Genomic DNA, 47524 nt, shown 5'->3' with positions numbered 1-47524 from the left:
AGGTGGGGGCGCCCTCACACGTGTCCGGGTGCCGTCAGCGGTTTCCGCCGCGGCCGTTGCCGCCGCCGATGACTCCGTCCGGGAGGGTGATCGGCGGGAACGTGTTGGCCGGGGGCTTGGTGTCGCCCGGCTTGCCGTCGCCCGGCTTACGGGGCTTGTTCGGCTTGTTCGGGCCCTCGTCGCCTTCCTTCGGGTCCTTGGGCTTCTCGGCCCGCGGGACGGAGATGGGGGCGAAGCCCGGCGTCTCGGAGGCGTTGAGGGCCCCGGTCATCGCGATCTTCCAGATGGGGCCGGGGAGGCAGCCGCCGCAGACCTTGTCGTAGGTCACGCCGCCGATGTTGATGTCGTACATCGACTGCTTCTCGCCGACGTCGTCACCGACCCAGACGGCGGTGGAGAGGTTGGGGGTGTAGCCGACGAACCAGGCGTCCTTGCGGTCGTTGGTCGTACCGGTCTTGCCCGCGTTGTCGCGGTCGCTGAGGCCGGCCTTGGTGCCCGTGCCGTCCTCGACGACGCCCTTCAGCATCTGGTTGATCATGTCGGCCGTGCGCTCGCTCATCGCGCGGGTGCACTTGGTGTCCGGCACGTTGAGCTTGTCGCCGTTGGCCGCCTTGACGGACTCGATGGCGATCGGGGTGCAGTGCATGCCGCGGTTGGCGAAGGTCGCGTAGACGGTCGCCATGTCGAGCGGGGTGCTCTCCTGGGCGCCGAGGGTGATCGAGGGGAGTTCCTTGACCTTCTTGCCGAGCTCACGCTCGTACCCGACGTTCTTGGCCATCGTGATCGTCTCGCACAGGCCGGCCATCTGCTCCAGCTTGGCGAAGTACGTGTTGATGGACTTGCCCAGGGCGCCGGTCATGTCGAAGGAGCCCTCCTCCGACTTGAGCTCGTTGCCGATCTCCCAGTTCTGGTAGCCGGCCGGCTTGCCGTCGCAGCGGGTGAAGTCGCCCTCCGGGATGTTGATCTTCCAGGGGGTGTCGAAGGTCTGCGCCGGGCTCAGGCCCTTCTCGAGCGCCGCCGCGGCCGTGATCGGCTTGAAGGTCGAGCCGACCTGGAAGCCGTACGTCGTGCCGCCCATCTTGCTGCCGACGGCGAGGTTCAGCGTCGTCTGGTGCTGCTTCTGGTCCAGGCCGTACGGGCGGGACTGGCCCATCGAGAGGATCTTGCCGGTGCCGGGCTGGACCTGCACGACCGAGGCGGCGACCGGGTCGTCCTTGTTGATCTTCGCGACGGCGGCCTCGTTGGCGGCGGCCTGCGCGCGCGGGTCGAGCGTGGTCCTGACGGTGAGACCGCCCAGGTTCCACAGCTTCGTCCGCTCCTCGGCGGTCTTGCCGAAGACCGGGTCGTTGAGGATCGTCTTGCGGACGTAGTCGCAGAAGAAGCCGGCGCCGTCGACGGCGGTGATGCAGCCGTTCTTCGGGGTCTTGACCTTCAGCTTGAGCGGAGCGGCCTTCGCCTTGTCCGCCTCGGCCTGGCTGATGTCCTTCACGTCGGCCATCCGCTGGAGGACCACGTTGCGGCGCTTGGTGGCTTCCTGGATGTCGTTGATCGGGTCGTAGCGGCTGGGCGACTGGACGAGACCGGCCATCATCGCCGCCTCGCCGAGGCTCAGGTCGGCGGCGCGCTTGGAGAAGTAGCGCTGGGAGGCGGCCTCGATGCCGTACGCCTGCTGCCCGAAGAACGTGATGTTGAGGTAGTTCTCCAGGATCTTCTTCTTGCCCAGCTCCTCCTCGACCTGGATCGCGAACTTCAGCTCGCGGACCTTGCGGCCGATGGTCTGCTGGGTGGCCTGCGCGACCTTCTCGGGGTCGTCACCGGCCTCCTCGACGAAGACGTTCTTCACGTACTGCTGGGTGAGGGTGGACGCGCCCTGCGCGACCCCGCCCGACTGCGCGTTGCGGTTGATCGCGCGCAGCACGCCCTTGAGGTCGATCGCCCCGTGCTCGTAGAAGCGGCCGTCCTCGATCGCGACGATCGCCTTCTGCATGTACGGGGAGATCCTGTCGAGCGGGACGACCGTCCGGTCCCGCGAGTACACCGTGGCGATCAGACCGCCCTCGGAGTCGAGGATCTTGGTGCGCTGACTCAGCGGCGGGGTCTTCAGGTTGGAGGGGATCTCGTCGAACCCCTCGACCGTGCCCTTCGCGGCCAGGCCCAGTGCGCCGGCCGCGGGCAGGGCGATGCCCGCCAGCACGGCTCCCGCGAGCACACTGACACCGAGGAACTTGGCGGCCTGCTGGGTCCCGGTCAGACCACCGCCGGAGCGCTTCTTTGCCATGGGGGCAGCCTACGTTCTCATTCGCCGGACACACGTATATGCCTTGGCCTAAGCTGCTCCCAACTGTCACAGCAGTGTGGTCTGGCATCAAGACCCGGGTGTGACTTCGGCATGAATTCCCGTGACCCCGAAACATGGGGACCTCGTGTCCGATTCCGGCTCATGCGTCACACGGTGCCCGAAGTGGCACCGTCAAAGAAGGGCGTATCCAGGCGATATGTCCGCTATCACACGCATGTCCTTCGATCACTCCCCTGGGTGATCTGACGCGCACGCATAGTCCGTTCGGGCCATCCAAGATTGGGCCCGAAGGGGGTGTTGCGCTGTGCCCACCTTCCGTAACGTCCCAACTGGCAGCGGTGAATATGCCGCTGCCGCCGTGGGGGAGCCTCGATTCGGGAGAGGACGGCGCCGGTATGGGCTGGGTAGCTGACTGGAGTGCGCAGGCGGCCTGCCGCACTACCGATCCGGATGAACTTTTCGTACAGGGAGCGGCACAGAACAGGGCAAAGGCGGTGTGCACCGGATGCCCGGTGCGGACCGAGTGCCTCGCCGACGCCCTCGACAACCGCGTGGAGTTCGGCGTGTGGGGCGGCATGACGGAGCGCGAGCGCCGCGCCCTGCTGCGCCGCAGGCCGACCGTCACCTCGTGGCGCCGTCTCCTGGAGACCGCGCGCACGGAGTACGAGCGCGGAGCGGGCCTGCTGCCCGTGGCGATCGAGGACGACGCGACGTACGAGGCGTACGCCGCGGTCGGCTAGGCCGCGGTGGGCCGGGCCCCGACGGGTCGGGCCCGGAGAGGCCGGGCCTCGACAGGGGTCCGTACGACGAGGGTCACCGGCCGGCCGTGAGCCGGTCGCCGATGGCCCGCAGCCCGGCGAGGTCGTGCACATCGCCGGGCAGGGCCGCCACTTCGGTCACCGCCACCTCGGGGTGAAGCGCGGTGAAGCGGTCACGCGTGCGCTGCTCACGCGCGAGCACCCGCATGCGCTCGGCATGCAGGCGCAGGAGTCCCGCGGTGAGATGTCGTACGTCTGTGTCGTCTCCGTGCTCGGTGTGCTCTGCGTCGTCTCCAGCTGATTCCTGTGCCGGGTCGGCTGTGGGGGCAGCCTGGGGTACGGGAGGTGCGGCGGTGGCGGCGGTGGCGAGGTCGGACGGCTCGGGCTCGGTGGCCGGGGAGCCACCTCGCTCAGTCTTCCCGGCCCCCTGATCCACAATGCGCCCCTCGTCAAGATTTTCCGCCGCCGCCCGCGCCCGCTCGGCCGAAAGCCGGGCGGCGGCGCTGCCGTGCACACGGTTGAGGACGAGACCCGCCAGCGGCATCTCCTCGGCTGCCAGCCGCTCCACGAAGTAGGCGGCCTCCCGCAGCGCGTCCCGCTCCGGCGTGGCCACCACGAGGAAGGCCGTGCCCGGGGCCTGGAGCAGCTTGTACGTGGCGTCGGCGCGGGTCCGGAAACCCCCGAACATCGTGTCCATCGCCGCGACGAACGTCTGCACGTCCTTGAGGAACTGACCCCCCAGCAGCTTGCCGAGGGTCCCCGTCATCATCGACATCCCGACGTTCAGGAACTTCATCCCGGCCCGGCCGCCCACCTTCGCCGGCGCCATGAGCAGCTTGATGAACTTCCCGTCGAGGAAAGACCCGAGCCGCTTCGGCGCGTCGAGGAAGTCCAGCGCGGAGCGCGACGGCGGGGTGTCCACGACGATCAGGTCCCATGCGTCGCGCGCCCTGAGCTGGCCCAGCTTCTCCATCGCCATGTACTCCTGCGTACCGGCGAATCCGGCCGAAAGAGACTGGTAGAAGGGGTTCTCCAGGATCGCCCGCGCCCGGTCGGGCTCCGCGTGCGCCTCGACGATCTCGTCGAAGGTCCGCTTCATGTCCAGCATCATCGCGTGCAGTTCGCCGCCGTCGGAGCCCTTGATCCCGTCGACCTTGCGGGGGGTGTTGTCGAGGGAGTCGATGCCCATCGACTGGGCGAGCCGGCGCGCCGGGTCGATGGTGAGGACGACGACCCGGCGGCCGCGTTCCGCCGCCCGCACGCCGAGCGCCGCCGCCGTCGTCGTCTTGCCGACGCCGCCCGCCCCGCAGCAGACGATGATGCGGGTGCCGAGGTCGTCGATCAGCGGGTCGAGCTCCAGCACGGGAACGGCGTCGAGCCCGTGCGCCTCGGGGGACTTCTCCGTCACGCGCCCACCCCTTGCTTCCGCAGTTCCTTCGCCAGCCGGTAGAGCCCCGCGATGTCCGCCCCGTCCCCCAGGAACGGCAGCTCGTACGACGGGACGCCGATGCCGTCGAGGACCGCGCGCTGCGCCCGCTCCAGCTCCACCCGCCGGGCGTGCTCGGAGGCCTGGTCGAGGAGCGGCTCCACGAGCGTCGCCCCGCCCGCGACGCCCACGGAGGCCAGCGTCCTCGCGATCGCGTCCCGGTGGTCGCCGGCGGCGGCCCGTACCGCCGCCTCGTCGAGGACGTGCGGCCGGACCATGTTCACCACGACCCGTCCCACCGGCAGTTCGGCCGCGCGGAGCTCCGCGATGCCGTCCGCGGTCTCCTGGACCGGCATCTCCTCCAGGAGGGTCACCAGGTGCACGGCCGTCTCGGGGGACTTGAGGACCCGCATGACGGCCTGGGCCTGGTTGTGTATCGGGCCGATCCTCGCCAGGCCCGCCACCTCGTCGTTGACGTTGAGGAAGCGGGTGATGCGGCCGGTGGGCGGCGCGTCCATGACCACGTGGTCGTAGGTGTGGCCGCCGTGCTTCTCGCGCCGCCGGACCGCCTCGCAGGCCTTGCCGGTCAGCAGGACGTCCCGGACGCCCGGCGCTATCGTCGTCGCGAAGTCGATCGCGCCGAGCTTCTTCAGGGCCCGCCCGGCGGTGCCCAGTTTGTAGAACATCTGGAGGTAGTCGAGGAGCGCGCGCTCGGCGTCGATCGCCAGCGCGTACACCTCCCCGCCGCCCGGGGCGACGGCGATCTTGCGTTCCTCGTACGGAAGGGCCTCCGTCTCGAAGAGCTGTGCGATGCCCTGTCTGCCTTCGACCTCGACGAGAAGGGTGCGCTTGCCCTCCGTCGCGAGGGCGAGCGCGAGGGCGGCGGCGACCGTCGTCTTACCGGTACCGCCCTTGCCGCTGACGACCTGGAGCCTGCTCACGCTGTCGAGCCTAACCACTGGCGGCCGCGCCCAATCAGGAGGCCGCCCCCGAGAAGCCCCCCGGGGGCGGCTTCAGGGCAGCCTCGGAGAGCCGCCCCGCGTCAGCGGATACAGTCGGGCCCATGACCAAGTGGGAGTACGTCACGGTGCCGCTTCTGGTGCACGCGACCAAGCAGATTCTGGACACCTGGGGCGAGGACGGCTGGGAGCTCGTCCAGGTCGTGCCCGGGCCGAACAACCCCGAGCAGCTCGTGGCCTACCTGAAGCGGGCCAAGTCGTGAGCGGGAAGGTCGAGGCGAAGCTCGCCGAACTCGGCCTGACCCTGCCCGCCGTGGTGCCGCCGCTGGCCGCCTACCAGCCGGCCGTGCAGTCGGGCGTCTACGTCTACACCTCGGGCCAGCTCCCGATGGTGGGCGGCGAACTCCAGCTGACCGGCAAGGTCGGCGCCGAGGTCACCGCCGAGGAGGCCAAGAAGCTCGCCGCCACCTGCGCGCTGAACGCCCTCGCGGCCGTGAAGTCGGTCGCCGGTGACCTCGACCGGATCAAGCGGGTCGTGAAGGTCGTCGGCTTCGTCGCCTCCGCCTCCGACTTCACCGGGCAGCCGGGCGTCGTCAACGGCGCCAGCGAGCTGCTGGGCGCCGTCCTCGGCGACAAGGGCGTGCACGCGCGCAGCGCCGTCGGCGTGACCGTGCTGCCGCTCGACGCCCCCGTCGAGGTCGAGGTCCAGGTCGAGCTGGTCGAGGCCTGAGCCGAGGCCCACGATCGCCCGCACATGCCACAGAGCCGGTTCCTCCGCGCGGGCCCGCAAGGGTCCGCCCGGCGAGAACCGGCTCTCGTGCATTCAAGTACTTGCGCATAGCATCCGGCCATGTCGAATGGTCAGTGGTACCCGCCCGAGTGGCCCGACCGCATCCGCGCCCTCGCCGCCGGTGAGCTCACCCCGGTGACCCCGCGGCGCGCCGCCACCGTCCTGCTGCTGCGGGACGGGGCCGCCGGTCCCGACGTCCACATGCTGCGCCGCCGCGCCTCGATGGCCTTCGCGGGCGGCGCGTACGCCTACCCCGGCGGCGGGGTCGACCCGCGCGACGAGCACCCGGTGCGCTGGGCGGGGCCCTCCCTGGAGACCTGGGCGGCCCGGCTCGGCCTCGACGACCCCGCGCAGGCCCAGGCCGTGGTCTGCGCCGCCGTACGCGAGACGTACGAGGAGGCGGGCGTCCTGCTCGCCGGGGAGACCGAGGACACGGTCGTCGGCGACACGACGGGCGAGGACTGGGAGCGGGACCGGGAGGCGCTGGTCGCCCGCGAGCTGTCCTTCGCCGACTTCCTCGACCGGCGCGGGCTCGCCGTCCGCTCCGACCTGCTCGGCGCGTGGGCCCGCTGGATCACGCCGGAGTTCGAGCAGCGCCGGTACGACACCTGGTTCTTCGTGGCCGCCCTGCCGGCCGGGCAGCGCACCCGCAACGCCTCCACGGAGGCCGACCGGACCGTCTGGATCCGCCCGGCGGAGGCCGCGGCCGGCTACGACCGGGGCGAGCTGACGATGATGCCGCCGACGATCTCGACCCTGCGCACCCTGGAGCCCTACGGCACGGCCGCCGAGGCCCTCGCGGGGGCCCGGGAGCAGGACCTGACCCCCGTGCTCGCGCAGGCCCGTCTGGACGGCGACGAGCTGGTCCTGAGCTGGCCGGGCCACGAGGAGTTCACCAAGATCATCCCGATGGGAGGCGACCGATGAGCGACGCCGCCGCCCTGCCCGGCCAGCCGCGCGGACTCGTCGCCTCCGGCCCCGCGACCGACCGGGCCGTGAACGTCCTCGCGCCGAACCCGTCCGCGATGACCCTCGACGGCACCAACACCTGGCTGCTCTCCGAGCCCGGCTCCGACCTCGCCGTCGTCGTCGACCCGGGGCCGCTCGACGAGAGCCATCTGCGGCATGTGATCGACACCGCGGAGAAGCTCGGCAAGCGGGTCGCGCTCACGCTGCTGACCCACGGCCACCCGGACCACGCCGAGGGCGCCGGACTCTTCGCCGAGCTGACCGGGACGGCCGTACGGGCCCTCGACCCGGCGCTGCGGCTCGGCGACGAGGGCCTCGGCGCGGGGGACGTGGTGGCCGTCGGCGGCCTCGAGCTGCGGGTCGTCCCGACGCCCGGCCACACCTCCGACTCGCTCTCCTTCCACCTGCCGGCCGACCGGGCCGTCCTGACGGGCGACACGATCCTGGGGCGCGGGACGACGATGGTGGCCCATCCGGACGGGCGCCTCGGCGACTACCTGGACTCGCTGCGGCGGCTGCGCTCGCTCACGGTCGACGACGGGGTGCACACGGTCCTGCCGGGGCACGGACCGGTCCTTGAGGACGCGCAGGGGGCCGTGGAGTTCTATCTGGCGCACCGGGCGAGCCGGCTGGCCCAGGTGGAGACGGCGGTCGAGAGCGGCCACCGGACGGCCGCGGAGGTCGTCGCCCATGTGTACGCGGACGTGGACCGCTCGCTGTGGCCGGCGGCCGAGCTGTCCGTGCGGGCGCAGCTGGAGTACCTGAGGGAGCGCGGTCTGGTCTGAGTCGCCGGGCGGAGTTGTCACGATCCGGAACCGAGTGGGACCCCCGGCGCGTCGGTCGTCTTGACCTGTGCTTTACGCTCCGCTTACTTCTGGCCGTAGCTTTCGGGGGGAACGCCCGTGTTCGTCATCGCCATCCTGCTGGTCATAGCCGCAGTGGTGCTCTTTTTCGTCGGCCGAGCCAACGACTCCAAGGGGCTGAAGTTCGGCGCCCTCGGTGCGGTCCTGGCCGGCGTGTTCTCGTTGATCGTGAGCATGACGTACGTGATCAGCGCGTACGAGGTCGGTGTCCCGGTCGCCTTCGGCAAGGTCGGCTCGCCCATGACCTCGGGCATGCACGTGAAGTCGCCCTTCACCGACGTCACGACCTTCTCGACCCGCCCGGTCGACCTCAACCTCTCCGACAAGGACGTGGTCGAGGTCCGGTCCTCGCAGGGCGGTGTCATGTACGTCGAGGTGACGGTGAAGTGGGCCGTCGTCCCGACCAAGGCCGTGGAGCTCTACAAGCTCGCGGGCAGCGAGGACACCGTCCAGCAGCGCCTCGTCTACCCCGACAGCCGCGAGATCGTCCGTAACGTCTTCGCCCGCTACACCAGCGAGCAGGGCTACGCCTCCGACCGCGAGAAGATCAACGCCGAGATCGGCACCCTGATCAAGCAGCGCCTGGTCCCGCGCGGCATCGACGTGACCACGGTCAACCTGCGCAACGTGAAGCCCTCGGACTCGCTCCAGGCCCAGATCGACCGGAAGATCCAGCAGCAGCAGGCCACCGAGCGAGCCACCGAGGCCGCCCGCACGGCCAAGGCCGAGGCCGACCGGCGCCGGATCGAGGCGGAGGGCATCGCCCGCGCCAACAAGATCCTCAACGACTCGCTGACGGACCGGGTCCTGATGAACCAGTGCATCGACGCGTTCAAGGACGCCGCGGCGAAGAACCCGATCTACACCGTGCCCTGCGCGAACGGCTCCTCGGCGCCGGTGATCGTGGACGGCTCGAAGCGCTGACGGCGAGCCCCCAGGCGTACGAGAAGGGCCGCCCCGGTCTGTCGGCCGGGGCGGCCCTTTCGCGTACGAGGATGCTCACGGCCCCCGTCCGGGGATGCCGCCTACCGCGAGCGCTTCGCGAGGCGCTCCACGTCCAGCAGGATCACGGCGCGGGCCTCCAGGCGCAGCCAGCCGCGCTGGGCGAAGTCGGCGAGCGCCTTGTTGACCGTCTCGCGGGAGGCGCCGACCAGCTGGGCCAGCTCCTCCTGGGTGAGGTCGTGGACGACGTGGATGCCCTCCTCCGACTGCACGCCGAAGCGGCGCGACAGGTCGAGGAGCGCGCGGGCGACACGGCCCGGGACGTCGGAGAAGACCAGGTCGGACATCTGGTCGTTGGTCTTGCGCAGCCGGCGGGCGACGGCGCGAAGCAGCGCGGTGGCCACCTCGGGGCGGGCGTTCAGCCAGGGCTGGAGGTCGCCGTGGCCCAGGCCGAGCAGCTTGACCTCGGTCAGCGCGGTCGCGGTGGCGGTGCGCGGGCCCGGGTCGAAGAGCGACAGCTCGCCGATCAGCTCGCCGGGGCCGAGGACGGCCAGCATGTTCTCCCGGCCGTCGGGGGAGGTGCGGTGCAGCTTCACCTTGCCCTCGGTGACCACGTACAGGCGGTCGCCGGGGTCGCCCTCGTGGAAGAGCGCGTCGCCACGGGCGAGCGTCGCCTCACTCATCGAGGCGCGCAGCTCGGCAGCCTGCTCGTCATCGAGCGCCGCGAAGAGCGGGGCGCGCCGCAGAACGTCGTCCACGAGTTCTCTCCATACTGTCGACCTGCTCAGGGACCTGCGTCCCATGATGCCGGACGTACAAAACCGTGCGATCAATCACAACAAGTTTGACGTACCGAGCCGCTCGTCCGTACGTCAGGGGCCCGATTGGGCGCTGATCGGCCACGCCCGGGGCGGATGTCGGTGGTGGCCCCTAGGCTGGCCGGGTGTCCAACTCGCCGGTGAGAGCGCAGGCCAAGGGGGCTGAAAGAGTGTCGGCCGAAGGTAATTCCGCTGTGGGCGAACACGGCGTGTCGAAACGGGCGAAAGCCGCAAATCGGAAGCCCGCCGGGTCGGCGAAGCCCGAGAAGCCCGCGAGGGCCACGAAGACCGCGAAGGCCGCCGAGCCCGTGAAGCCCGTGAAGCCCGCCAAGCCCGAGTCGCGGCTCGCCATGGTCCGCCGGGCCCGCAGGATCAACCGCGAGCTCGCCGAGGTCTTCCCGTACGCCCATCCGGAGCTCGACTTCCGCAACCCCTTCGAGCTGCTCGTCGCCACGGTCCTCTCGGCGCAGACCACCGACCTGCGGGTCAACCAGACCACCCCGGCCCTCTTCGCGAAGTACCCCACGCCCGAGGACCTCGCCGCCGCCGTGCCCGAGGAGGTCGAGGAGCTCATCCGCCCCACCGGCTTCTTCCGCGCCAAGACCAGGTCGATCATGGGCCTCGCCGCCGCCCTCCGGGACGACTTCGGGGGCGAGGTCCCCGGCCGCCTCGAAGACCTCGTCAAGCTCCCCGGCGTCGGCCGCAAGACCGCCTTCGTCGTCCTGGGCAACGCCTTCGGGGTCCCCGGCATCACCGTCGACACCCACTTCATGCGGCTCGCCCGGCGCTGGCGGTGGACCGAGTCCGACGACCCCGTGAAGATCGAGGCCGAGGTCGCCACGATCTTCCCGAAGAGCGAGTGGACGATGCTCTCGCACCGGGTGATCTTCCACGGCCGCCGCATCTGCCACGCCCGCAAGCCGGCCTGCGGCGCCTGCCCGATCACCCACCTCTGCCCGTCGTACGGGGAAGGCGAGACCGACCCGGAGAAGGCACGGAAGCTGCTCAAGTACGAGATGGGCGGCTTCCCCGGCCAGCGGCTCGACCCGCCGCCCGGCTACCCGGGCCGCCCCGCGCCCCCGCTGGGCGCGAGCGAAGGCTGAGACCCGTCCCCGGCCCGCCCGGGGAACAGCTCCAGAGGGAACGAACCCGTACATCGATCGCGTTGTGAAACTCGGGGGTGCCTATGACGCGCACTGACGAAGAGATCCACGGGCCCGGCACCGCCGGGCTGCTCAGCAGAGACGGGCTGCCCGACTGGCTCGGGCCCGTCGACCGGGCCGCCCGCACGGTCGAGCCCGAGCAGCTGAGCCGCTTCCTGCCGCCCGCGAGCGGCGCCGGACGCCAGTCCGCCGTCCTCGTCCTCTTCGGCGAGGGCGACCGCGGCCCCGAGCTGCTGCTCATGGAGCGGGCCGGCAGCCTCCGCTCGCACGCGGGACAGCCCTCCTTCCCCGGCGGCGCCCTCGACCCCGAGGACGGCGCCCCGGCGGACGGCGGGCTGCTGCGCGCCGCCCTGCGCGAGGCCCAGGAGGAGACCGGGCTCGACCCCGCGGGCGTCCAGCTCTTCGCCGTCCTCCCCCAGCTCTACATCCCGGTCAGCGGCTTCGTCGTCACCCCGGTCCTCGGCTGGTGGCGCGCCCCCACCCCCGTCGGGGTCGTCGACCCCGGCGAGACCGCCCGGGTCTTCACCGTGCCCGTGGCAGATCTCACGGATCCGGCGAACCGGGCGACCGCGGTCCATCCGAGCGGCCACCAGGGCCCCGCGTTCCTGGTCGCATCCGCTCTGGTCTGGGGTTTTACGGCCGGAGTGATCGACAGACTCCTGCACTTCTCCGGCTGGGAGCGCCCCTGGGACCGGTCCAAGCAGGTCCCGCTCGACTGGCGCTCATGACAGGCTGAACCCCGGCGGAACGGCTGATCCCCGGCGACCGGAAACGAATCTGCGAGGCAATTGACGGTGAACGTGCTGGACATCTTGTTGCTGCTCGCCGCCGTCTGGTTCGCGATCATCGGTTACCGCCAGGGATTCGTGGTCGGCATCCTGTCGGTGATCGGCTTCCTCGGCGGCGGCCTCGTCGCCGTACTGCTGCTGCCGGTCCTCTGGGACCAGATCACCGACAACAGCGAGGTCTCGACCACGGCGACGGTCGTCTTCGTGATGGTGGTCATCGTCTGCGCCTCCGTCGGCCAGGCCTTCACCACCCACCTGGGCAACAAGCTGCGCCGCCACATCACCTGGTCGCCCGCCCGCGCCCTCGACGCCACCGGCGGCGCCCTGGTCAACGTCGTCGCGATGCTGCTCGTGGCCTGGCTGATCGGCTCCGGCCTCGCCCGTACCACCATGCCCACCCTGGGCAAGGAGGTGCGCAACTCCAAGGTCCTGCTCGGCGTCGAGCAGGTGATGCCCGATCAGGCGTCCCGCTGGTTCGACGACTTCAGCTCCACCCTGGCCCGCAGCGGCTTCCCGCCGGTCTTCAGCCCCTTCGCCAACGAGCCGATCACCCCGGTCATGCCCCCCGACCCGGAGCTCGCCCAGAGCCCGGTCGCCGCCCGAGCCCAGCGCTCCATCGTGAAGGTCGTCGGCACCGCGCAGAGCTGCGGCAAGGTCCTCGAAGGCACCGGCTTCGTCTTCGCCGACCGCCGCATCATGACCAACGCCCACGTCGTCGGCGGCGTCGACGAGCCGACCGTCCAGATAGGCGGCGAGGGCAGGCTCTACGACGCCAAGGTCGTCCTCTACGACTGGCAGCGCGACATCGCCGTCCTGGACGTGCCGGACCTCAAGGCCACGCCACTGACCTTCACCGACGAGGACGCCCGCAGCGGCGACAGCGCGATCGTCGCCGGATTCCCGGAGAACGGCTCGTACGACGTGCGCTCGGCGCGCGTGCGCGGCCGGATCAACGCGGACGGACCCGACATCTACCGCCGGGGCGAGGTGCGCAGGGACGTGTACTCGCTGTACACGACGGTCCGCCAGGGCAACTCCGGCGGCCCGCTCCTCACCGTCGACGGCGAGGTGTCCGGCGTGATCTTCGCCCGCTCCCTCGACGACGCGAACACCGGCTACGCCCTGACCGTCGACGAGATCCGCGAGGACATCGAGCGTGGCAGGACCGCGAACCAGCAGGTCGACACCCAGGCCTGCGCTCTGTAGGCCGGCTGCGACCCCCGCAACCGCGGGCGCCCGGCCGCCTCTGTGGCGACGGGCGCCCGCGGCGCTGTCAGGGTGCTGTCAGATGCTGTTACGGGGTGTCGCGGGGATGCCTGAGCCGGGCCGAGACCCAGCGGGCCCGGCGGCGGAGGATGCGTGAGATCCCCACCCCCTGCGCGGCGTGCGCACCGCCCGGGTCCGGCGGTCCGGCCCCCTCGCGGGAGCCCTGCCCGGAGGCCGAGCGGCGGTTGCGTGCTGTCGTGTCACCGTAGTCGTGCGTCCAGCCCATACCTCGACGTCTGCCCGTGCCCCAAGGTCGGTAACCGCCCGGGAGCCCGCCAATTGGAGTATGCGCGAGGCACATGGCCGTTCGAAGGAAGTCTGTACGCACCGGAGCGGCCAGAGGGACCGTCAGCGGTCCGGCTCGGGGTCCTTCAGCCAGTTGACGAGCTCAGTGGAGAAGGCCACCGGGTCCTCCTCGTGCGGGAAGTGACCGAGCCCGTCGAAGAGCCGCCAGCGGTACGGCGCCTCCACGTACTCGCCCGATCCCGCGGCGCTGCGGGTCCGCATCACCGGGTCGAGGGAGCCGTGCAGATGCAGGGTCGGCACCCGCACCGGCCGCTTCATGCGCCGGTTGAACTGGATGCCGTCCGGGCGGGCCAGGGACCGCACCATCCAGCGGTACGGCTCGATCGAGCAGTGCGCCGTCGACGGGACCAGCATCGCCCGCCGGTACACCTCGATCGCCTGCTCCTCGGAGGCGCGGACGGGCTGCGGCCCCGACCAGTCCCGGATCAGCTCGCCCACCAGCGCCGCGTCGTCCGCGACGAGCTGACGCTCCGGCAGCCACGGCCGCTGGAAGCCCCAGATGTGCGAACCGGCCCGCGACTGGGCGAAGTCCGAGAGCATCGCCGAACGCCAGCGGCGCGGGTGCGGCATCGAGGAGACCACGAGCCGGCGCACCAGCTTGGGCCGCATGACGGCCGCCGTCCAGGCGAGATAGCCGCCCAGGTCGTGCCCGACGAGCGCCGCGTCCGGCTCGCCCAGCGAGCGGATCACCCCGGTGACGTCGAGGGCCAGGTTGGCGGGGTCGTAACCCCGGGGAGTGCGGTCGCTGCCGCCGACCCCGCGCAGGTCCATCGCGACGGCCCGGAAGCCGGCCTCGGCGAGCAGGGGCAGCTGGTGCCGCCAGGTCCACCAGAACTGCGGGAAGCCGTGCAGGAGCAGCACCAGCGGGCCGTCGCCCATCTCGGCGATGTGGAAGCGGGCGCCGTTGGCGGCCACGTCACGATGGGTCCACGGCCCGTCGAGCCGGACGGGCCCGCCGTTGCTGCTCTCGGGGAGGGTCATACCGACGAGCGTGCCACAGTGGGGGCCTTGTCCAGCGCCTTGTCCAGTGCCTTGGCGGGCTCAGGACGCGGGTGCGGCTTGACGGTGGAGATCACCGCGGCCGTCTGCTTGGCCGAGGCGATGGACTTCTCCGGCGGCTTGACCTTCTTGAACTTGGCGTACGCGATCACGCCGAGCAGCACCGCGAGCAGCACGTTCGCCGCGAAGGAGAGCAGGAAGCACCAGACGAGGTTCCAGCCCCCGTTGCCGTTGTGGCCGCCGGTCCAGGTGTTGATGGCGTACGCGAGCGCGAAGCTCAGCATCGGCAGGGAGAACAGCAGCACGACCGCGGCCGTGATGCCGGCCGCGCTCCCGATCACACCCCGCTTGACGTCCTGCCTGATCTCGGCCTTGGCCAGGGCGAGCTCGTCGTGCACCAGTGCGGACATCTCGGCGGTCGCCGAGGCGACCAGCTGGCCGAGGCTGCGCTCGGTGCCGTCGTACGGGTCGCTCATCGCTGCTCCCTCTTCTCTTCTGCGGTCCGAGTTCTCTTCTACGCGGTCCGACTCAGATCATGCCGGACGGTCGGCCCCGTCGCGCGGTGCCCCCGCCAGTTGGGCGCGCTCACGGTGTTCCGCGGCCTTCTTCTCGTAGATCTCGGCCATCCGCAGGTGGTACGCCGGGTCGTGCTCCTCGTAGATGTCGGGGATGCCGTCCTGGTCGTCGTCCCGCTCCTCGTCGGAGACCAGGGCCTGGTACCTGCGGACCCGCAGCTTCAGCAGGACGGAGGCGAGGACCGCCGCGATGAGCGAGCCGATGAGGACCGCGGCCTTCACCTCGTCGGTGAGCGCCTCGTCCCCGGCGAAGGCGAGCTCGCCGATGAGCAGCGACACGGTGAAGCCGATGCCGGCGAGGGTGGCGACGGCGAAGACGTCCGGCCATCTCAGGTCGGGGTTGAGCTCCGCACGGGTGAAGCGGGCGGCCAGCCAGGTGCCGCCGAAGATGCCGACCGCCTTGCCGACGACGAGACCGAGGACGACGCCGAGGGTGACGGGCTGGGTGAAGACGTCGTGGATCGCGCCGCCGGAGATGCTCACGCCGGCCGAGAAGAGTGCGAACAGCGGGACGGCGAGGCCGGCCGAGAGCGGGCGGACGAGGTGCTCGATGTGCTCGCCGGGGGAGTGCTTCTCGCCCTCCCGGGTGGTGCAGCGGAGCATCAGGCCCATGGCGACACCGGCGATGGTGGCGTGGACGCCGCTGTTGTACATCAGACCCCAGATGACCAGGGCCAGCGGGACGTACACGTACCAGCCGCGGACCTCCTTGCGGAGCAGCAGCCAGAAGAGGAGCAGCCCCGCGAAGGCGCCGCCGAGCGCGGCGAAGTTCAGGTCGCTGGTGAAGAAGACCGCGATGATCAGGATCGCGAAGAGGTCGTCGACGACGGCGAGGGTGAGCAGGAAGGCGCGCAGCGCGGAGGGCAGCGAGGTGCCGATCACGGCGAGGACGGCGAGCGCGAAGGCGATGTCGGTGGCGGTGGGGACGGCCCAGCCGTCCATCGAGCCGTTGCCGAGGGCGTTGACCAGGGCGTAGACGAGGGCGGGAGCGGCCATGCCGCAGAGCGCGGCGATGACGGGGAGCGCGGCGGCCCTGGGGTCGCGCAGTTCGCCCGCGACGAGTTCGCGCTTGAGCTCGATGCCGGCGACGAAGAAGAAGATCGCGAGGAGGCCGTCGGCCGCCCAGTGCTGGACCGAGAGGTCGAGACCGAGGGCGGCGGGGCCTATGTGGAAGTCGCTGACGGCCTCGTAGCTGCCGCCCAGGGTGTTGGCCCAGACGAGGGCGGCGACGGCGGCGACGAGGAGCAGGACACCACCGACGGTCTCGGTGCGCAGGGCGTCGGTGAGGTACTGGCGCTCGGGCAGGGGGAGACGGCCGAGGAACTTGCGGTCGGTGGGTGCGGGCGCGGCCACGTGGGAAAACCTCCGGTCGGGTGGGCAGGACTGAGCACATGCCGACCAGACTTCCCGGCGCACCTAGGTTTTCTTGTCGCGTCGTTGACGCGATCCTTACTTTACCTAACGAGCGTGGGTTGGGTCCGGCGAGATTCACTTTAGGGAGTTTTGCGGCTTTCGTCCCTCCGGGAAAGAGCAAGCGAAACGCCCGCCTCCGGGGAAGGGCAAGCGAAACGCCCGCCCCACGGGATCGGGGCGGGCGTCTCTCTACGGGCGGGGTGCCACGCGCTGTCGGGCGCGGCGTGCGGCCGGACTCAGTCCTCGCTGGAGGCGGACGGCAGCTGGGTCTGGATGAGCGACATGACCGAGGAGTCGGTCAGCGTCGTGACATCGCCCAGTTCGCGGTTCTCCGCCACGTCGCGCAGCAGACGGCGCATGATCTTGCCCGAGCGGGTCTTCGGCAGCTCCGCCACCGGCAGGACGCGCTTCGGCTTGGCGATCGGGCCGAGGGTCGCGCCCACGTGGTTGCGGAGCTCGGCGACCAGGCTCTCGTCCTGGGTGGCCGTACCGCGCAGGATGACGAACGCGACGATCGCCTGACCGGTGGTCTCGTCGGCGGCGCCGACGACGGCCGCCTCGGCGACGGCCGGGTGCGAGACGAGGGCCGACTCGACCTCGGTGGTCGAGATGTTGTGACCGGAGACGAGCATGACGTCGTCGACCCGGCCGAGCAGCCAGATGTCGCCGTCCTCGTCCTTCTTGGCCCCGTCACCGGCGAAGTACTTGCCCTCGAAGCGGGACCAGTACGTGTCGATGTAGCGCTGGTCGTCGCCCCAGATCGTGCGGAGCATCGACGGCCACGGCTCGGTGAGGACCAGGTAGCCACCGCCGCCGTTCGGCACCTCGTTGGCCTCGTCGTCGACGACGGTCGCGGCGATGCCCGGCAGCGGACGCTGGGCGGAGCCCGGCTTGGTCTCGGTGACGCCCGGCAGCGGCGAGATCATCATCGCGCCGGTCTCGGTCTGCCACCAGGTGTCCACGATCGGAGTCCTGCCCGCGCCGATGTGCTCGCGGTACCAGACCCAGGCCTCGGGGTTGATCGGCTCGCCGACCGAGCCGAGCACCCGGAGGCTCGACAGGTCGAACTTGGCGGGGATGTCGTCGCCCCACTTCATGAACGTGCGGATCGCGGTCGGCGCCGTGTAGAGGATCGTGACGCCGTACTTCTGCACGATCTCCCAGAACCGCCCCTGGTGCGGGGTGTCCGGGGTGCCCTCGTACATGACCTGCGTCGCGCCGTTGGCCAGCGGGCCGTAGACGATGTACGAGTGCCCGGTGACCCAGCCGATGTCGGCGGTGCACCAGTAGACGTCGGTCTCCGGCTTGAGGTCGAAGACGGCGTGGTGGGTGTACGCGGCCTGGGTGAGGTAGCCGCCGGAGGTGTGCAGGATGCCCTTCGGCTTCCCCGTGGTGCCCGAGGTGTAGAGGATGAAGAGCGGGTGCTCCGCCTCGAAGGCCTCCGGGGTGTGCTCGGCGGACTGGCGGGCGACGATGTCGTCCCACCACACGTCGCGGCCCTCGGTGAACGCGGTGTCCTGGCCCGTACGGCGCACCACGAGGACGTGCTCGACCTGCGGGCACTTGGCGACGGCCTCGTCGATGGCCGGCTTGAGGGCGCTCGGCTTGCCACGGCGGTAGCCGCCGTCGGCGGTGACGACCAGCTTGGCGTCGGCGTCCTGGATGCGGGAGGCCACGGCGTCGGCCGAGAAGCCGCCGAAGACCACCGAGTGGGCGGCGCCGACGCGGGCGCAGGCCAGCATCGTGATGGCCGCCTCGGGGATCATCGGCAGGTAGACGGCGACGCGGTCGCCCTTGCGGACACCCAGCTCGGTCAGGGCGTTGGCCGCCTTGGAGACCTCGTCCTTGAGCTCGGCGTAGGTGATCGAGCGGCTGTCGCCCGGCTCGCCCTCGAAGTGGATGGCGACCCGGTCGCCGTGGCCGGCCTCGACGTGCCGGTCGACGCAGTTGTACGCGACGTTCAGCTCGCCGTCCGCGAACCACTTGGCGAACGGCGGGTTCGACCAGTCGAGGGTCTCGGTCGGCTCGGTGGCCCAGGTCAGGCGCTTGGCCTGCTCGGCCCAGAAGCCCAGCCTGTCCGCCTTGGCCTGCTCGTACGCCTCCGCCGTCACGTTGGCGTGCGCGGCCAGCTCGGCGGGCGGCGAAAATCGACGCTCTTCCCGAAGCAGATTGGCCAGGCTTTCGTTGCTCACGACATCTCCCTTTCCCAGGGCGTCCTCTGTGCGTATGTGTCCCGCGTCATAGCTCATCAGTCGGAGGCCCGGGTGACAAGAGCCTCCAGGCAATTGGTTTAGACCTGTGAGTCGTACGGCGTGCGGGGGCCCCTCCTCCCGAGCGGTGGGAGAAGGGGCCACACAGTCTCACGGACCGGGGGAGCGGAAGGTTCAGGACGCGCTGCCCCGTCCCTGATCAGGACGCTCTCGCCGCTTCCAGGGGCTCCGTCGGCATGACCTGGGTGAAGACGTCGTCGTACGAGTGCACCTCGTCCGTCCCGGAGAGGAGGTACGCCTGCGCCTCACCCACATGGAAGTACACGCCGTGCAGCGAGAGCGTGCCCTCGGCGAGCCGCCGCGCCACCGGCTCGTACGCCCGCAGGTGATCCAGCTGCTGGACCACGTTGGTCAGGCAGAGCTGCTCGACCGCGTCCGCCGGAAGCCGCCCGGAGATCCGGGCCCAGGCGTGTCTCCGGCTCGCCATCCGCTCCAGGCTGGGCCTGCCGTGGCGCAGCCAGCGGCGGAGCGGGGTCGGCGGGTCGTCCGGGCCGGCGTTGAGCAGGGCCTGCATCGCGCCGCAGCCGGAATGGCCGCAGACGGTGATCGACTCGACCCGCAGCACCTCCACCGCGTACTCGATCGCCGCCGCCACCGAGTCGTCGCCGCTCTCCTCGCCGGGCAGGGGGACGAGGTTCCCCACGTTCCGCACGGTGAACAGGTCACCGGGGCCGCTCGACGTGATCATGCTCGTGACGAGGCGGGAGTCGGCGCAGGTCAGGAAGAGCTGCGAGGGGGTCTGGCCCTCCCGGGCGAGCCGCGCGAGCTCGTCCCGGACCAGCGGGGCCGTGTTCCGCTGGAACTTGCCGATGCCGCTGGCCAGCTTCAGACCCGTCGTACGAGGGGTCTCCTCGGCCTCGGCCTCGTCGGCCCGCCCGTCCGGCTGCTCGCCGCACTGGTGGTTGTGCCACGGGGTCCACGGCCGGCAGCAGGTGTGCGCGGCGGCGGCCGAGGGAGTGGGGTCGGCGATCCTCGTGCCGGAGGGGCCGGTGGTCTCGACCGTCCCGCCGTGGGCGAGGTGCCCCGCGGTCCAGTCGCTGAGCGTCTCGTAGGCGGCGTGGTCCATGAAGGAGCCGTCGAGCTCGACCACCACGTCGGAGCCGTGCGGCAGTTGGTGCAGGGCGCGGCTCAGCCGGGGCACGGCGAGGAAGGTCAGCTGCCCCCGGACGTGCAGCAGCTGGCGCCCGTCCCGCTCCTCGCGGGTGATCCGGGTCCGGGCGAGCCGGTGCAGGGCGACGGAGACGGCCACGCCGATGCCGAGGGCGACGCCCTCCAGGATGCCGATGAGGACGACGCCGGACAGCGTCACCACGTAGACGACGACCTCGCGGTGCCGGGTGACGGTACGGATGTGGGTGATGCTGACCATCTGGATGCCGACCACCATGACCAGGGCGGCGAGCGCGGCCAGCGGGATCAGGTCGAGGACCGGCACCAGCAGCAGGGCCGCGAGCACGATCCACAGGCCGTGCAGCATCGTGGAGGAGCGGCTCACCGCGCCCGCCGAGACGTTGGCGACGCTGCGGACCGCGACGCCGGCGACCGGCAGGCCGCCGAGCGCCCCGGAGACCAGGTTGGCGGCGCCCTGACCGGCGAGTTCGCGGTCGAGGGCGGAGCGCGGGACGCCCCGGCCGCCGTCCGGACGGGCGGCGACCAGCTTGTCGACCGCGACGGCGGACAGCAGCGACTGCACGCTGGTGACCAGAGTGATCGTCAGCACCCCGGCCACGATGCCGAGCACCGGGCCTTCGGGCAGACCGGGCAGGGCGTGGCTGCTCCAGGAGGGCAGGTCGACGCGCGGGACGGCGAGCCCGGCGACCGCCGCGACCGCCGTCGCGCCGATCACCGCGACGAGCGCGGCCGGGACCTTGCGGACGAGCTTCCCGGCCCGGCCCGGCAGTCGCGGCCAGCACAGCAGCACGGCCACGGTGAGGGCGCTGATGCCGAGCGCCGCCGGGTGGATGTGCGCCAACTGGGCCGGCAGGGCGAGGACGTTGTCGACGGCGGAGCTCTGCGGGGTGCTGCCGAGCACGATGTGCAGCTGGGCGAGGGCGATGGTGACGCCGATGCCGGCGAGCATGCCGTGCACGATCGCGGGCGAGACGGCGAGCGCCGAGCGGGCCACCCGAAGGGCGGAGAGCCCGAGTTGGGTGAGCCCGGCGAGCACGGTGATGGCGCAGGTGGTGCGCCAGCCGTACAGCTGGATGAGCTCGGCCGTCACCACGGTGAGGCCGGCGGCGGGGCCGCTCACCTGGAGCGGGGAGCCGCCGAACCGGCCGGCGACCAGACCGCCGACGGCGGCGGCGACCAGACCGGACTGGAGCGGGGCTCCGGTGGCGAGCGCGATGCCGAGCGAGAGCGGCAGTGCGATCAGGAAGACGGCGACGGACGCCGACAGATCGGCGCCGGCGATACGGAAGCGGCGCGGCCGCTCCGGCGGGCTGTGGGGCCGCTGGACGCGGGGTCGGTTGGTCGTGCGGGCAGGGGTGCAGAGGGTCATTCCCGTCTCCTCCGGGGCGGCGCGGTCGCGGTTCGTGCGGGACGAACGTGGGGGGCTCGCGGCCGTGGGTCACGGCGTGCAGCGGCGGGATGCATGGCGGCGGCAAGGCGGGATCGCCGCCGGGGCGAGGATCAACGCTCGGTAAATGGATCGTAATGGAGAGTAAAGACTCCGGCATTATTTTCGGGGCAAACAGGGCAATGATTCACCGGTTCCGGTGAAGGGTGAACGGATTGCCGCTTGTCGTTTCATCAGTCCGGCTGTCGCGGTGCGACGTTGACGACGCTCGTACGGAACCGAGGAGAGGTGCGCGGATGACAGCCGCCGGGAGAAGGACCACTGCCCAGAGGAAGGCGCTCGCCGCCGGTGCCCTCGCCGTCGCCCTGATCGGCGGCCTCGCCGGCTGCTCGGGCTCCGACGGCAGCGCCACGAAGAGCGCGCCGGGCGGAGCGGGCGCCAAGAAGGAGCCGGCCGCCGCCCCGCCGAACGCGGTCCGGCTGATCGGCGACGGCTCCACCGCCTTCACCGGCGCCCAGCCCCACCAGCCCGTCTGGCAGCGCCTCAAGCCGGGCGAGACCCCGCCCCAGTTCGTCGTCTTCTCGTGGGACGGAGCCGGCGAGGACAGCCAGAAGCTCTTCTCCCACTTCCGCAAGGTCGGCAAGAAGTACGACGCCACCATGACGTACTTCCTCAGCGGCGTGTACCTGCTGCCCGAGGAGAAGCGGGAGCTCTACGACCCGCCGCAGCACAGCGCAGGGCGCTCCGACATCGGCTTCAACGACACCGAGGGCATCCGCGCCACCGTCCGCGAACTGCGCGGCGCGTGGCAGGAGGGCAACGAGATCGGCACCCACTTCAACGGGCACTTCTGCGGGGCCGAGGGCGGCGTCGGCACCTGGTCCGTCGAAGAGTGGAAGAGCGAGATCAAGCAGGCCAAGTCCTTCGTCAAGAACTGGAAGACGAACTCAGGCCTGCGCGCCGAGCAGCCGCTGCCCTTCGACTACGACAAGGAGCTCGTCGGCGCCCGCACCCCCTGCCTCGAAGGCCGGACCAACTTCGTCCAGGCGGCGGCGCAGCTGGGCTTCCGCTACGACACGAGCGGCGTCAACGACCACATCTGGCCCAAGAAGGACCTGGGCCTGTGGGACCTGTCGCTCCAGCTCGTGCCGGTCCCGGGCCGCGCCTTCCAGACGCTGTCCATGGACTACAACTTCATGGTCAACCAGTCCCCGGGCACGACCCAGGGCGACCCGTCCCAGCGTGAGCACTGGGGCGACCAGATGCGGGACGGCCTGGTGCAGGCCTTCGAGCGCTCCTACCGGGGCAACCGCGCGCCGCTCATCATCGGCAACCACTTCGAGTCCTGGAACGGTGGCGTGTACATGCGCGCGATCGAGGAGACCATCGCCACGGTCTGCGTCCAGAAGGACGTGAAGTGTGTGTCCTTCCGGCAGCTCGCCGACTGGCTCGACGCCCAGGACCCGTACGTCATCGCCAAGATGCGCACCCTGAAGGTCGGCGAAGCCCCGCAGGCCGGCTGGAAGGCCTTCCTCGCCCCCCAGCCGGCCACGGCCCCGGCCGCCCCGGCGGCGGCCGGCGCCCCGGCCGCCCGCGGTGGCGCCGGACGTCAGGCGGGCTGAACGGCGCCGAGACTCTCGGCGAGCACGAAGTCGGGGTCGACCTGGGCAGCCAGGTCGGCTCCGGTCTTGGCGTTGCCCCAGCTCTCCGCGTTGCGCAGGTGGAAGTGGACCATCTGGCGCGTGTAGCGGTCCCAGTCGCGGTCGGCGTACGAGTCGTCCGCCGCGTCCTGGAGGGCCTGGAGCGACATGCGGTTCTCCGCCTCCAGGAGCTCGAAGCGGGGCGGGCGGCCCTTCTCCATCGCGCGGACCCAGTCCGAGTGGCCCACCGTCACGAGCAGGTCGTCGCCGACCTCCGCGCGCAGGAAGTCCAGGTCGTCCCGGCCCTGCACCTTGTTGCCGACGACCTTCAGCGCGACGCCGAAGTCCCGCGCGTACTCCTTGTACTGGCGATAGACCGAGACGCCCTTGCGGGTCGGCTCGGCGACCAGGAACGTCATGTCGAAACGGGTGAAGAGGCCGGAGGCGAAGGAGTCCGAGCCGGCGGTCATGTCGACCACCACGTACTCGTCGGCGCCGTCCACCAGATGGTTCAGGCAGAGCTCCACCGCGCCGACCTTCGAGTGGTAGCAGGACACCCCGAGGTCCGACTCCGTGAACGGGCCGGTCGCCATCAGGCGGATCTCGCCGTCGTCGAGCGGCACCGTCCGTGCGCAGGCCTCGTAGACCGGGTTCTCCTCGCGGACCCGCAGCAGCCGGGAGCCCTCCCCGGGCGGCGTCGTCTTGATCATCGTGTCGGCGGAGGTGATCCGCGGGTTGCTGCCCCGCAGGTACTCCTTGATCAGCGGCAGATGCGCACCCATCGCGGGCAGCGCGGCGGCATCCGCGTCGGGCAGGCCCAGCGCGGTGCCGAGGTGCTGGTTGATGTCGGCGTCGACGGCTACGACCGGGGCTTCGTTGGCGGCGAGGTGGCGGATGAAGAGCGAGGACAGCGTGGTCTTTCCGCTGCCGCCCTTCCCCACGAAAGCGATCTTCATGTTCACCTAGGGTAGTGGCATGAACGCGCCGCGTGGTCGGGATGCGTGAAGAAGACCACCCCATCGTGGGGCGGGCCGCCGGGGCGCGTAGCCTCCCTACTTATGAGTACGCACGCCTCTGACCCCTTGGCCGCCCTCGGCTCCCTGCCGGGCGTCGCCGACGCGGTGGACTCCGTACGCAAGGCCGTCGACCGGGTCTACGGCCACCGTGTGATGCGCCGCCGCAGCAACGAGATCTCCTCCGAGGCGGCCCTGCGCGGGGCGCGCGGGTCGGCCGCGCTGTCCGGCGCCGACTGGGCCCTGGAAGAGGTCCGACGCCGCACCGACTTCAGCTCCGACGCGGAGGCCCGCACGGTCGGCGCCGCGCTGCGCCTCGGCGCGGAGGCCGGGCAGCTGCTCTCCATCTGGCGCCAGTCGCCGCTGCGGGTCCTCGCCCGGCTCCACCTGGTCGCCGAGGGCGACCCGGGCGCCTCGGTGGGCCGCCCCCGGCTGGACGGCGAGACGGTCGACGAACCGCTGGTCACGGCCCCGCTGCCGACCCCCGCCGAGGTCGGCGGACGGCTCGACGGCCTGGCGGAGCTGATCGTCGCGGGCGGCGAGGCCCCCGCGCTCGTGACGGCCGCCGTGGTCCACGGCGAGCTGCTCGCGCTGCGCCCCTTCACCTCGTACAACGGCCTGGTCGCCCGCGCCGCCGAGCGGATCGCGCTGGTCGGCAGCGGTCTCGACCCCAAGGCGATCTGCCCGGCGGAGGTCGGTCACGCGGAGCAGGGGCCGGCCGCGTACCTCGCCGCGTTCGAGGGGTACCTGTCGGGGACCCCGGAGGGCGTGGGCGGCTGGATCGCGCACTGCGGGCGCTCGGTCGAACTCGGTGTCCGCGAGTCGACGGCCGTGTGCGAGGCCCTCCAGCGCGGCGCGGCCTGAACCGGCGCGAGGACGGCGGCCCGGGTCCCGGATCCCGGCCCTGACAAACGAATCCGGGCCCCTCGCGGGGCCCGGAACGGGTTGCGGCGGCACCAGTTCTGGTACCGCCGCTGGCACGTCTACCCAGTTACCATGCGTCCTCGAATATGTGCCCATCAGGCCGGGTGCTTTGCCCGTGGCCTGGTGCGGCTGGCCCGTAATCGACGGGTCGACGTCGCGTGGGTGCTCGGTTTCTGTGCTAGGTCCGTGGGGCCTTCATGCTCAACAGGTGATCCTCTCGGATGTCCTCGGTCTCGCGGGCCTGATTCCTTTCTACTCCTGTCGGGGTAGAAGCGAAAGTGCTGGCTCCACTTCTCTGCTCATTGCTCAAATTCGGGCAAAGTCATCCGCGAGCCGATGGGCGAGTGCGGCCTGCCGACGCCGGGCGGCGTACCAGACGAGTCCGGCCCCCACGGCCGCCGCACCCACCGCCGCCGCGGCGACGAGCGTGGGACGCGGCGGCATACGGAATTCGGGCAGCCGCTGCTTGAGCCGTACCGGCTTCTCGAAGGCGAGAACCGGCCATTCCCGCGCCACGGCCTCACGCCTCAACGCCCGGTCCGGATTGACCGCGTAGGGGTGGCCGACGGCCTCCAGCATGGGGATGTCGGTCGCCGAGTCGCTGTACGCGTAGCAGCGCGAGAGGTCGTAGCCCTCGGACTCCGCGAGATCCCGGACGGCCTCGGCCTTCGTCGGCCCGTAGGCGTAGTACTCCACCTCACCGGTGAAGCAGCCGTCCTCGCCGACCACCATCCGGGTGGCGACGACCCGGTCGGCGCCGAGCATCTCGCCGATCGGCTCGACGACCTCGGCGCCGGAGGTCGAGACGATCACGACGTCGCGGCCGGCGGCGTGGTGCTCCTCGATGAGGGAGGCGGCCTCGTCGTAGATGATCGGGTCGATCAGGTCGTGAAGGGTCTCGGCGACGAGCTCCTTCACCTGGGCCACGTTCCAGCCTTTGCAGAGCGCGGAAAGATATTCACGCATCCGCTCCATCTGGTCGTGATCGGCCCCACCTGCCAGGAAGACGAACTGGATGTAGGCCGTCCGCAGGGCGGCCCGGCGGCTGATCAGTCCGCCCCGGTAGAAGGACTTGCTGAAGGTCAGCGTCGAGGACTTCGCAATGACCGTCTTGTCCAGGTCAAAGAAGGCGGCTGTGCGCGGCAAGGAGTGGTTTTCCACAAGGCTGAGCATAGGTGCCCGCCATTCGGCGTACGCTGGGGCGCGTGGGTTTGCCTGAGAAGGCTCTCGGGTACACCATGGAAGTCACGGATCGTTCGCGACCGTGCTAACCCGGTCCGGCTCCTCCCCCCCCCGAGTCGGCCGGAGAGACGACCCCCGCTCTCCCCCCCGGCGGGGGTCGTCGCATGTCCGGAGCCGTTTCGGCGCTGTGGGACATCGTCCGCCTCCTTCCTTCCGGCCGTCGGCCAGGCATCGTCCGGCGCTCCACCGGACCCTCGAATCATCACTCACGGTAACCGGCAGGATGCGTTCCGGGGAGTCCCCGGAGGGGTGACGAAGATATTCACAGGGCTTCGGATTTCCCCAGTTTTTCGGCAGGATCCCCAGGATTTTCCGTTCGGCCCCACCGTGATTCCCGTCGCGAAGTTCGCGAACGGCAGGAATCGCGAGAGGGGTGTGTGTCATGGAGGCATCCAGGACTTCCGGGGGCAGGGGTACGAGGTGGACCTCGGTGCCGGGCGGGGCGGATCGGGCCCCGGTGCCGAGCGGTCCGGACGGAACCGGCGCCCAAGAGCAGCGGCGCACGGGGCCGTTGATCGTCACCGAGGACCTGGGGCTGCTCGACGACCTCCTGCGGCTGTGCGCGGCGGCCGGTGTCGAACCCGAGGTGCACCACCGGGTGCCGGAGCGGCGGGCGAGTTGGACCGACCCCCCGCTCGTCCTGGTCGGCGACGACGCCGCGGCCCGGTGCCGGGGGGCGGCACGCCGCCCGGGGACCGTCCTCGTCGGGCGTGACCGGGACGATGCGGGGGTGTGGCGGCTCGCCGTCGAGATCGGGGCCGAGTGCGTCCTGCGGCTGCCGGACGCCGAGGGCCTCCTCGTCGACCGCATCGCCGACGCGGCCGAGGGCGTGGGCCGGCAGGCGCTGACCGTCGGGGTCGTCGGCGGCCGGGGCGGCGCGGGCGCCTCCACCCTGGCCTGTGGTCTCGCGCTGGCCGCCGCGCGTTCCGGACGGCGCACCCTGCTCGTCGACGGCGACCCCTTGGGCGGGGGGCTCGACGTGTTGCTCGGGGGCGAGCGCGAGGAGGGCAGACGATGGCCCGACTTCGCGGCCTCGAAGGGCCGGCTCGCCGGTGGCGCCCTGGAGGAGTCCCTGCCGTCCGTGCGGGGCGTCCGCGTGCTCAGCTGGGGCAGGGAGCCCGCGGCGTCGGTGCCGGCCGAGGCCGTGCGGTCCGTGCTCGCGGCGGCCCGCCGCCGGGGCGGGGTCGTCGTGGTCGACCTGCCGCGCGCGGCCGACCAGGCTGCCGTCGAGGCCCTGGCCCAGCTCGATCTCGGACTGCTCGTCGTGCCCGGCGAGCTGAGGGCCGTCGCGGCCGCTCACCGGGTGGCGTCGACCCTCTCCATGGGGGTGCGCGACCTGCGGGCCGTGGTCCGCGGACCGTACGCGGCCGGGCTCGACGAGCGATGGGTCGCCGACGCGCTGCGACTGCCGCTCGCCGGTGAACTTCCCTACGACCCGGGGATCGTGGCCGACCAGGACGCGGGCGTGCCGCCGGGCGCCGAGCCCCGAGGTCCCCTCGGCCGGTTCTGCGACGCCTTCTGGACGCGCGCCCTCGCCCCCGGCGGTGCGGCATGACCGGGGCTGCGGGCGGCGGCGCGGGGCTGCTCGACGCGGTGCGGCAGCGGCTCGCGGCAAGCGGGTCCGATCCCACCCCCGCGCGGGTCGCGGCGGCGCTGAGGGCGCAGGGACGGCTGCTCGGAGACGCGGAAGTGCTGGGTGTCGCGGAGGAGTTGAGGTGTGAGTTGATCGGCACCGGACCGCTCGAACCGCTGCTCGCCGATCCGGCCGTCACCGACGTCCTGGTCTCGGCGCCCGACCGGGTGTGGGTGGACCGGGGCGCCGGCCTCGAGCGGGCCCCGGTGTCCTTCACCGATGCCGCCGCCGTGCGCAGGCTCGCGCAACGGCTCGCGGCGGTGGCCGGACGCAGGCTCGACGACGCCAGGCCCTGGGTGGACGCGCGTCTGCCCGACGGCACCCGGATGCACGCGGTGCTGCCACCGGTGGCGGTCGGCTCGACCTGTCTGTCGCTCCGCGTGGTCCGCCCGCGCGCCTTCACCCTGGAGGAGCTGGCGGCGGCGGGGACGGTGCCGCCGGGCGGCGCCCCCATCCTGCGCGCGCTCATCGACGCCCGGGTGTCGTACCTGGTCAGTGGTGGCACGGGGACGGGGAAGACCACCCTGCTCGCCTCCCTCCTGGGCCTGGTGGGGGAGCGGGAGCGGATCGTCCTCGCCGAGGACTCGGCGGAGCTGCGGCCCGACCATCCGCACGTGGTGCGTCTGGAGGCACGGCCCGCGAACCAGGAGGGCGCCGGACTCGTGACCCTGCGGGACCTGGTCCGGCAGGCGCTGCGGATGCGGCCGGACCGGCTGGTGGTCGGCGAGGTCCGGGGTGGCGAGGCGGTCGATCTCCTCGCCGCTCTGAACACCGGCCACGAGGGCGGCTCGGGCACGGTCCACGCCAACACCGCGGCGGACGTGCCGGCACGACTCGAGGCCCTGGGGACGGCGGCCGGGCTCGACCGGGCCGCTCTGCACAGCCAGTTGGGGGCAGGTCTCTCGGTCGTGCTCCATCTGGCGCGGGACCGGGACGGGCGACGGCGGATCGCCGAGGCGCACGTCCTGGAGCGGGACCGGGACGGCCTGGTGAGGACGGTTCCCGCGCTGCGGTGGGGCGCGGACGGATTCGTGCGGGAGCGGGGCTGGGACCGGCTGAGGTCGCTGATCGGAGGGGGATCGTGAGCACGACCTGGTTGTCCGTACGGGACCTGTCCCAGGCGGCGTTGGCGGTCTGCGCGGTCGTGGCGTCGTGGGAGGCGGTCGAGCGGAGGCGCGTCACGGGCCGGGCGCGGATGGTGCTCGCCGGCGGGGTCGCCGGGCTCCCCGGGACTATCGCTGGGCCTGTGGTGTGGTCGGCGGTGGCGGCGCGCTGGTGGGCCGTGCTGCGGGGGCGGCGGGCCTGGCTGTGTCTGCCGGTGGCGGGAGTCGTCGCGGTGCTCGGTGAGTCGCCGCTGCCGCTGGTGGCGGGGGCGGTCGCGGTGCCGGTCGTCGGGCGGCGGCTGCGGGAGGCCGGGCGCCGGAGGGAGCGCGAGGCGCGGGCCGAGCGCGTGGTGGCCCTGTGCGGTTCCGTCGTGGGGGAGTTGAGGGCCGGTTGGCAGCCGGCGCAGGCCCTGGCCTTCGCGGCCCGTGAGACGGGCGCGCTCGGCGACGGGGAGGCGGCGGTGCTCGCGGCGGCCCGGTTCGGCGGGGACGTGCCGGAGGCCCTGCGGAGAGCGTCCGGGCAGGACGGCGCCGACGGGCTCGCGGGCATGGCGGCGTGCTGGCAGGTGGCCGTGGACGGCGGCGCGGGCCTGGCAGCCGGGCTCGACCGGCTCGAAGCGGCCCTGCGGGACCACCACGAGCAGCGTGAGCGGTTGCGCGCCGAACTCGCCGGTGCCTGGGCGACGGTGGCCGTTCTCGCGGTGCTGCCCCTCGCCGGTGTCGCCCTCGGCGCGGCTCTGGGCGCGGACCCGCTGCGGGTGCTGCTGCACACACCGGCGGGCCTGGGCTGCCTCGTCGTGGGCGGGGCTCTGGAGGCGGCCGGGCTGTGGTGGGCCGCGCGGGTCGTCCGAGGAGGGGAGCGGGCGTGAGGGGGGCCGTGCAGGCGGCAGCAGTGGCTGCCGTGGCGCTCGTCTGGTGCGAGCAGGGGACGCGGGAGCTGGTGTCCGGGCGGAGGGCGCGCGGGATGCGGCGGAGGCTGCGAGACCTGCTGTCGACTTCGACTTCGACTTCGACTTCGACTTCGAGTCCGCCTTGGACTCCGACCCCGACCGTGCCCTGGACTCCGACCCCGGCCCCGACCTCGCCCCCGGTCCCGGGCCGGCGGCCGCGGGTGGCGCGGTCCGGGTTGCCGCGGTGGGTGGGGCACGGGGTGGCGCCCCTCGGGGCGGCCGGGCTCGGCTGGGTGCTGTTCGGGGTGTTCGGCGGTCTGGTGGCCGCCGTCCTGGTGGCCGTGGCCGTCGGACGCGGCGCGGCGGGCAGGTCCGCCGCGCCGGCGGGCGCCGAGGACGACGCGGTGCGGCTCCTTCCGCTGGCCGCGGATCTGTTGGCGGCCTGCGCCTCGGCCGGAGCCGGGCCCGAGGAGGCGGCGGAGGCCGTCGGGCGGTCCCTCGGCGGTCCCCTGGGCGAGCGACTGACCCGCACGGCGGCCGAACTGCGGCTCGGCGGCGAACCGGCCGAGGTGTGGCGGAGGTTCGGCGCGATACCGGGCGCCGCGGGCCTCGCGCGCTGCATGGAACGGGCCGGCTCCTCGGGGGCACCCGCGGCGGAGGCCGTCGCCCGGCACGCGGCCGCGCTGCGGTCGGCCCGCGCCCGGACGGCGGCGGCCGGGGCGCGCCGGGCACAGGTGCTGATCAGCGGGCCCGTGGGGCTCTGCTTCCTGCCGGCCTTCCTGGCGGTGGGAGTGGCCCCGGTGGTGATCGGCCTGGCGACGGGCCTTCTGGACGGATGAGACGGATGGACGGCATGACACGACGAGAACGACGGATCGAGGAGTTCGGCATGGGTGTCAGGACGGCGATGGCCGGTTGGTGGCGGGCGCGGCGGGAGACGGCGCGCCGGGACGAGGGGATGACCACGTCCGAGTACGCGGTGGGGACGATCGCGGCGGCGGGGTTCGCCGCGGTCCTGTACAAGATCGTGACCAGCGGGGCGGTCTCGGGAGCCCTGGAGTCGGTGATCGGGAAGGCTCTCGATGCGCCGTTCTGACCGGGGTTTCGTGACCGTGGAGGCGGCGCTCGTGCTCCCCGTCCTCGCCCTCTTCACGGTCACCCTGCTCTGGGCGCTGGCGGCGGCCGCCGCACAGATCCGCTGTGTGGACGCGGCACGGGCCGGGGCCCGCGTCGCGGCCCGTGCCGAGCCCGTGGCCTCCGCCGAGTCGGCCGCGCGGGCCGCCGCGCCCGAGGGCGCCACGGTCGCCGTGACACGGTCGGGCGAGCTGTGGCGGGTGACGGTGGAGGCGGCCGCCCCGGGGCCCCGGGGCATGGGGCTGACCCTGCGGGCCGAGGCGGCGGCGCTCGCGGAGGACCCGATGATCGGCGGCCCGGCACCGGGCGCCCCGGTGGGCGGAGGCCCGCCGTGACGGCCGGCGCGCGCGGCCGGGACCGGGGCGCGGCGACCGTCTGGGCGGCGTTCGCGGCCTGTGCGCTGTGCGTGGTGTTCGGGGCGGTGCTCGCGCTCGGGCAGGCGGTGGCGGCCAGGCACCGGGCCGGCGGGGCGGCCGACCTGGCGGCGCTCGCCGCCGCCGACCGTGCGCTGTGGGGCGAGGCGGAGGCCTGTGCCGCCGCCGCCCGGGTGGCCGCCGCGCAGGGCGCCGAGCTGGTGGGCTGCGCGGTGCGGGGCGAGCTCGCTGAGGTGACCGCCCGGGTCGTACGCGGCCCCTACCGGCCGGAGGTCAGGTCCCGGGCGGGACCTCCGGCGCCTCCACCGGCGGCGTCTCGGGCCCTGGGGGTGTCTCCGGCGCCTCAGGTGCCTTCGGGGCCTCGCGGAGGATCTCCGTGAGAAGACGGACCGCGCCGCGCTTGTGGAGGGGGTCGTTGCCGTTGCCGCACTTCGGGGACTGGATGCAGGACGGGCAGCCCGCCTCGCATTCGCAGGAGGCGATGGCCTCCCGGGTGGCCGTCAGCCAGGCACGGGCCGTGTGGAAGGCGCGCTCGGCGAAGCCCGCACCGCCCGGGTGGCCGTCGTACACGAAGACGGTGGGCAGCAGGGTGTCCGGGTGGAGGGGCACGGAGACCCCGCCGATGTCCCAGCGGTCGCAGGTGGCGAAGAGCGGCAGCATGCCGATGGAGGCGTGCTCGGCGGCGTGCAGGGCGCCCCCGAGGATCTCCGGGGTGATCCGGGCGGCGTCGAGCTGGTCCTCCGTGACCGTCCACCACACGGCCCGGGTGCGCAGGGTGCGGGGCGGCAGGTCGAGCTTGGTCTCGCCGAGCACCTCGCCCGTGATCAGACGGCGGCGCAGGAAGGAGACGACCTGGTTGGTGACCTCGACGGAGCCGTAGCAGAGGCGGCCGGCTCCCCAGGGGATCTCGGTCTCGGTGTCCAGGACGGCGATGGAGGTGGTGTCGCGGGCGGTGGTGGAGTACGGCGGGACGGCCTCCTCCACGAGCGCCACGGAGTCCTTGAGGTCGAGCTCCCGCACCAGGTAGGTGCGGCCCTGGTGGAGGTGGACGGCGCCCTCGTGGACGGCCGTGTGGGAGGCGGCCTCGTCGACGGTGCCGAGCAGCCGGCCGGTGCCGGCCTCCACGATCCGGACGGGGCTGCCGCCGCCGCCCCGGATGTCCGTGAGGTCGGCGGCCCGCTCCCGGCGGGTCCAGTACCAGCCGGTGGAGCGGCGGCGCAGCAGGCCGGCGCCCTCCAGCTGGGGCAGCAGGTCGGGCACGGCCGGACCGAAGAGGGCCAGGTCCGCCTCGGTCAGCGGGAGCTCCGCGGCGGCGGCGCACAGATGGGGGGCGAGGACGTACGGGTTGTCCGGGTCGAGGACGGTCGACTCGACCGGCTGGTCGAAGATCGCCTCCGGGTGGTGGACCAGGAAGGTGTCCAGCGGGTCGTCGCGGGCGATCAGGATCGCCAGGGCGCCCTCGCCCGAACGGCCGGCGCGGCCCGCCTGCTGCCACAGGGAGGCCCGGGTGCCCGGGTATCCGGCGATCAGGACCGCGTCCAGGCCGGAGACGTCCACGCCCAGCTCCAGGGCGGTCGTGGCGGCCAGGCCGAGGAGCTCGCCGGAGTGCAGGGCCCGCTCCAGGGCCCGGCGCTCCTCGGGGAGGTAGCCGCCGCGGTAGGCGGCGACCCGGCGGGCGAGGGCGCGGTCGGTCTCGGCGAGGCGTTCCTGGGCGATCACCGAGATCAGCTCGGCGCCGCGCCGGGAGCGCACGAAGGCGACCGAGCGGACGCCCTGGCGGGTCAGGTCGGTCAGCAGGTCCGCGGTCTCGGCGGTGGCGGTGCGGCGCACGGGCGCGCCGCGCTCGCCGTGCAGCTCGGTCAGCGGCGGCTCCCACAGGGCGAAGACCAGCTCGCCGCGCGGGGAGGCGTCGTCGGAGACCTCGGTGACCGGCAGGCCGGTGAGGCGGCCGGCGGCGAGGGCGGGTTCGGCGGAGGTGGCGGAGGCGAGGAGGAAGACGGGCTCGGAGCCGTACCGGGCGCAGATCCGGCGCAGTCGCCGCAGCACCTGGGCGACGTGGGAGCCGAAGACGCCCCGGTAGGTGTGGCACTCGTCGATCACGACGTAGCGCAGGGAGCGCAGGAAGGAGGCCCACCTGGGGTGGGAGGGGAGTATGCCCCGGTGCAGCATGTCGGGGTTGGTCAGCACGTGGTTCGCGTACTGCCGGACCCATTCGCGTTCCTCGACGGGCGTGTCGCCGTCGTAGACGGCGGGGCGGATCCGGTTGCCGAGCGGGGCGGCCAGTTCCCGGACGGCGCGCCGCTGGTCGGCGGCGAGGGCCTTGGTGGGCGAGAGGTACAGGGCGGTGGTCCCGCGACCGTTCGGGGCCTCCGAGCCGTCCAGGAGGGTGCTGAGGACCGGGGCGAGGTAGGCGAGCGACTTGCCCGAGGCCGTGCCGGTGGCGATCACCACGTGCTCGCCGTCCAGGGCGTGCTCGGCGGCCTCCGCCTGGTGTGCCCAGGGGTGCTCGATTCCGGCCGCCTCGATCGCCGCGATCACCTCGGGACGGATGCGATGCGGCCAGACTGCATGACGACCCTCCCGGGCGGGCATGTGCTCCGTATGAGTGATGCGCGCGGCCCGGCTCTCGCCCGAGGAGAGCCGGTCGAGGACCATGCCGGGAGAGGGGCGGCTGCCCATGTCTCCGGCCGGTCTACGGGGGCGCTGATTCGTGGCCATCGGCACCGAGTGTGTCACTGCCATGACGGACAATGCTTCCAAGGCGTCGTGCATGGCTGCTGGTAAGTGATTGAATGCCATCGCGGCTGGCGATCAGTTCCCTGACTCCGCCCGGGAGACCCAGTGGGAACGATCGTTCGATAGCAAGGTGCTGGAGGATCCGTGGACCTGTCCCTGTCGACTCGCAATGTGTCCGGCGCTGGTGGTGACCGTACGGTCGTCGAGGTCGGTGGCGAGATTGATGTGTATACCGCGCCCAAGCTGCGCGAGCAGTTGGTCGAGTTGGTGAACGACGGCAGCTACCACCTGGTTGTCGACATGGAGGGCGTGGACTTCCTCGACTCCACCGGACTCGGTGTGCTCGTGGGCGGCCTGAAGCGCGTTCGCGCCCATGAGGGCTCGCTGCGTCTGGTCTGCAACCAGGAGCGCATTCTGAAGATTTTCCGGATCACGGGTCTCACCAAGGTGTTCCCGATCCACACCTCGGTCGACGAGGCCGTCAACGCCGTCGACTGAGCCCAGGGGGTTCGTATGGCCACCGTTGAACTCCGCTTCAGCGCTCAGCCCGAGCACGTCCGTACGGCCCGCCTGGTGGCGGCCGCGGTCGCGCGCCGGGCCGGGGTGGACGAGGCGGTCCTCGACGAGGTGCGGCTCGCCGTGGGCGAGGCGTGTTCGCGTGCCGTCGGGCTGCACCGCAGCAACGACGTGACGACGCCCATCAGGGTCGTGCTGACCGAGGAGGAGAAGACGTTCTCCATCGAGGTCGGCGACGAGGTCCCGGGTGCGGGGGTCGCGGCGGCCGATGCCGCCGGTGTCCCCGGCGCGCGGGCCGCGGCCCCGGCCGAGGAATTCGACGACGCCGACGGTGAGGACGAGATGGGGCTCGCGGTGATCCGCGGGCTCGTCGACGATGTCGAGGTGAGCGCCGGCGAGGACGGCGGCACCATCCGGATGAGCTGGCCGGTGAACTCGGCGGACATCCTGTCCTGACCCGCATGGAGCCTTGGCCCGTATGGAGTCCTGACCCGTACGGAGCCACGAAGTGCGACGAGAAGAGGCCCTGCCCCGCAGGGCCTCTTCTCGTCGTGCCGAAACCGCCCCGCCGCCTGGAACCGCCCGGTACCCGCCGACCCGCCCCTCGGCCCCCCTCGCCCCCCTCGTTCCCTGATTGGTGCATCCGCGCGGGGGTTTCCGGCATCCCCGTACGTGCCGGTTTGTCTCCCTATGATCCGTCCCCATGTACCCCACATCTCTCGCCGCGGCGGTGCTCACGAGCGGGAACCGGACGATCGTGTACGCCGTCGGCGCCGTCGCCCTCGCCGCGCTGGTCGTCGCGCGGCTCCTCGTCCGCCAGGTGCTCAGGGCAGGTGAGGGCACCGAGCGGATGAGGGAGATCGCAGCCGCCGTGCAGGAGGGGGCCAACGCCTACCTCGCGAGGCAGCTGCGGACCGTCGGCGTCTTCGCGGTCGCGGTGTTCTTCCTGCTGATGCTGCTGCCCGCGGACAACTGGTCGCAGCGCGCCGGACGTTCCCTGTTCTTCCTGGTGGGGGCCCTCTTCTCGGCGGTCACCGGGTACATCGGCATGCGGCTCGCCGTACGGGCCAACGTGCGGGTCGCCGCGGCGGCCCGGGAGGCCACGCCGGCCGAGGGCGAACCCGAGAAGAACCTGACGGAGGTGGCCCACCGGGCCACCCGGATCGCGTTCCGTACCGGCGGGGTCGTCGGCATGTGCACGGTGGGCCTCGGACTGCTCGGGGCCGTGTGCGTCGTGCTCGTCTACGCCGCCGACGCGCCCAAGGTGCTGGAGGGATTCGGACTCGGTGCCGCGCTCATCGCCATGTTCATGCGCGTGGGCGGCGGCATCTTCACCAAGGCCGCCGACGTCGGCGCCGACCTGGTCGGCAAGGTCGAGCAGGGCATCCCAGAGGACGACCCGCGCAACGCGGCCACCATCGCCGACAACGTGGGCGACAACGTCGGCGACTGCGCGGGCATGGCGGCCGACCTCTTCGAGTCGTACGCCGTCACCCTGGTCGCCGCGCTGATCCTCGGGATGGCGGCCTTCGGCGACCACGGCCTGGCGTTTCCCCTGATCGTGCCCGCGATCGGGGTGATCACCGCGGTGATCGGCATCTTCGCCGTCTCCCCGCGGCGCTCCGACCGCGGCGGGATGAGCGCGATCAACCGCGGATTCCTCGTCTCCGCCGTGATCTCGCTCGCCGGAGTCGCCGTCGCGGCCTTCCTGTACCTGCCCTCCTCCTACGCCGAGCTCGAGGGCGTCACCGAGCCGGGCATCCGCGAGCACGCCGGTGATCCCCGCGTGCTCGCCCTGGTCGCCGTCGCCCTCGGCATCGTGCTCGCCGCGCTCATCCAGCAGCTCACCGGCTACTTCACGGAGACGAGCCGCCGACCGGTCAGGGACGTCGGCAAGTCCTCGCTCACCGGCGCCGCGACCGTCGTCCTCGCGGGCGTGGCCCTGGGCATGGAGTCCGCCGTCTACACGGCGCTCCTGATCGGCCTCACCGTGTACGGGGCGTTCCTGCTCGGCGGTTCCTCGATCATGCTCGCGCTGTTCGCGGTCGCCCTCGCCGGCACGGGCCTGCTCACCACCGTCGGCGTGATCGTCGCCATGGACACCTTCGGCCCGGTCGCCGACAACGCCCAGGGCATCGCGGAGATGTCCGGGGACGTACGGGGGGCGGGGGCCCAAGTCCTCACCGATCTGGACGCCGTCGGCAACACGACGAAGGCCATCACCAAGGGCATCGCCATCGCCACCGCCGTCCTCGCGGCCGCGGCGCTGTTCGGCTCGTACCGGGACGCCATCGCCACCTCGGTCGTCGAGGTCGGCGCCAAGGCGAACGAGCTGACCCTCTCGATGGACATCTCCCAGCCCAACAACCTCTTCGGCCTGATCCTCGGCTCGGCGGTCGTGTTCCTCTTCTCGGGGCTCGCGATCAACGCCGTGTCGCGGTCGGCGGGATCGGTGGTCTACGAGGTGCGGCGGCAGTTCCGCGAGCACCCCGGGATCATGAACTTCACCGAGAAACCCGAGTACGGACGGGTCGTCGACATCTGCACCAAGGACGCGCTGCGCGAACTCGCCACGCCCGGGCTGCTCGCGGTGATGGCTCCGATCGCGGTGGGCTTCGCGCTGGGCGTCGGCGCGCTCGGCGCGTACCTCGCGGGCGCGATCGGCACGGGCGCCCTGATGGCCGTCTTCCTCGCCAACTCCGGTGGCGCCTGGGACAACGCGAAGAAGCTGGTCGAGGACGGCAACCACGGCGGCAAGGGCAGCGAGGCGCACGAGGCGACCGTCATCGGGGACACGGTCGGCGATCCGTTCAAGGACACGGCGGGTCCGGCGATCAACCCGCTCCTCAAGGTGATGAACCTGGTCGCGCTGCTCATCGCCCCGGCGGTCGTGCGGTTCAGCTACGGCGGCGACGCGAGCGCCGGGCTCCGGGCGGCGGTCGCGGGGGTCGCGCTGATCGTCGTCATCGCCGCGGTACGGGTCTCCAAGAGGCGTTCCGTGACGGTGTCCTGACGTGGCGTCCGTACGTGCTCCGCGCGCGGGGTCCGAACCGGCTCCGGTACGTGGTGTCCGTCTCATTCCCGGGCGCGTCGGAGGTGCGTGAGACGTCTCTCCCTTGGGTCAAAAGACTGCAATACGGGTCGAATCGGTCGCACGAAAGGTGGAAGTAGCCCGTTCGGCGTGTATGTTCCGGGGCCGAGAGCCTTGGAAGGGACCGATCCGGTGAACAAGAAGCTTGCGGCCGCACTGTCCGGCGGCGCGGTACTCGTGCTCGCGCTGTCCGGTTGCAGCGACGACGAGGGCAACAAGGTGGACGACTGGGCGAAGACGTTCTGCGACCAGGCCAAGCCCCAGATCCAGAAGCGGGCCGACGCCCACCAGATCATCATCTCGACGGCCGCGGACAGCAAGCCCGCCGACATCCAGGCGGCCGACTCGAAGGCGTTCCAGGACATCGCCGACGCCGACCGGGCGCTGGCCAAGGCCGTCGAGGGCGCCGGGGCCCCGCCCGTCGAGAACGGCGAGAAGGTCCAGCAGGACGCGATCAAGGAGCTCAACGCGACCGCGTTGGCGTACGAGGGCCTCAAGAAGCAGGTCGACGCGCTGGACCCGACGAACCAGCAGAAGTTCGCGGACGGTCTCCAGGGTGTCGCCGACGGGCTGACCAAGATCGAGAAGATGGACCAGAACGCCCTGTCCAAGCTGGAGGAGGGCGAGCTGGGCCAGGCGATGGCCAAGCAGCCCGGCTGCCAGAAGCCCACGGCCTCGACCCCGCCGAAGGCCACCGGCTCGGCGTCCCCGCAGCCCGGCTCCACGGCCTCCGGCTCCTCAGACAAGGCCTCGTCGAAGCCGGCCAAGCCGACCGCGTCGGCCAAGACCGAGGAGTAGTCCCGCCCGGGCCGTCCGCCGGGGCCGTCCGCCTGGGACCTCCCGCGCGGGACCTCCAGCCCGGGCCGTCCGCCCGGGCCGTCTGCCCGGGACCTCCCGCCCCTACCCGGTGGCAGCGGCGAACCGCTGCGCGCCGCCGGGCCGGCGGCCGTCCTCGGCCGGTCCGTCGGCGCCCGCCGCCGGGTCGGCCGCCCGGTTGTCGGTGGCGGCGGTCACAATGGAGCGGTGAGTACGACCAGCCTGCCTCCCCGCCTCCCCGTGCCCGCGCACGCCGCCCGTCTGCGCGAGACGCTGCTCGCCGCCGACTTCACCGCCGACGGACTCCTCGACCTGCTCGGCGCCCCGGCCTACGCCGCGCTCGCGCGCAGCGAGACCGTGCCGGCGCTGCGCGCCACCCGCGGTGACTCCCCGCTGGAGACCCTCGTCCGGCTCTTCCTGCTCCAGCAGGGCGTCGGACACGAGCGGGCCGCCGCCGCGCTCCCGCTCGACGAGGCCCTCGCCGACGGCTGGGTCGTCCGCGAGGACGACACCGTCTCCGCCACGGTCGACATCCGGCCGTACGGCGGGCCCGAGGGCGAGGACTGGTTCATCGTCTCCGACCTGGGCTGCGCCGTCGGCGGAGCCGGCGGGATCGGCAAGAAGGACGAAGGGGTCGTGCTCGGCGTCGGCGGTGCCTCCACCACCCTCGCCGGGATCACGGTCCGTACGCCGGTGTCCTCCGCGCTCGACCTCGGCACCGGCTCCGGCATCCAGGCGCTGCACGCCGCCCAGCACGCCACCCTGGTCACGGCCACCGACCTCAACCCGCGCGCCCTGGACTTCACGCGGCTCACCCTCGCGCTCTCCGGGGCCCGGGAGGCCGAGCTGCTGACCGGCTCGCTCTTCGAGCCGGTCGACGGGGACACGTACGACCTGATCGTCTCCAACCCGCCGTTCGTGATCTCCCCCGGCGCCCGGCTCACCTACCGGGACGGCGGGATGGGCGGCGACGACCTGTGCCGCACGCTGGTGCAGCAGGCCGGCGACCGGCTCAACGACGGCGGATACGCCCAGTTCCTCGCCAACTGGCAGCACGTCGAGGGCGAGGAGTGGCAGGACAGGCTCCGGTCCTGGGTGCCCGCGGGCTGCGACGCCTGGATCGTGCAGCGCGAGGTCCAGGACATCACCCAGTACGCCGAGCTGTGGCTGCGCGACAGCGGCGACCATCGCGGCGACCCGGACGCGTACGGCGAGGCGTACGGGCGCTGGCTCGACGAGTTCGAGGCCCGCAAGACCCGCGCGGTGGGCTTCGGCTGGATCACCATCCGGCGGAACGGGGCCGTCGCGTCCGGCGCCGTCGAGCCGTCCATCGTCGTCGAGGAGTGGCCGCACCCCGTCGAGCAGCCCCTCGGCCCCACCGTCCTCGCCCACTTCGAGCGCCAGGACTATCTCCGCTCCCACGACGACGCGGCGCTCCTCGCCGACCGGTTCACGCTCGCGTCCGAGGTCGTGCAGGAGCAGGTCGGACTCCCCGGCGCCGAGGACCCGGAGCATGTCGTGCTCCGGCAGAACCGGGGCATGCGCCGGGCCACCCGGGTCGACCACGTCGGCGCCGGGTTCGCCGGGGTCTGCGACGGGACCCTCAGCGCGGGCCGCATCCTCGACGCGATCGGGCAGCTGATGGGCGAGGACCCGGTGATACTGCGGGACCGCACCCCGCAGGCGATCCGGCTGCTCGTGGAGGAGGGCTTCCTGCTGCCCGTCGCGGAGGGGGACGGCGCGTCGGCCGCGGAGGGGGACGGCGCTTGATACGGATCGAGCTGGACGAGGCCTCGCTCGGGGCGACGCGGATCGCGATCAGCCCGCTGCGGGACGCGTTCTGCTCGATGCACCTCGCGCTGCCGCACCGCCACCCCTCCTGGCCGTACCAGGAGTGGGTCGGGCAGGCGCGGGAGGTGTGGCGCGAGGACGACCGGCTCCGGCCGTTGTGGGACCTGTTCGTCGAGGGGCGGTGCGAGGTCTCCGACTTCCTGCTGCCCCGGCCGTTCGGCACGGTCAACGTCCACGAGGAGCTGGCCGCGCTGCGGGCCACCGACCCGGAGTTCGTCCGGGCCCAGGTGGCCGTCTGCTACCCGGGCATGGCCGACGAGCCCTTCGTTCAGCCCTATCTGATGGACCCGGAGGCCGCCTGCGCGGCGCTCGCCGACGCGTACGCGGCCTACTGGGAGGGGGCGATCGAGCCGTACTGGCCGACGATGCGGCGGCTGGTCGAGGACGAAGTGCTCGTCCGCGCCAGGACGTTCGCGACCGAGGGGGTCGACGCGCTGTTCGCAGGTCTGGAGACCCGGGGGCGGTGGCAGCGGCCCGTCCTCGAACTCACCAAGTACATCGACGCGGAGTACGCGCCCGGTGAGCGGCGTCTCGTCCTCGTGCCGCTGGTCTTCGCCGAGGGCTGCCGGCTGTACTCGACGGACGACCCCGAGGTGTTCGCGCTCAGCTTCCAGGCCCGGGGCGCCGGCGCCCTGCGCGAACCGCCCGAGCCCGTCGCCGAGGACCGGCTGGGGCTGATGCTCGGCCGCGGCCGGGCGGCGGTCCTGCGCGAGCTGGGCGGGCCGCTGACCACGGCGGGCCTCGCCGACCGCCTCGGCCTCGCGCCCAGCACGGTCTCCGAGCACCTGTCGGTGCTCGCGGAGGCGGGTGTCGTGACCCGCCACCGGGTCGGCCGCTCGGTGTACTACCAGCTGACGGACACCGGCCGTTCGCTGCTCGCGCTGCTCGCCGGGGAGGGCGTCCTCACAGCCGTGGCCTGACGCGGGGCCGTGGCCGACGCCGGGCTGTGGCCGACGCCGGGCTGTGGCGCACGCCGGGCTGTGGCGCCTACGCAGGGCCGTGGCCCACGCCGTGCTGTGGCCGACGCCAGACGCCGGGCCGTGCCCCACGCCCAGCCCTGGCCTGACGCTGGCCCGTGGCCCACGCCGTGCCCTGGCCGGACGCCTGGCCGGGGTCTGACGATTCGGGGCGTTCCGAATCGATGGCCGGGTCCCTTGCCGGGCTCCTACCGTCCGGCGCATGCTCGCAATCGAGGCGGACGCGCTGCGCCGCACCTTCACCGGCAGGACCGGGTGGCCGAAGTCCCGGCGGACCGAGACCGAGGCCGTCCGCGGCGTCACGTTCGACGTGGCGCCCGGGGAGCTGTTCGGGCTCCTCGGGCCCAACGGTGCCGGGAAGACCACCACCATCAAGATGCTCAACACCCTGCTCCTGCCGACCTCCGGCACGGCCCGGGTGTTCGGCCACGACGTCGCCCGCGACCCCGTCGCCGTACGCCGCAGGATCGGGTACGTCTTCGGCGGCGACCGGGGCCTGTACGACCGGCTCTCCGCGCTCGACAACCTCCGGTACTTCGCCGAGCTGTACGCCGTCCCCGCCCGCGTACAGAGGCGCCGCATCACCGAACTCCTCGACCTGGTGGGCCTCCTGGGCCGGGAGAAGGAGCGCGTCGAGGGCTACTCGCGCGGCATGCGGCAGCGCCTCCACATCGCCCGCGGCCTGCTCCACCGCCCCGACGTCCTCTTCCTCGACGAGCCGTCCATCGGCGTCGACCCCGTCGCCGCCCGCGATCTGCGCCGTACGGTCGCCGACCTGGCCGCCGCCGGGACGACCGTCCTGCTCACCACCCACTACATGGCCGAGGCGGACGAGCTCTGCGACCGGATCGCCGTCATCGCGGGCGGCCGGATCCGCGCCCTCGGCACCCCCGACAGTCTCAAGTCCCGCGTACGGGACCGGGATGTCCTGGAGATCGAGGCCTACGGCGTCGACGACGAGCGGCTCGACCGGCTGCGGCGGGTGCCCGGTGTCCGGGGCGTGTCCGCCGAGGACCGGGGCGCCCTGCAGACCGTGACCGTGCAGACCGGGCGGGGGGCCGCCGAACTGCACGGACCGGTCCTCGCCGCGCTCGACGGCGTGCGGATCGGCCGGGTCACCAGCCGCGAACCGTCCCTGGAGGACGCCTACATCGCGATCGTGGAGGACACGGCGGGCGCCGCGAAGGAGGTGACGCCGGCATGAGCGGCCGTACCGTCGCCCCGCGCCGCGTCCCGCGCCTGATCCTCGTCGGAGTCCGCACACACGTCTCGTACATGTCGCGCTCACCGATCGAGATCACCTTCGCCGTCCTCGTCCCCCTCGTCTACGCGACCCTCGCCGTCTACCTGTTCCGCGCCGCGGGGGACCCCGACCGGCTGCTGACCGCCTCCGTCGGGGCCGGTCTCATGGGCATCTGGGGCTCGGTGCTCTTCGGTTCGGGCGGCGCGGTGCAGAACCAGCGCTGGCTCGGCACCCTGGAGACCCTGGTCGTCGCGCCGACGCCGCTCGCGCTCGTCCTGCTCCCGATCACCCTGGCGACCGCCGTCATCGGTACGTACGCGATGGGCGCGACCGTCCTGTGGGGCGTCCTCCTCTTCGACGTGCCCCTGGACTTCGCGCACCCGCTGCTCTTCCTGGTCGCCGTCCCGGTGTGCGTGCTCGCGCTCGGCATGACCGGGCTGCTGCTCGCCGCCACGTTCGTCCTGCTGCGCAACGCCAACGCGCTCGCCAACCCGCTCGACACCCCCGTGTGGCTGCTCTCCGGGCTGCTCGTGCCCGTCACCGTGCTGCCCGCCTGGACCCACCCGGTCTCCTGGGCCCTGCCCACGACCTGGGGCGCGCGGGCCGTGCACGCGGCGACCTCCGGCGGCGACGTGCTCACGCCCCTGCTGGCCGCCGCCGGGCTCGGCGCCGGGTACGCCCTGGCCGCCGTCCTCGTCCTCGGGCGGGTGGAGCGCCGGGCGCGCGCCGCCGCGACCCTCGCCCTCACGTGAGACCGCCCAGAACCCTCCCCCGACCTTCGAGAGGCACGACACCCATGTTCCGTTTCCTCGGCACCGCGCGGCTCGTCGTCGTCGGCGGGGCGATCTCCTACCGGGCCCTCTTCAACTGGACGACCCCGCCGATGTTCATCGGAACCCTGCTGGTCGGGCCGCTCCTCCAGGTCTTCTTCTTCGTCTACCTGGGGCGGGAACTGGGGGTCGCCGACGACCGTTTCCACCTCGTGGGGAACGCCGTCCTCGCGGCTTCCGCCTCCTGCGTGTACGGCGGCACGATGGCCGTCGCCAACGAGCGCCGGTACGGCACGCTCGGCGCGGTCCTGCTCTCGCCGCGGCGCCGGGTCCCGCTGTGGACCGGGCGCGCCCTGCCGTACGTGCTCAACGGGCTGTTCGTCAGCGCCTTCGTGCTCACCGCCGCCTCGCTCGTCCTCGGGCTCCCCGTGCCCGCCGGGGCGCTGCCCGGTCTCGGCCTCGTCCTGCTCGTCGCGGCCGGTGCGTGCTCGGCGTTCGGGCTCGCGCTCGGCGCGCTCGGGCTCCGCTTCCGTGATGTGTTCCTGGTGTCGAACGTGGCCAGTTCCGTACTGCTCCTGCTGACCGGCGCGGCCGTACCCCGGGAGACGCTGCCGGGGTGGATGCGGGCCGCCGGTGAGCTGCTGCCGCTCACGCACGCGGCGGACGCGGCGCGCGGGCTGACCGCCGGCGGCGGTCTCGACGGCTCAGTGCTCGGGGCCGAGCTCGCCGTGGGCGCCGGCTGGGGGCTGCTCGCCGTCGTCCTGCTCGGTGTCTTCGAGCGGGGCAGCCGCCGCCGGGCCACCCTCGACACGATGTGACAGAAGAGACGGGCGAGCAGGCCGAGAACGGCGAGGACTGCGTGAAGTGACGAGTGGGTCACTACCGGCCATCTTCGTGAAACCGTACGGGACGCTCCGCGTCGTTCACCCGGAATTCGCACCCACGACGCCGGGAGGTGTCAGCCTCGGCTGCGGGAGACCAACACCGCACGTGAACGGAACGGGGTACGGGCATGGAGAGCGGGCCGGCGATCTTCGCGGGGGCGGCGTTCACGCTGTTCGGAGGCGCGCTGCTGCTGTGGACCGCCGTGCGGACACTGCACGGCGAGCCCGTCGCCCACGGGGTCGCCCCGCGTGCCGCCGTCGCGCTGACGAGCGTCTTCGGCGCCGCCTTCCTCGTCCTCGGCGTCTGGTGCTTCGGCCGCCTCTGACCCCCTCGCCGATCTCCTCCTGATCATGCCGCGCCCCGCCCGACCGGGAGTCCGGGCGGCAGGAATGCCAGGACTCGGGTTACCGTTCGAGTGGCCGTTGCGGGCTTTCGCCGTTTGACACGGGGGCGGGTTGTACCGTCACACTCCGCAGCGACGGGAGCGTCACCGTCCGTGCCGCTGCCGTGCGTGCCAGCGCCGTACGTGCCAGAGAGTGTCGATCCGGAGAGAAGAGCGAAGTTGTCCCCGACCAGCGAAGCCGCACACGGCGGCCGCCGACTCGTCATCGTCGAGTCGCCTGCCAAGGCGAAGACGATCAAGGGCTACCTCGGCCCCGGCTACGTCGTCGAGGCGAGCGTCGGGCACATCCGAGACCTCCCCAGCGGCGCCGCCGAGGTGCCCGAGAAGTACACCGGCGAGGTGCGCCGCCTCGGCGTCGACGTCGAGCACGACTTCCAGCCCATCTATGTCGTCAACGCCGACAAGAAGGCGCAGGTCAGGAAACTCAAGGAGCTCCTCGCCGAATCCGACGAGCTCTTCCTCGCCACCGATGAGGACCGCGAGGGCGAGGCCATCGCGTGGCACCTCCAGGAAGTCCTGAAGCCCAAGGTCCCGGTCCACCGGATGGTCTTCCACGAGATCACCAAGGACGCAATCCGCGAGGCCGTCGCCAACCCGCGCGAGCTGAACCAGCGCATGGTCGACGCCCAGGAGACCCGCCGTATCCTCGACCGCCTCTACGGCTACGAGGTCTCGCCGGTCCTGTGGAAGAAGGTCATGCCGAAGCTGTCGGCCGGCCGCGTCCAGTCGGTGGCCACCCGCCTCGTCGTCGAGCGGGAGCGCGAGCGCATCGCCTTCCGTTCCGCCGAGTACTGGGACCTCACCGGCACCTTCGCCACCGGCCGCACCGGTGACGCCTCCGACCCGTCGCAGCTGGTCGCGCGCCTCGCGGCGGTCGACGGCAAGCGGGTCGCGCAGGGTCGTGACTTCGGCGCCGACGGCCGGCTGAAGAGCGACAGCGTCCTCCACCTGGACGAGACGAACGCCCGCGCCCTGGCCGCCGCGCTCGCCGACACCGCGTTCGCGGTGCGCTCGGTCGAGTCGAAGCCGTACCGCCGCTCCCCGTACGCCCCCTTCCGCACGACCACCCTCCAGCAGGAGGCGAGCCGCAAGCTGGGCTTCGGCGCGAAGGCGACCATGCAGGTGGCGCAGAAGCTGTACGAGAACGGCTTCATCACCTACATGCGTACGGACTCCACGATCCTCTCCGACACCGCCGTCTCGGCGGCGCGGGCGCAGGTCACGCAGCTCTACGGCGCCGACTACCTGCCGGAGAAGCCGCGCGTCTACGCGGGCAAGGTCAAGAACGCGCAGGAGGCGCACGAGGCGATCCGTCCTTCGGGTGATCGTTTCCGCACCCCCGCGGAGACCGGTCTGACCGGCGACCAGTTCCGGCTGTACGAGCTCATCTGGAAGCGGACCGTCGCCTCCCAGATGAAGGACGCCACCGGAAACTCGGTCACCGTGAAGATCGGCGGCCGGGCCGCCGACGGCCGTGACGCCGAGTTCAGCGCCTCCGGCAAGACGATCACCTTCCACGGCTTCATGAAGGCCTACGTCGAGGGCGCGGACGACCCGAACGCGGAGCTCGACGACCGCGAGCGGCGCCTGCCGCAGGTCGCCGAGGGCGACGCGCTGACCGCCGACGAGATCACCGTGGACGGCCACGCGACCAAGCCGCCGGCCCGCTACACCGAGGCCTCGCTGGTCAAGGAGCTGGAAGAGCGGGAGATCGGCCGCCCGTCGACGTACGCGTCGATCATCGGCACGATCCTCGACCGCGGCTACGTCTTCAAGAAGGGCACGGCCCTCGTGCCGTCCTTCCTGAGCTTCGCCGTCGTCAACCTCCTGGAGACGCACTTCGGGCGGCTCGTCGACTACGACTTCACCGCCCGGATGGAGGACGACCTCGACCGCATCGCCCGCGGTGAGGCCAAGTCCGTGCCGTGGCTGAAGCGTTTCTACTTCGGCGAGGGCGAGGCCGGTACGGCCGCCTCCGGCGGTGCCGCGGACGCCGGAAACGGCGACGGGGACCACCTCGGCGGCCTCAAGGAGCTCGTCACCGACCTCGGTGCGATCGACGCCCGTGAGATCTCCTCCTTCCCCGTCGGCAACGACATCGTGCTCCGCGTCGGCCGCTACGGCCCCTACGTCGAGCGCGGCGAGAAGGAGGCCGAGGGCCACCAGCGCGCCGACGTCCCCGAGGAGCTCGCACCCGACGAGCTGACCGTCGAGCTCGCCGAGGAGCTGCTCGCCAAGCCGAGCGGCGACTTCGAGCTGGGCGCCGACCCGGTCAGCGGCAACCAGATCGTCGCGAAGGACGGCCGCTACGGCCCGTACGTCACGGAGATCCTTCCCGAGGGCACCCCGAAGACCGGCAAGAACGCGGTGAAGCCGCGTACGGCCTCCCTCTTCAAGTCGATGTCCCTCGACACCGTCACCCTGGAGGACGCGCTCCGGCTGATGTCCCTGCCCAGGGTCGTCGGCGCGGACGCCGAGGGCGTCGAGATCACCGCGCAGAACGGCCGCTACGGCCCGTACCTGAAGAAGGGCACGGACTCGCGGTCGCTCACCGAGGAGGAGCAGCTCTTCACGATCACCCTCGAAGAGGCGCTCGCGATCTACGCCCAGCCGAAGCAGCGGGGCCGGGCCGCGGCCAAGCCGCCGCTGAAGGAGCTGGGCACCGACCCGGTCAGCGAGAAGCCCGTGGTCGTCAAGGACGGCCGCTTCGGCCCGTACGTGACGGACGGCGAGACCAACGCCACCCTGCGGACCGGCGACAGCGTGGAGGAGATCACGCCGGAGCGCGGTTACGAGCTGCTCGCGGAGAAGCGGGCCAAGGGACCGGCGAAGAAGGCCGCCAAGAAGGCACCGGCCAAGAAGGCGACCACCGCGAAGAAGACCGCCACGAAGACCGCGGCGAAGAAGACCACGACGGCCGTGAAGAAGACGGCCGCGAAGAAGACGACGACGGCCAAGAAGACGACCGCCGCGAAGAAGACGGCGGCCGCGAAGCCGGAGTAGCCGGCCCGGGAACGAACGGTTCCGACGGGGGTGGAGGCAGCAGCAACCCACCCCCGCGCGAGGTGAGTGGTTATTGTAGTGTTAGTAATTTCAAAAGCACGTGAGGCTGTTTGGGGCGTGGCCACGGGGAGAAAAGACGTAGGGAAAGCGTTGTCCGA

42 protein-coding genes are annotated in these 47524 nt (G+C 72.2%); 29 read left to right on the top strand and 13 right to left on the bottom strand.

Annotated features, from left to right (window positions below):
* Positions 1-34: 34 nt before the first annotated feature.
* On the bottom strand, positions 35-2278 hold the full coding sequence (locus ACFQ79_RS06775) for a transglycosylase domain-containing protein (RefSeq protein WP_383579840.1): 2244 nt from the start codon (positions 2276-2278) through the stop codon (positions 35-37).
* Positions 2279-2694: 416 nt separating this feature from the next.
* Between ACFQ79_RS06775 and ACFQ79_RS06770 the strand changes: the two genes are divergently transcribed.
* The gene (locus ACFQ79_RS06770; RefSeq protein WP_015034550.1) at positions 2695-3039 is read left to right on the top strand and encodes a WhiB family transcriptional regulator; all 345 of its coding nucleotides are present in this window, start codon (positions 2695-2697) and stop codon (positions 3037-3039) included.
* A gap of 73 nt (positions 3040-3112) precedes the next feature.
* Here ACFQ79_RS06770 and ACFQ79_RS06765 read toward each other — a convergent pair whose 3' ends face one another.
* Together ACFQ79_RS06765 and ACFQ79_RS06760 are read right to left on the bottom strand one after the other, a co-directional pair.
* Entirely contained in the window at positions 3113-4465 is a 1353-nt protein-coding gene (locus ACFQ79_RS06765) for an ArsA family ATPase (protein WP_383579839.1), read from the bottom strand.
* Entirely contained in the window at positions 4462-5424 is a 963-nt protein-coding gene (locus tag ACFQ79_RS06760; RefSeq protein ID WP_383579838.1) for an ArsA family ATPase, read from the bottom strand. Before ACFQ79_RS06760 ends, ACFQ79_RS06765 begins: the two co-directional genes overlap by 4 nt.
* 122 nt (positions 5425-5546) lie before the next feature.
* On the opposite strand from ACFQ79_RS06760, the gene ACFQ79_RS06755 reads away from it, so the two are divergent.
* The 5 genes from ACFQ79_RS06755 to ACFQ79_RS06735 all read left to right on the top strand — a co-directional run bounded on the left by ACFQ79_RS06755 (position 5547) and on the right by ACFQ79_RS06735 (position 8988).
* Entirely contained in the window at positions 5547-5705 is a 159-nt protein-coding gene (locus ACFQ79_RS06755) for a DUF4177 domain-containing protein (protein WP_015034547.1), read from the top strand.
* On the top strand, positions 5702-6172 hold the full coding sequence (locus tag ACFQ79_RS06750; RefSeq protein ID WP_383579837.1) for a RidA family protein: 471 nt from the start codon (positions 5702-5704) through the stop codon (positions 6170-6172). The genes ACFQ79_RS06755 and ACFQ79_RS06750 overlap by 4 nt, the downstream gene beginning before the upstream one ends.
* Before the next feature lie 120 nt (positions 6173-6292).
* Positions 6293-7159 (top strand): NUDIX hydrolase, encoded by an 867-nt coding sequence (locus ACFQ79_RS06745; protein ID WP_383579835.1) that lies wholly within the window; start codon positions 6293-6295, stop codon positions 7157-7159.
* Positions 7156-7986: an MBL fold metallo-hydrolase gene (locus ACFQ79_RS06740; RefSeq protein WP_383579833.1), complete on the top strand. Its 831-nt coding sequence runs from the start codon at positions 7156-7158 to the stop codon at positions 7984-7986. The genes ACFQ79_RS06745 and ACFQ79_RS06740 overlap by 4 nt, the downstream gene beginning before the upstream one ends.
* Positions 7987-8103: 117 nt before the next feature.
* Positions 8104-8988, top strand: a complete 885-nt coding sequence (locus ACFQ79_RS06735) for a prohibitin family protein (RefSeq protein ID WP_383579831.1) — start codon at positions 8104-8106, stop codon at positions 8986-8988.
* A 101-nt stretch (positions 8989-9089) separates the two neighbouring features.
* Here the strand turns inward: ACFQ79_RS06735 and ACFQ79_RS06730 are convergent, their stop codons facing one another.
* On the bottom strand, positions 9090-9764 hold the full coding sequence (locus ACFQ79_RS06730; RefSeq protein ID WP_015034542.1) for a Crp/Fnr family transcriptional regulator: 675 nt from the start codon (positions 9762-9764) through the stop codon (positions 9090-9092).
* A gap of 230 nt (positions 9765-9994) precedes the next feature.
* Between ACFQ79_RS06730 and nth the strand changes: the two genes are divergently transcribed.
* The 3 genes from nth to ACFQ79_RS06715 all read left to right on the top strand — a co-directional run bounded on the left by nth (position 9995) and on the right by ACFQ79_RS06715 (position 12981).
* Positions 9995-10927, top strand: a complete 933-nt coding sequence (gene nth, locus ACFQ79_RS06725; protein ID WP_383579829.1) for an endonuclease III — start codon at positions 9995-9997, stop codon at positions 10925-10927.
* Between the two features lie 83 nt (positions 10928-11010).
* Positions 11011-11715 carry an NUDIX hydrolase gene (locus ACFQ79_RS06720; protein ID WP_383579827.1) on the top strand — a complete coding sequence of 235 codons (705 nt, stop codon included), beginning with the start codon at positions 11011-11013 and terminating at the stop codon, positions 11713-11715.
* 66 nt (positions 11716-11781) lie between these two features.
* The gene (locus ACFQ79_RS06715) at positions 11782-12981 is read left to right on the top strand and encodes a MarP family serine protease (protein WP_383579825.1); all 1200 of its coding nucleotides are present in this window, start codon (positions 11782-11784) and stop codon (positions 12979-12981) included.
* 88 nt (positions 12982-13069) lie between these two features.
* Here ACFQ79_RS06715 and ACFQ79_RS06710 read toward each other — a convergent pair whose 3' ends face one another.
* From ACFQ79_RS06710 to ACFQ79_RS06685, 6 genes are all read right to left on the bottom strand, one after another.
* Entirely contained in the window at positions 13070-13267 is a 198-nt protein-coding gene (locus tag ACFQ79_RS06710) for a hypothetical protein (RefSeq protein WP_383579823.1), read from the bottom strand.
* Positions 13268-13389: 122 nt separating this feature from the next.
* Positions 13390-14328 (bottom strand): alpha/beta hydrolase, encoded by a 939-nt coding sequence (locus ACFQ79_RS06705; RefSeq protein ID WP_318208013.1) that lies wholly within the window; start codon positions 14326-14328, stop codon positions 13390-13392.
* Positions 14325-14822, bottom strand: coding sequence for a phage holin family protein (locus tag ACFQ79_RS06700; protein ID WP_187621741.1), 498 nt, complete (start codon positions 14820-14822; stop codon positions 14325-14327). The genes ACFQ79_RS06705 and ACFQ79_RS06700 overlap by 4 nt, the downstream gene beginning before the upstream one ends.
* 57 nt (positions 14823-14879) lie before the next feature.
* Positions 14880-16274, bottom strand: coding sequence for a Na+/H+ antiporter NhaA (gene nhaA, locus ACFQ79_RS06695; RefSeq protein ID WP_383579820.1), 1395 nt, complete (start codon positions 16272-16274; stop codon positions 14880-14882).
* 296 nt (positions 16275-16570) lie between these two features.
* Positions 16571-18526, bottom strand: coding sequence for an acetate--CoA ligase (gene acs, locus ACFQ79_RS06690; RefSeq protein ID WP_383579818.1), 1956 nt, complete (start codon positions 18524-18526; stop codon positions 16571-16573).
* A gap of 217 nt (positions 18527-18743) precedes the next feature.
* The gene (locus ACFQ79_RS06685; protein ID WP_383579816.1) at positions 18744-21104 is read right to left on the bottom strand and encodes a SulP family inorganic anion transporter; all 2361 of its coding nucleotides are present in this window, start codon (positions 21102-21104) and stop codon (positions 18744-18746) included.
* 314 nt (positions 21105-21418) lie between these two features.
* Between ACFQ79_RS06685 and ACFQ79_RS06680 the strand changes: the two genes are divergently transcribed.
* Positions 21419-22744 carry a hypothetical protein gene (locus ACFQ79_RS06680; protein ID WP_383579814.1) on the top strand — a complete coding sequence of 442 codons (1326 nt, stop codon included), beginning with the start codon at positions 21419-21421 and terminating at the stop codon, positions 22742-22744.
* On the opposite strand, the gene ACFQ79_RS06675 is transcribed toward ACFQ79_RS06680, so the two are convergent.
* Positions 22732-23718: an ATP-binding protein gene (locus ACFQ79_RS06675; protein ID WP_383579812.1), complete on the bottom strand. Its 987-nt coding sequence runs from the start codon at positions 23716-23718 to the stop codon at positions 22732-22734. The genes ACFQ79_RS06680 and ACFQ79_RS06675 overlap by 13 nt on opposite strands.
* A 102-nt stretch (positions 23719-23820) precedes the next feature.
* Between ACFQ79_RS06675 and ACFQ79_RS06670 the strand changes: the two genes are divergently transcribed.
* Positions 23821-24639, top strand: coding sequence for an oxidoreductase (locus tag ACFQ79_RS06670; protein WP_383579810.1), 819 nt, complete (start codon positions 23821-23823; stop codon positions 24637-24639).
* A 366-nt stretch (positions 24640-25005) separates the two neighbouring features.
* On the opposite strand, the gene ACFQ79_RS06665 is transcribed toward ACFQ79_RS06670, so the two are convergent.
* Positions 25006-25872, bottom strand: coding sequence for an HAD family hydrolase (locus ACFQ79_RS06665; RefSeq protein WP_383579808.1), 867 nt, complete (start codon positions 25870-25872; stop codon positions 25006-25008).
* Positions 25873-26323: 451 nt separating this feature from the next.
* On the opposite strand from ACFQ79_RS06665, the gene ssd reads away from it, so the two are divergent.
* The 7 genes from ssd to ACFQ79_RS06630 are packed head-to-tail and all read left to right on the top strand — an operon-like array spanning position 26324 to position 31455.
* Positions 26324-27496 (top strand): septum site-determining protein Ssd, encoded by a 1173-nt coding sequence (gene ssd / locus ACFQ79_RS06660; RefSeq protein WP_383579806.1) that lies wholly within the window; start codon positions 26324-26326, stop codon positions 27494-27496.
* Positions 27493-28659, top strand: a complete 1167-nt coding sequence (locus ACFQ79_RS06655; RefSeq protein WP_383579804.1) for a TadA family conjugal transfer-associated ATPase — start codon at positions 27493-27495, stop codon at positions 28657-28659. The genes ssd and ACFQ79_RS06655 overlap by 4 nt, the downstream gene beginning before the upstream one ends.
* A gap of 26 nt (positions 28660-28685) precedes the next feature.
* Positions 28686-29546, top strand: coding sequence for a type II secretion system F family protein (locus tag ACFQ79_RS06650; RefSeq protein ID WP_383579847.1), 861 nt, complete (start codon positions 28686-28688; stop codon positions 29544-29546).
* Positions 29507-30406, top strand: coding sequence for a type II secretion system F family protein (locus tag ACFQ79_RS06645; RefSeq protein ID WP_383579846.1), 900 nt, complete (start codon positions 29507-29509; stop codon positions 30404-30406). The genes ACFQ79_RS06650 and ACFQ79_RS06645 overlap by 40 nt, the downstream gene beginning before the upstream one ends.
* Before the next feature lie 14 nt (positions 30407-30420).
* On the top strand, positions 30421-30663 hold the full coding sequence (locus ACFQ79_RS06640) for a DUF4244 domain-containing protein (protein WP_383579802.1): 243 nt from the start codon (positions 30421-30423) through the stop codon (positions 30661-30663).
* Positions 30650-31036: a TadE family type IV pilus minor pilin gene (locus ACFQ79_RS06635; RefSeq protein ID WP_383579800.1), complete on the top strand. Its 387-nt coding sequence runs from the start codon at positions 30650-30652 to the stop codon at positions 31034-31036. The genes ACFQ79_RS06640 and ACFQ79_RS06635 overlap by 14 nt, the downstream gene beginning before the upstream one ends.
* On the top strand, positions 31033-31455 hold the full coding sequence (locus ACFQ79_RS06630; protein ID WP_383579798.1) for an Rv3654c family TadE-like protein: 423 nt from the start codon (positions 31033-31035) through the stop codon (positions 31453-31455). The genes ACFQ79_RS06635 and ACFQ79_RS06630 overlap by 4 nt, the downstream gene beginning before the upstream one ends.
* Here the strand turns inward: ACFQ79_RS06630 and ACFQ79_RS06625 are convergent.
* Complete coding sequence (locus ACFQ79_RS06625) at positions 31349-33874, bottom strand: DEAD/DEAH box helicase (protein WP_383579796.1); 2526 nt, start codon at positions 33872-33874, stop codon at positions 31349-31351. The genes ACFQ79_RS06630 and ACFQ79_RS06625 overlap by 107 nt on opposite strands.
* 81 nt (positions 33875-33955) lie before the next feature.
* Between ACFQ79_RS06625 and ACFQ79_RS06620 the strand changes: the two genes are divergently transcribed.
* The 11 genes from ACFQ79_RS06620 to topA all read left to right on the top strand — a co-directional run bounded on the left by ACFQ79_RS06620 (position 33956) and on the right by topA (position 47366).
* Positions 33956-34309, top strand: coding sequence for an STAS domain-containing protein (locus ACFQ79_RS06620; RefSeq protein WP_015034520.1), 354 nt, complete (start codon positions 33956-33958; stop codon positions 34307-34309).
* 15 nt (positions 34310-34324) lie between these two features.
* Positions 34325-34783: an ATP-binding protein gene (locus tag ACFQ79_RS06615; protein WP_329280207.1), complete on the top strand. Its 459-nt coding sequence runs from the start codon at positions 34325-34327 to the stop codon at positions 34781-34783.
* A 247-nt stretch (positions 34784-35030) separates the two neighbouring features.
* Positions 35031-37340, top strand: coding sequence for a sodium-translocating pyrophosphatase (locus tag ACFQ79_RS06610; RefSeq protein WP_383579794.1), 2310 nt, complete (start codon positions 35031-35033; stop codon positions 37338-37340).
* A 210-nt stretch (positions 37341-37550) separates the two neighbouring features.
* Entirely contained in the window at positions 37551-38216 is a 666-nt protein-coding gene (locus ACFQ79_RS06605; RefSeq protein WP_383579792.1) for a small secreted protein, read from the top strand.
* A 225-nt stretch (positions 38217-38441) separates the two neighbouring features.
* Positions 38442-40004 carry a methyltransferase gene (locus ACFQ79_RS06600; RefSeq protein WP_383579790.1) on the top strand — a complete coding sequence of 521 codons (1563 nt, stop codon included), beginning with the start codon at positions 38442-38444 and terminating at the stop codon, positions 40002-40004.
* Complete coding sequence (locus tag ACFQ79_RS06595) at positions 40001-41005, top strand: ArsR/SmtB family transcription factor (protein ID WP_383579788.1); 1005 nt, start codon at positions 40001-40003, stop codon at positions 41003-41005. Before ACFQ79_RS06600 ends, ACFQ79_RS06595 begins: the two co-directional genes overlap by 4 nt.
* Before the next feature lie 259 nt (positions 41006-41264).
* Positions 41265-42266: an ATP-binding cassette domain-containing protein gene (locus ACFQ79_RS06590; protein WP_383579786.1), complete on the top strand. Its 1002-nt coding sequence runs from the start codon at positions 41265-41267 to the stop codon at positions 42264-42266.
* Positions 42263-43057, top strand: a complete 795-nt coding sequence (locus tag ACFQ79_RS06585; protein ID WP_383579784.1) for an ABC transporter permease — start codon at positions 42263-42265, stop codon at positions 43055-43057. The genes ACFQ79_RS06590 and ACFQ79_RS06585 overlap by 4 nt, the downstream gene beginning before the upstream one ends.
* Positions 43058-43101: 44 nt before the next feature.
* Positions 43102-43893 carry an ABC transporter permease gene (locus ACFQ79_RS06580; RefSeq protein WP_383579782.1) on the top strand — a complete coding sequence of 264 codons (792 nt, stop codon included), beginning with the start codon at positions 43102-43104 and terminating at the stop codon, positions 43891-43893.
* Between the two features lie 194 nt (positions 43894-44087).
* Positions 44088-44285 carry a hypothetical protein gene (locus tag ACFQ79_RS06575; RefSeq protein WP_383579780.1) on the top strand — a complete coding sequence of 66 codons (198 nt, stop codon included), beginning with the start codon at positions 44088-44090 and terminating at the stop codon, positions 44283-44285.
* Between the two features lie 237 nt (positions 44286-44522).
* Positions 44523-47366, top strand: a complete 2844-nt coding sequence (topA, locus tag ACFQ79_RS06570; protein WP_383579778.1) for a type I DNA topoisomerase — start codon at positions 44523-44525, stop codon at positions 47364-47366.
* Positions 47367-47524 lie beyond the last annotated feature (158 nt).

This window comes from Streptomyces sp. NPDC056480 (genome assembly GCF_042795405.1).
GTDB lineage: Bacteria > Actinomycetota > Actinomycetes > Streptomycetales > Streptomycetaceae > Streptomyces.
This window is presented reverse-complemented; position numbering and strand designations above follow the sequence as displayed.

Bases quoted from the DNA above. Each gene is read 5' to 3' on its own strand.
- ACFQ79_RS06775 (WP_383579840.1), bottom strand. From the start codon at position 2,278: ATGGCAAAGAAGCGCTCCGGCGGTGGTCTGACCGGGACCCAGCAGGCC.
- ACFQ79_RS06770 (WP_015034550.1), top strand. From the start codon at position 2,695: ATGGGCTGGGTAGCTGACTGGAGTGCGCAGGCGGCCTGCCGCACTACC.
- ACFQ79_RS06755 (WP_015034547.1), top strand. From the start codon at position 5,547: ATGACCAAGTGGGAGTACGTCACGGTGCCGCTTCTGGTGCACGCGACC.
- ACFQ79_RS06745 (WP_383579835.1), top strand. From the start codon at position 6,293: ATGTCGAATGGTCAGTGGTACCCGCCCGAGTGGCCCGACCGCATCCGC.
- ACFQ79_RS06740 (WP_383579833.1), top strand. From the start codon at position 7,156: ATGAGCGACGCCGCCGCCCTGCCCGGCCAGCCGCGCGGACTCGTCGCC.
- ACFQ79_RS06720 (WP_383579827.1), top strand. From the start codon at position 11,011: ATGACGCGCACTGACGAAGAGATCCACGGGCCCGGCACCGCCGGGCTG.
- ACFQ79_RS06710 (WP_383579823.1), bottom strand. From the start codon at position 13,267: ATGGGCTGGACGCACGACTACGGTGACACGACAGCACGCAACCGCCGC.
- ACFQ79_RS06705 (WP_318208013.1), bottom strand. From the start codon at position 14,328: ATGACCCTCCCCGAGAGCAGCAACGGCGGGCCCGTCCGGCTCGACGGG.
- ACFQ79_RS06700 (WP_187621741.1), bottom strand. From the start codon at position 14,822: ATGAGCGACCCGTACGACGGCACCGAGCGCAGCCTCGGCCAGCTGGTC.
- ACFQ79_RS06685 (WP_383579816.1), bottom strand. From the start codon at position 21,104: ATGACCCTCTGCACCCCTGCCCGCACGACCAACCGACCCCGCGTCCAG.
- ACFQ79_RS06680 (WP_383579814.1), top strand. From the start codon at position 21,419: ATGACAGCCGCCGGGAGAAGGACCACTGCCCAGAGGAAGGCGCTCGCC.
- ACFQ79_RS06675 (WP_383579812.1), bottom strand. From the start codon at position 23,718: ATGAAGATCGCTTTCGTGGGGAAGGGCGGCAGCGGAAAGACCACGCTG.
- ACFQ79_RS06670 (WP_383579810.1), top strand. From the start codon at position 23,821: ATGAGTACGCACGCCTCTGACCCCTTGGCCGCCCTCGGCTCCCTGCCG.
- ACFQ79_RS06665 (WP_383579808.1), bottom strand. From the start codon at position 25,872: ATGCTCAGCCTTGTGGAAAACCACTCCTTGCCGCGCACAGCCGCCTTC.
- ssd (WP_383579806.1), top strand. From the start codon at position 26,324: ATGGAGGCATCCAGGACTTCCGGGGGCAGGGGTACGAGGTGGACCTCG.
- ACFQ79_RS06655 (WP_383579804.1), top strand. From the start codon at position 27,493: ATGACCGGGGCTGCGGGCGGCGGCGCGGGGCTGCTCGACGCGGTGCGG.
- ACFQ79_RS06640 (WP_383579802.1), top strand. From the start codon at position 30,421: ATGACACGACGAGAACGACGGATCGAGGAGTTCGGCATGGGTGTCAGG.
- ACFQ79_RS06635 (WP_383579800.1), top strand. From the start codon at position 30,650: ATGCGCCGTTCTGACCGGGGTTTCGTGACCGTGGAGGCGGCGCTCGTG.
- ACFQ79_RS06625 (WP_383579796.1), bottom strand. From the start codon at position 33,874: ATGGCATTCAATCACTTACCAGCAGCCATGCACGACGCCTTGGAAGCA.
- ACFQ79_RS06615 (WP_329280207.1), top strand. From the start codon at position 34,325: ATGGCCACCGTTGAACTCCGCTTCAGCGCTCAGCCCGAGCACGTCCGT.
- ACFQ79_RS06610 (WP_383579794.1), top strand. From the start codon at position 35,031: ATGTACCCCACATCTCTCGCCGCGGCGGTGCTCACGAGCGGGAACCGG.
- ACFQ79_RS06590 (WP_383579786.1), top strand. From the start codon at position 41,265: ATGCTCGCAATCGAGGCGGACGCGCTGCGCCGCACCTTCACCGGCAGG.
- ACFQ79_RS06585 (WP_383579784.1), top strand. From the start codon at position 42,263: ATGAGCGGCCGTACCGTCGCCCCGCGCCGCGTCCCGCGCCTGATCCTC.
- ACFQ79_RS06580 (WP_383579782.1), top strand. From the start codon at position 43,102: ATGTTCCGTTTCCTCGGCACCGCGCGGCTCGTCGTCGTCGGCGGGGCG.
- ACFQ79_RS06575 (WP_383579780.1), top strand. From the start codon at position 44,088: ATGGAGAGCGGGCCGGCGATCTTCGCGGGGGCGGCGTTCACGCTGTTC.